The following is a 50,613-nucleotide window of genomic DNA, read 5'->3' on the forward strand; positions in this document are numbered from 1 at the left end:
AACACCATCGTGATCAAGCCCAGCGAGGAAACCCCGATCAACTGCTTCGAGTTCGCCCGCCTGGTGGCCGAAACCGATTTGCCTGCCGGGGTGTTCAACGTGGTCAGCGGCACCGGCGCCGGCGTGGGGCATGCCCTCACCAGCCATCCCGGCGTCGACCTGATCAGCTTCACCGGCAGCGTCGCCACCGGCTCGCGGATCATGGCCGCCGCCGCGCCGAACATCACCAAGCTCAACCTGGAACTCGGCGGCAAGGCGCCGGCCATCGTGCTGGCCGATGCCGACCTCGAACTGGCCGTGAAGGCGATCACCGCCTCGCGGGTGATCAACACGGGGCAGGTGTGCAACTGCGCCGAGCGGGTTTACGTCGAGCGCAAGGTGGCCGACCAGTTCATCGACAAGCTGGCCAGCGCTATGGCCGCCACCAAGTACGGCGACCCGTCCACCGACGCCGACCTGGACATGGGCCCGCTGGTCAACCAGATCGGCCTCGACAAGGTCGCGCAGATGGTCAAGACCGCCAGCAGCCAGGGCGCGCAGATCGTCACCGGTGGCGCCGTGGCCGATTTGGGCAAGGGCTTCCACTACCAACCGACGGTGCTGGCGGGCTGCAAGTCCGACATGGAGATCATGCGCAAGGAAATCTTCGGCCCGGTGTTGCCGGTGCAGATCATCGATGACCTGGATGAAGCCATCGCCTTGTCCAACGACTGCGAATACGGCCTGACGTCATCGATCTACACCCGCAGCCTCGGCGCGGCGATGAAGGCCTGCGCCGAGATCGACTTCGGCGAGACCTACATCAACCGCGAGAACTTCGAGGCCATGCAGGGCTTCCATGCCGGCGTGCGCAAATCCGGCATCGGCGGCGCGGACGGCAAGCACGGCCTCTACGAGTTCACCCACACCCACGTCGTCTACATCCAGAACTGACGAAGGACGGTTCCTCCTCGCATTGCCAGCCCTCTCTCCCTCGGGGGAGAGGGCCGGGGAGAGGGTGAATACCTACATCTGACTAACTTCCTCAGCCCAGCGCATTCGGCGGCACGATGCCGTGCTTCTTCATCTTGCGGTAAAGCGTCGAGCGGGAGATGCCGAACTGATCGGACGCCGCCGTGACGTTCCACTTGTGCTGGCGCAGCGCGTCCAGCAGCGCCTGGCCTTCGACATCGCCGATGCGTGCCTGGAGGCTGCCCCCGGCGACACCTTCGGGCGTCTGCAACAGAGGCAACGTCCGCGTCGCGCGCGTCAGCTCCGCCGGCAGGCAGTCCATGCCGATACAGCCGTTTTCCGCCAGCGCCACGGCGTAGCGCAGGGTGTTGAGCAACTGACGGATGTTCCCCGGCCACGGGCACGCCAGCAGCGCCTCCAGCGCCTGGGGTTGCAGGTAGGCGCCTTGCTGCTCCGCCCCCAGCAGCGTGCGGATCAGCCAGGCCTTGTCGCTGCGTTCACGCAGGGCCGGCAGGTGGACCACGGCGGCACCGAGTCGGTAGTAGAGGTCTTCGCGGAAGCTCTTGGTCTGGATCATCGCCTGCAGGTCCTGGTGTGTCGCGGAGATCACCTGGACGTCCAGCGGTACCGGCTCCTCGGCGCCGAGGGCGAAGATTTCCCGCTCGGCCAGCACCCGCAACAGGCGCGTCTGCAGGTGCGCCGGCATGTCGCCGATCTCGTCGAGAAAGAGGGTGCCGCCGTTGGCCAGCTCCAGCTTGCCCTTCATGCCCTTGCGGTTGGCGCCGGTGAAGCTGCCACTGCGGTAGCCGAACAGTTCGCTCTCGATCAGGGTTTCCGGAATCGCCGCGCAATTGAGCGCGACGAATGGCCCGCGCGCGCGCCGGCTGGCGGCGTGGATGGCGCGGGCGAAGGCTTCCTTGCCGGTGCCGGTTTCGCCCTCCAGAAGAATCGGCAACCCCTTGTCCAGCAGCTTGCGCAGGCGCTGCACGCTGGCCTGCAGACCGGCGTCGCGACCGCTGAGCTGCTCGAGATCGGGCGAGGCGGGCTTCGAGCGGTTCGGCTCGCCGTTCGGTGCGACGTAGGAACCGGCCGGGCGCGTAGCCGCGGGTGCGCCGGCCGGGATGCGCAGCGCGACTTCGATCAGCGCTTCCTCGTCGAGGGTACGCAGCATCAGGCTGCGCGCGCCGCCCTTGCTGAGGTCGAGCAACTCGTCGACCCGTAGCGGCAGCAGGCTGTCGATGGCCCGGCCGATCAACTGGCGGCCCTTCTGGTGGGCAACGAAGGCGGCATGGTTGGCGCCGACGACGTTGCCGCCTTCGTCCAGCGCCAGCAGTTGCTCGCTGGCCAGGTCGCTGATCTCGTCGCGCGGTTTCAGCGCGAGGGTCAGACAGTCGCGATAGCTGTGGCGGAAGTAGGCGTTCTCGATCATCCGCGCATACATGACCACCAGTTGCAGGGTCAGGTGCTGGGCTTCCTTGGGGCCGTCCATGTCCAGGCAGGAGGCATTCAGGCAGCCCTTGAGTTTGCCCAGCGGGTCGAAGATCGGCGAGACCGAGCAACTCATCCGCGCGTTGGCCGCCAGGAAGTGTTCCTCGCGGTGGATGGTCAGCGCGTGCTGCGACACCAGCGAGGTGCCGATGCCATTGGTGCCGACCACCGATTCGTCCCAACGCGCGCCGATGATCAGCCCGGACTGGGTGTAGGGATCGCGTTGCGCAGGCAGGCGCGAATCCAGGGTGATGCCGTTCTCGTCACTGAGCAGCACGGCGAAGCCGGCCTGGGCGACGCGTTTGGACAGGCCGGTGACGCCTTGCCCGGCGATCGCCAGGTATTCCTGGTTGAGCTCCTGGTGGCGACGGATCTCGGCGGCGGTGAGGATGACCTTCTCGTTGCGCCCCCGCGGGTTGAGGCCGTGCTGAACGATGCTGCGGTGCCAGGATTGGGCGATCACGCCCTCCGGACGTACCGAGCGCTCGGCGAAATGATCGAGGATGAAACGGTTCAGGTCCTGACTGCCCGGATGGGCCAACGGCGAAGGGTTCATGGCGACTCCAACTGCTGGCGCTCGGTCCACGCATCGGCGGACGAGCTGTCCTGTTCTTGTTGTTGCGACACAAGGTGCCCGGTACTTCCTCAGCCTAACTCTACAGGCAGCCCTCGACCATTCCGCCTGCCCATTGGTCGGGTTCCCCCGCCAACCGCGCCTTCCAGGGTGCGACACCTGTCGCACGCCTGCACCACTGCACGCCATCGCCTCATTGGGAACGGGGTGCGGCAATCAGGCCGTTTTGTTGCCTGACATCAGTGTCGGTGGACATCGGCGGGAGTAGCTTCGGTGCGGCATACAAACACAGTCCTGCGAAAAGCGCAGGAGGAGCACCCTGATGAGCAGCACGTTCTTCATCCCCGCGGTAAACATGATGGGCAGTGGCAGTCTCGAAGAGGCCATGCTGGCCATCCGCAACTTCGGATTCCGTCACGCTCTTATCGTCACCGATGCAGGTCTCGCCAAGGCCGGCGTGGCCGACAAGGTCGCCGCGCTGTTGTCGGCGCAGGACATCCAATCCAGCCTGTTCGATGGCGCGCAGCCCAACCCCACCGTCGGCAACGTCGAGAAGGGCCTGGCCCTGCTGCAGCAGAAAGGCTGTGACTTCGTCATCTCCCTCGGTGGCGGCTCGCCCCACGACTGCGCCAAGGGCATCGCCCTGTGCGCCAGCAACGGCGGCAAGATCGCCGACTACGAGGGCGTCGATCAGTCGGCGAAGCCGCAGCTGCCGCTGGTTGCGATCAACACCACCGCCGGCACCGCCAGCGAGATGACCCGTTTCTGCATCATCACCGACGAAAGCCGCCACGTGAAAATGGCCATCGTCGACCGCAACGTGACCCCGATCCTCTCGGTCAACGACCCGTCGCTGATGGTCGGCATGCCGGCCGGGCTGACCGCCGCCACCGGCATGGACGCCCTGACCCATGCGGTCGAGGCCTACGTTTCCATCGCCGCGACGCCGATCACCGATGCCTGTGCCCTGAAAGCGGTGACGCTGATCTCGCAGAACCTGCGCCAGGCGGTGAACGACGGCAAGAACATGGAGGCGCGCGAGGCGATGGCCTACGCACAATTCCTCGCCGGCATGGCGTTCAATAACGCCTCGCTGGGCTACGTGCACGCCATGGCGCACCAGCTCGGCGGTTTCTACGACCTGCCGCACGGCGTGTGCAACGCGGTGTTGCTGCCGCACGTGGAAAGCTTCAACGCCGCCGTCTGTCCGCAGCGTCTGGCCGATGTGGCGCAGGCCATGGGCGTCGACGTGCAGGGTCTGGACGCCGAGGCCGGCGCCGCGGCCTGCATCGCGGCGATTCGCGCGCTGTCGGCGGACGTCAACATCCCCGCCGGCCTGATCGCCCTCGGTGCCAAGGCCGAGGACATCCCGGTCCTCGCCGCCAATGCGCTGAAGGATGCCTGCGGTCTGACCAACCCGCGTCCGGCCAGCCAGGAGCAGATCGAGGCGATCTTCCACGCCGCGCTGTAAGCCTGTCGCACGACCAAAACGCGGCCCAGGCCGCGTTTTTTTTGCATGCGATTCCCTGCAGAGTCCCGTCGTCGAACAGCTGTCGCAGCTCTGCGGCAGTTGTTACCGGCGGGCACTACCGAAGCAGGGCGCTGTCTGCTTCCAAAGTACCATTTCGCTTTTTGCGAAATGGCGCGAACGTGGGGTACCGGAGTTTTTCCGGCCCATAAATCCAAGAGAGGAAACGCCATGTGGACTAAGCCCGAGTACACCGACCTGCGCATTGGCTTCGAAGTGACCATGTACTTCGCCAACCGCTGATCCGTTCCGCCCCGGCCCTGCCGGGGCTTCCTGCCAGGGCTCCCCATGCATATCCAGATTCTCGGTTCCGCGGCGGGCGGTGGCTTTCCGCAGTGGAACTGCAATTGCCGCAACTGCCGCGGCTTGCGCGAAGGCACCCTGAACGCCCGCGCCCGCACCCAGTCCTCCATCGCCCTGTCCGACAACGGCGTCGACTGGATCCTGTGCAATGCATCCCCCGACATCCGTGCCCAACTCGAAGCCTTTCCCGTGCTGCAGCCGGCGCGCAAGTCGCGTGACACGGCGATCGGCGCGATCATCCTGCTGGACAGCCAGATCGACCACACCACCGGGCTGCTCAGCCTGCGTGAAGGCTGCCCGCATGAAGTCTGGTGCACGGAGATGGTCCACCAGGACCTGACCACCGGCTTTCCGCTGTTCAACATGCTCGAACACTGGAACGGCGGCCTGCGCTGGAACCCCATCGGTCTGGAAGGCAGCTTCGTCATTCCGGTGTGCCCCGGCCTGCGTTTCACCCCGATTCCCCTGCGCAGCGCGGCGCCGCCGTATTCGCCGCATCGCCACGACCCGCACCCGGGCGACAACCTCGGCCTGCTGGTGGAGGACCTGAACGGCGGCGGTACGCTGTTCTATGCGCCAGGGCTTGGCCAGGTCAGCGACGCGTTGCGCCAGACCATGGCCCGCGCCGACTGTTTGCTGGTGGACGGCACGCTGTGGCGCGATGACGAGATGCGCGTCTGCGAGGTCGGCGACAAGCTCGGCAGCGAGATGGGCCATCTGCCGCAGAGCGGGGCGGGCGGCATGCTCGAACTGCTCGACGGACTGGCCGCGCCGCGCAAGGTGCTCATTCACATCAACAACACCAATCCGATCCTCGACGAGGACTCCGCCGAGCGCGCGCAACTGGCTGCCCACGGCGTGGAAGTCGCGTTCGACGGAATGAGCATCACCCTGTAGGTGCGCGCCGCGCGCCGTCGTATGAACAGTGCCGCCAACGCTGCGCCCGCGCAGCCCGGGAGAGCGGCGTCGCCACGGAGTGCTTCGATGTCCATGACTGCCATGACCCCCGCCGAATTCGAGCAGGCGCTGCGCGCCAAGGGCGCCTACTACCACATTCATCATCCCTACCATCGGGCGATGTACGAGGGGCGTTCCAGCCGCGAGCAGATCCAGGGTTGGGTCGCCAACCGCTTCTACTACCAGGTGAACATTCCGCTCAAGGACGCCGCGATCATGGCCAACTGCCCGGATCGCGACACCCGTCGCGAATGGGTGCAGCGCATCCTCGATCACGATGGCGCGCCCGGCGAGGAGGGCGGCATCGAAGCCTGGCTGCGCCTTGGCGAAGCGGTGGGGCTGGATCGCGAGCAGATTCTCTCGCAGGAGCTGGTACTGCCGGGCGTGCGCTTCGCGGTGGATGCCTACGTCAACTTCGCCCGCCGCGCGAACTGGCAGGAAGCGGCGAGCAGTTCGCTGACCGAGCTGTTCGCGCCGCAGATCCACCAGTCGCGGCTGGACAGCTGGCCGCAGCACTACCCGTGGATCGACCCCGCCGGTTACGACTACTTCCGCAATCGTCTGAGCCAGGCGCGGCGCGACGTCGAGCACGGTCTGCGGATCACCCTGGCGCACTACACCACGGCCGAGTCGCAACAACGCATGCTGGATATCCTCCAGTTCAAGCTGGACATCCTCTGGAGCATGCTCGACGCCATGAGCATGGCCTATGAGCTGGAGCGCCCGCCGTACCATACGGTCACCGGCGAGCGGGTCTGGCACAAGGGGATCGCGCTATGAGGCGTCGAACCGTAGGGTGCGCCATGCGCACCAGCCTCCCCGTCGGTATATCTCGTGGTGCGCACGGCGCACCCTACGGGTTGTGCTCATGACCTCCCTCGCGCGAGTACCGGCGCTGCGCCGCGGCTATCGCTTCCAGTTCGAGCCGGCGCAGGACGCCCACGTGCTGCTCTATCCGGAGGGGATGATCAAGCTCAACGGCAGCGCCGCGGAAATCCTCAAACAGGTGGATGGCCAGCGCGACACTGCCGCCATCGTCGCCGCGCTGAGCGCGCAGTTCCCCGATGCGCCTGACCTGGCGCCGGATGTTCTCGAATTCCTGGATATCGCCCATGCAAAGCACTGGATCGAGTTTCGCTAAGCCGGGCCACACGCCCGGGCCGCCGCTCTGGTTGCTGGCCGAGCTGACCTACCGTTGTCCGTTGCAGTGTCCGTACTGCTCCAACCCGCTGGACTTCGCCCAGCAGAGCGCCGAGCTGAGCACGGCGGAGTGGATCGAGGTGTTTCGCCAGGCGCGCGAGCTGGGTGCGGCGCAACTGGGCTTTTCCGGCGGCGAACCGCTGGTGCGCCAGGACCTTGCCGAGCTGATCAAGGCGGCGCGCGACCTGGGCTACTACACCAACCTGATCACCTCCGGCATCGGCCTGACCGAAAAACGCATCGCCAGCTTCAGCGAGGCGGGGCTGGACCATATCCAGATCAGCTTCCAGGCCGCCGACGAAGAGGTGAACAATCTGCTCGCAGGCTCGAGGAAGGCGTTCGCCCACAAGCTGGAAATGGCCCGCGCGGTGAAGGCCCACGGCTATCCGATGGTGCTGAACTTCGTCACCCACCGGCACAACATCGACCGCATCGAGCGGATCATCGAGCTGTGCATCGAGCTGGAAGCGGACTTCGTCGAACTCGCCACCTGCCAGTTCTACGGCTGGGCCGAGCTCAACCGCGCAGGGCTCTTGCCGACCCGCGAGCAGCTGCAGCGCGCCGAGCGCATCACCCACCAGTGGCGCGACAAGCTCGAAGCGCAGAACCACCCGTGCAAGCTGATCTTCGTCACCCCGGACTATTACGAGGAGCGCCCCAAGGCCTGCATGAACGGTTGGGGCAACCTGTTCCTCGACATCACCCCGGACGGCACCGCGCTGCCGTGCCACAGCGCGCGGCAACTGCCGGTGCAGTTTCCCAACGTGCGCGAGCACAGCCTGGCGCACATCTGGCACGACTCGTTCGGCTTCAACCGCTTTCGTGGCGATGACTGGATGCGCGAGCCGTGCCGCTCCTGCGACGAGAAGGGCAAGGATTTCGGCGGCTGTCGCTGCCAGGCGTTCATGCTCACCGGTGACGCGGCCAACGCCGACCCGGTGTGCAGCAAGTCCGCACAGCATGGCCTGATCCTCGACGCGCGCCGCGAGGCCGAAGAAGCCGCGCTCGGCATGGACCAGCTGCAATTTCGCAACGAGCGCGCCTCACGCCTCATCGCCAAGGCCTGACGGTCGCTTGCCCGTGTCCCGCGTGAGCACCGCCCACAGCTACGGATTCTGGCCCAGCCGCTGGAGCGCCGGGAACGCCGCCGCGGCCAGCCGCGATTTTGCCGAACTGCGCGCCGGACATGGTGGCGTGCTGTGGATCGAGTTCGACCCCTCGGATGCGCGCAGCACCCTGTGGTTTCACCGCGCCGGCGAGCGCCGTTGCCTGTCGCCGGCCGGCGTTTCGCTGCGCAGCCGGGTTTATGAATACGGTGGCGGCGCGTTCTGCGTGACCCGCGACGGCGTCGCCTTCGTCGGCGAGGCGGATCAGCAGGTCTATCGGCAGGCCCTGGACGGCGATCCCCAGGCGCTCACCGACTGCGCCGCGCGCCGCTATGGCGATCTGCAGCACGATGCGTTCGGCGATGCGATATTCGCCGTCGAGGAAGAGCACGGCGATGCGGGCGTGCGGCACCGGATCGTCTCCCTGTCGTTGCGCGATGGTGCCCGCGAGGTCGTCATCGAAGGGGCGGATTTCTACGCCGCGCCCACGCTTCGCGCCGATGGCTGTCGGCTCGCCTGGATCGAATGGAACCGCCCGGAGCAACCCTGGACCGCCACCCGGCTGTGCGTCGCCGAGCGCGACGCGGACGGGCGCTGGGGCAGCCCGCGCTGTCTGGCCGGTGCGGAGGGTGGCACATCGCTGCAGCAGCCGCGCTTCGCCCAGGAGGGTCGCCTGCATTGCCTGAGCGATGTCGGCGGCTGGTGGCAGCCGTGGGTGGAGCAGGGTGGCCAGTGGCAACGGCTGGACGACAGGGCGATCGCACAGTCGGACCATGCCGCCGCACCCTGGCAATTGGGCGCCTGTAGCTACCTGCCACTGGCGAGCGGCCTGCTGCTGAGTCGTTTCGAGGACGGTTTCGGCGTGCTGGCCGAGGCCACGTCCGCCGGCGAACGACGTCTCGCCGAGGCATTCAGCCGCTTCCGCCAGGTCGCCGCGGATGACCGGCATTTCTATGCGATTGCCGCCTCGGCCGAGTGCAGCAGCGCGATCCTCGCCATCGAGCGGACCAGCGGCGCGGTCAGTGTGCTCGCCGGCGGCGACGTCGCGCTGGGCGAGGGCGACCTGTCGCGTCCCGAGGCGCTGCGTTTCGCCAGCGGCGATGGCGAGGCGCACGCGTTCTTCTATCCGCCGCGCAACGCCGACTGCCGCGCCATCGACGACGAAAAGCCACCGCTGGTGGTGTTCCTCCATGGCGGCCCGACGTCGGCGTGCTACCCGGTGTTCGATCCGCGCATCCAGTTTTGGACCCAGCGTGGTTTCGCCGTCACCGATCTCAACTACCGCGGCAGCAGCGGCTTCGGCCGCGACTATCGCAACAGCCTGAGGACGCAGTGGGGCAGCAGCGACGTGCAGGACGCCTGCAGCCTGCTGCAGCATCTGGCGCAGCGTGGCCTCGTCGACGCGCGCCGTGCCTTCATTCGCGGCGGCAGCGCGGGCGGCTACACGGCGCTCTGCGCGCTGGCGTTCGCCGATGTCTTCCGCGGCGGCGCCAGCCTCTATGGCGTCAGCGATCCGCTGGCGCTGGGCCGGGTGACACACAAGTTCGAGGCCGACTATCTGGACTGGCTGATCGGCGATCCGCAGCGCGATGCCGAGCGTTATGCGGCGCGTACGCCGTTGCTGCACGCGCAGCGGATCAGCGCACCGGTGATCTTCTTCCAGGGTGGACGCGATGCAGTGGTGCTGCCCGCGCAGACCGAGGCGATGGTCGAGGCGTTGCGACGCAACGGCATTGCCGTCGAGTACCACCTGTATCCCGACGAGCGTCACGGCTTTCGCCAGGCCGCGCACCTGGCCGAGGTGCTGGAGTGCGAGTGGCGCTTCTACCAGGCGCTGCTCTGATGGGCGCCGTTTGTCCTTGGTGAACGCGGGCATCACCGATATGCTCAGCGCCATCTTTTTCCAGTGCCGCCTTCCGATGCCCACACTGAAACGTCTGCTTCCCCTGGCCCTGCTCGTGCTGCTGTCCGCCTGCTCGAGCGAGCCGGTTCTTTCGCCGATCACCTCGCGTCTTCCCGAGCGGGTCGAGCTGAGCGATGTGCCGTTCTTCCCGCAGAACGCCTTCCAGAGCGCTCCGGCGGCGATGGCCAGCATGCTCCTGCAGCGCGGCGTGAACACCGACCCCGGCCTGCTCAAGGACCGCGTCTACATCGTCGGTCGCGACGACATGCGGCCGGCGCTGGTCGCCACCGCCGAGGCCCACGACATGCTGGTCTATCCGTTGCAGCCGACGATGGACGCGCTGCTCGGCGAGGTGGCGGCGGGCAACCCGGTTCTGGTGCTGCAGAACATCGGCATGGACATGTGGCCGGAATGGCATTACGCGGTGGTGGTCGGCTACGACCTGCACAAGCAGACGCTGACGCTGCGCTCCGGCGGTTCGCGCCGGCTGCAAAGCGACTTCGCGGCGTTCGAGAAGACCTGGAAAAGCAGCGAGCGCTGGGCCGTGCTGACGCTGCCCGCCAGCCTGTTGCCGGCCAGTGCACAGCGCCCTGTCTGGCTCAAGGCCGCGGCAGAGCTGAAGGAGGCCGGCCGTGCCGACGCCGCGCAGCGCGCCTACCGCACGGCGGCCGAACGCTGGCCGACGCAAACGACCGCGCAGTGACGAAAAAACGGGGCTTGCGAGCCCCGTTTTTCATTCGCCTTCAGAGGCCGAAATTGTCGCGCAGCGTGTAATACCAGGCGCCCAGCGCGCTGAACGGCACCTGCAACAGCCGACCGCCGGGGAAGGGGTAGTGCGGCAGCCCGGCGAAGGCATCGAAGCGTTCGGCCTGGCCGCGCAGCGCTTCGGCCAGGACCTTGCCGGCCAGGTGCGTGTAGGTCACGCCATGCCCGCTGCAGCCCTGGGAGTAGTAGATGTTGTCGCCCAACCGGCCGACCTGTGGCAGGCGCGAGAGGGTGAGCAGGAAGTTACCGGTCCAGGCGAAGTCGATCTTCACGTCTTTGAGCTGCGGGAAGGTCTTGAGCATCTTCGGCCGGATGATCGCCTCGATGTTCGCCGGGTCGCGGGCGCCGTAGACCACGCCACCGCCGTAGATCAGCCGACGATCGCCGGAGAGGCGGTAGTAGTCCAGCAGGTAATTGCAGTCCTCCACGCAGTAATCCTGGAGCAGCAGCGAGCGCGCCAGGTCCTCGGACAGCGGCTCGGTGGTGATCACCTGGGTCCCGCAGGGCATCGACTTCGCTGCCAGCTCCGGGATCAGGTTGCCCAGGTAGGCGTTGCCGGCGACCACGACGAACTTCGCCCGTACACGACCCCGAGGCGTGTGCACGACCGGATTGGCGCCGCGCTCGATGCGTGTGGCGGGTGATTGCTCGTGGATAGTGCCGCCAAGGGATTCCACCGCCGCGGCTTCGCCAAGCGCGAGGTTCAACGGGTGGATATGCCCGCCGCTCATGTCCAGCAAGCCGCCGAGGTAGTTGTCGCTGGCCACCACGTCGCGCATGCCCTGACGGTCGAGCAGTTTCAGTTGGCTATGGCCATATCGCTCCCAGAGCGCCTTTTGCGACTCCAGATGACCCATCTGCTTGGCGCTCAGCGCGGCGAAGACGCCGCCGTCCTTGAGGTCGCAGGCGATGCCGTAGGTGGCGATCCGCTCCCTGATGATGCGCCCGCCCTCGAATGCCATCTCGCCGAGCAGCCGCGCCTGCTGTGCGGGCAGCGTGCGCTCGATGACGTCGATGTCGCGGCTGTAGCTGTTGACGATCTGCCCGCCGTTGCGCCCGGACGCGCCGAAGCCCACTTTCGCCGCTTCCAGTACGGTCACGCGGAAACCGTTCTCCAGGAGGAACAGGGCTGTCGACAGGCCGGTATAGCCGGCGCCGATGACGCACACGTCGGTTTGCACCTCGCCGTCCAGCGCCGGGCGCGGCGGCACCGGGTTGGCGGAGGCGGCGTAATAGGACTGCGGGTAGGCTGTGTGCGACATATTGGAGTCTCTGTTCTTTATTTTTTACGGATGCGGCGATGCTAACCGAGAAGCTCACTCCGCCGCCAGCGCTGTTCATTCCTTGGCCAGATTTTAAAAAACACGTTTTTTCAGCACGTTAGCGAAAAAATAGTTGACACCCCGGCGCCGCTCCGTAAAATGCGCGGCCAATGCAGGCACATAGCTCAGTTGGTTAGAGCACCACCTTGACATGGTGGGGGTCGTTGGTTCGAATCCAATTGTGCCTACCAAACAGAACCCGTACTGCACGGGGCTTAGAAGGCGATCCGAAAGGATCGCCTTTTTTGTTTTGGGCAATCATTGGGAATAGATTGGGAAAACGCACCACCCGATCTACAGCTTTAACCCCGCCTGAACCCTCGTGAAATGGGCCTCCTGCTTCACGTGCCCTCCCTGGTAATAAGCGGTCATTTCCCCGTCAGCGTGACCCATCAGCGCCTGCACATACTCCAGCGGATACCCCTGCTGTTCGTAGAGCCAGGCACCGAGCGCGCGGAGTTCATGCACGGTCGGTCGCGCTCGTGGGTCCTCGATTTGGTCGTAGGCATGAGCCGCGTCGCGGGCTTTCCGAAACTCGTTCGTCAGGTAGTTTTCGGTAATTGCTGACCAATGCTGCTTCGCGTCGATCTGCTCGCGGCGGCGCGCCATAGGCCGGTAGCGGAGTAGGGTGGGGCCGGCGATCGGGTCCGCCAAACATTCCTGGACTACAGCGCGCAGGTCAGGACCCATTTCAATTTCAAGGTGGATAGGATTCTCGTAGCCGGAGGTTTTCCCAGGGCTGACTCTGATGATGCCTTCCGCCATATCGACAGCGGTCCGCTGCCACGTCACCAAGTCCTCGCGCCGCTGCAGGCTGAGCAGGGCCAGGCGGATCGCGCGCCGCAGCCAGTCCGGTGTTGTGTCCGCGGAGAGCATCTTCTGCACGCCCTCCAGGGTGTGGCGCTGGCGTTTCTTCTCGGCCTCCTTCTTCTTCAGCGTCATATCGGCGACGTTGCGCTCGGCCAACCCCTTGGCGACGGCGAAATCCCAGACCTGGATCAGCAACCCGCGGTGCTTGGTGTAGGCGTTGTTCGTGAACTGGTCGAGGTAGTCTGCCATGGCGAGCACGTCGATCTGCCCGACCAATTTCCCGCTGAAGTCGGCGCGGTAGCGCTCCAGCTTGATGCGCACCTCTTTCGCCGTCGACTCCGCGAGCCCGCGAGAGGGCAGCCACTCCAGCTCGAAGCGCTGGAGGAGGCGCTTTACGGTGGGCGCCTCTTCTCCGGTGATCAGCGCTAGCAGTGCACCGTCGTCGGCCATGAGCGGCGCCAGCTTCGCGTTGGCCGCTCTGGCGAGTTTGATTGCCTCGGCCAATGGCTTATTGACGCTGGTCTTCTTGCCGGTGATGGGGTTGCGGTACTGCCAGTAGCGCCCGTTGGGGTACAGGTTGGGCGGGAGATCGCGATTTTTTGCATTGCGGCGGCGCGGCGGCATGTCAATGCTCCAGCATTCGGGCCAGAAGCGGATCGCTGCTGCCCAGCAGGGCGGCCTGCAAATCCACGAAGTACACGCCGCCTCGGATTTCCCCTTCCAACTCACCTTCCTCGATCCACTTCTTCAACTGCTGCAGACTCGGTTTTCCGCCGGCGTACCGAAGTTTGCGGTACTCGCTGGCCTCCATAAGGCGAGGCAGTTGCACCGTCATCTGTGAAATGACCCTGGCCATGCTCATTCTCCTTTGCGCGCCTGCCTTCCGGCGCTGGCGATGAACTCGGTGATTTCGGCGCCCAGCTTCTGGCCGCCGATGCTGGCGTGCACGCTGACGTAGCGATTCGCGCGTTTGAGCAGGGCGAGGGCGGCCGGCAGCGGGTCGGGCGGGTCGAGGTCGAGCCACTCGACCACCTCGAACTCATCCGGCTTCAGGCCGAGGCGCTGGCCGTCTGGGAGAACTGCAGCGACCGCACCGTGGCGGTTGGTCCAGACCGGGATCAGCGCCTCTGCCGGCGCTTCGGGGATCGGTTTGCCTTGGTCTAGATAGGCCAGACCGATCCCCGGCATCGGGTCCGGGGTTACGTGGCGGAGCATGCGCACGGTCTTCGGCACGCGGCGGCCGAAGGGGTAGTTGGCGCTCTGCTGGTGCAGGGCCGGGCAGTCGATGATGTCGTCGCTCATCAGTCGTTCTCCAGCAGTTTCTGGGCGTGCTCGACCAGGCGTTTGCCGTTCGGCAGCAGCATGTGGGGCATGAAGACTTCCTCGAGCGTCATGAGCTGGCACTCGACCATGGTGACCTGGGCCTTCACCCAGTCGCGGAGCACCGAGCACACAGCGATCTGCGCGATCTCCATCGCTCGCTCGCGATACTCCGCCTGGGTGGAGCGCATGCGGGAAGTGTGCGGGTGCTCGCGCAGCCAAGTGGTGGCGTAGCCGCCCCAGTTCGCCGGCACCTGCACCGTTCGGCCGTGCCATTCGAATTGAAGCAGCGTCACCTGCTCGGCGCGCTTCTGCATGATCCCGTAGTTGTCGCAGCCGAAGCGGGCGAGGATCTTCTGGATTTCGGCGAAGGCCTTGTCGCCCGACGTGGCGTTTTCGTAGGGGAGGCTCATCGCGCACCGTCCTTGCCGCGCCTCGCGCGCTCGCAGTCTGCCGCCAGGCGCAGCAGGTTTCGCGTTGTTGGTCGAAAGGTCCCTGTATCCGGGCAGCCTTCATACTCATGGCCTTCCGGGTATGATTTGAATGGGCCATGCCAGTACCAGTTCATACGCCAATCAGCCCAGACGGTGTACGCGTCCATGCCTTCGCCCCAGTAGTCGGTGCCTCCACCAACGCTGCGAATCTGGCTTACCCTGGTGCGTTGCTTCCAGGCCAGTTCGCTGACCACCTTGTCTACCCAAGAGCGAGGGAACTGCGACGGCGCGATTTGAGTAAGCCGGTTGCTCAGCTTCTTTTCTATTCGGGCCTTCACGGCTTCACTTCCTGCTGGGTGATGGAGAGGGCTGCGCGGTCCAGACGTTCGATCTCGGCGAGGATCAGGGCGCCTGAAATCACCAGCTCGCGCCGCCGGTCGCCGGTCTTGGTCTGCCAACCTGCGGGGACGATAGCCTGGCCGAGGGTGAGGCCATAGCCGGTGCTGGTAGCGTCCCATTCCCTCGCCGCAGGGGGCATGGCGTAGAAGCTTGCGAAAGCCGCGATCTCATCGCAGACATGCTCATCGTCATGCTCGGGTGTCCAAAGCTCGAAGGCGATCTGCCGCTGGCGCTCGGCCAGGACGTCACGCGCAGCGTCGGTCTGCTGCTCGGCAGGCGAGGCGTTGAGGCGGGCTACTTCGTCGCGCACCTTGTTCACCGCACGCCCCGCTTGGAGCGCATATTTCACCGGCGGAAGGTCGTTGATGTTCTCGACCGCATCACAGAGCTCAGTTGCGAGCCGCTGCAGATCAGGCATCACGACCCGCGCAGTGGCTGGCGGATGCCCTTCAAGCGCTCGCAGAACAGCGCTCGCTTCGAGATGCCAGGCCGAGTGCTCCTCGGCGAATGCTGGGTCGATCATGGTCTCGGAAGGGATCAGGCGCCATGCGCGGCGGATCAGTTCGAGCAAATCGGTGGTGTTCTCCATGGCTATGGCGTCTCCTTCTGGCAGGTGACGGACAGGTCGTCCGGGTAGGTGATGAGGCCGGTGGCGCCCTGGTCGGCGTAGTTGGCGATCTGGATGAGTTGGCGGGCGAGGGCGCGGAGGTCTTTCGGGTAGAGCTCGGCGCGGTTGCCGGGCATGCCGGCGAGGACGATCAGCCGGCGGCCGATGACGTCCTCGCAGTGGCTGGCGATCAGGCGGTGGGGCTCGGGCATGGCGTGGGCTCCGGCGGGTTGCAGCGGAAGCACGGGCATTCGCTGGCGGGTTTGCGGTGGGTGCGGCAGAAGGTGCGGGCGGTTATCGCTTTCTCCAGGCGAAGGGAACGGGCGCTGGCGGCAGCCAGAGGTGGCGCATGTTGGCGACGTTCACCACGTCGCGATCTGCCGGGTAAACCTCCAGGGCATCCCGGTCACCGCGGCCGCATTCGCGCTTGCACTGCATGAGTTCGTCCCAGGTGATCTGGTCGACCCAGCTGTCGCCGTTATGGCTGGTGCGGCACACGCTGAGGCGCTGCACGCCCTCTGCCTCGTCGAAGACCTGCACGAGGTAGTGGCGGCTGCGCCACACCTCGATCAGGCCTGGCTGGTTGTGTGCTGGCCAGGCCGCGCGCGGCACCTGCGCGAGGTAACGAGGTTGCGACTCGTTGGAGCGATGCAGTGCCCGGCGTTCGTTGCGGGAGAGGCTCATGGTGTCACCGGTTTGAAGTTGATGGCCCAGACCCAGGGATTCGCTGCCCATAGCCCGTTCCCGGTGGTGGATTCGATGAGGCTGGCGAAGCTCAGGCGCGGATCCGCGGCGTGGTGGTGGCGGCCGTCCTCGACGTGGAATCCGCCGGCGGCGAAAGGCTGCACACCTTCAGCCAGGGCCTGTTCGGTGCTGATGTCCTGGAGGCGTTCGACGGTGATCGCAGTGATCTCCAGTTCGATACGCACAGCCCACGCCGGTAGGAAGCGGCCGATCTTCAACCGCCAGCCCCATTGATTGCCGGTGTCGGGCGAGACGATGCGGGTCTGCGGTTTGTCGGGGTGGTCGGCGGCGTAGATCACCGGTGCTTCACGCATCGGGACGTAGTGCCACTTTGGCCGGCCCGTAGGCGTGAGGCCGTTGGGCTGGCGCTCGCACCACATCCAGGCGGCTTCCTTCACGCGCAGGTGGTCGCCGGGTTCGCCGTATGGGCAACGAGTAGCGAGGCTGTGGCCCGCGACCGGCGTGATGCTGGCGATCCGGTCGGACCAGCCGGCACCTGCCCATTCCCAGAAGTTGCCGTTCCGAACGGGCTGGGGCTTCATCGCCCGCCGCGTCACAGTCTTCCGGCCTTCGCGAATCGCCCGCACCATCGAGCCGCTGAACAGAATCGGACATTCCTTCATGCCTGCTTCCTCGGCTGCTCGGTTGCCCATGCTTCGTATTGGTGGACCAGCTTGTTGATCGCGCTGTTTGGTAGATCGGCGAAGGCTTGTTGCTCCCGGATGAGATGCGGCGGGCCGAGCAGGGCTTGGAGGATGGTGCGCAGCGTCTCGGCATCCACTGCGATGGTGCCGGCCGCCGCTGGCGCTGCTGGTGCTGGAATCTCCGCTGTGGTCAGCACGCGCATGCCCAAGCGGTGGGCCAGTTGCAGCTCGACCATCGCGCCGTTGGAGTCCGCCCAGCCGCGGAGCAGCACCAGGGCATCGCAGGTCATCAGTGCGGCGATGTCGGTGCGCATGCACTCGGACCAGGTGGCGTCCGGCGGGTTGAGCGACGCGGGGTTCACCACCTCGTAGCCCATCGCCTCAAGGCGCGCAGCCTCGGCGTAGAACGCGGGGAAGTTGAGGTCTGGCAGGCCGGTCATCGGGCCGCTCACGTAGATGCGCTTGAGGGTTGGGGCATGCATAGCGACTCCTTGCCGCCTGGCAGATGGCGGTGATCGGTAAGGGAAAGATGGGATACTCCGCGGGCGCCGCTCGCCCGGCTGCGCATCGGGCAAGGATGGCAGCCGGGTGGGGCGGCCTATTCGCACGTGCCTTCCCGCCCAGCGGGTGGTGCCGTGCGGCGTGGGCGGCTGAGCCCGCCAGTCGATTGCGTGACAGCCAGTCACGTCCGTTTTTCTTCATGGAGCGAAGAATGAAGGTCATCCAGCCCAGCGAAATCGCGAGCGTGGACTTCACCCAGGTGTGCCAAGTGGTCGTTGCACCCGCCGGCGAAAGGGAACTTGGCGTTCACATCTGGGGCGAGCCGCCGGCCGACCCAAACGACCCCTGCCGCCTCATCATCGAAACCCGCCAACTGCTCACCCTCTCGGTGCTCGATGAGATCGCCGAGGGGTTGCAGGCGGCTGGGTTGGCGATTCAGGTGCCGCTTGCGTGAGCCGAATAGCACGGCTTATTCGGCTCACGCCGGGCCAGGCGTTCTGATCCACCAGGACTGGGCGTAGGCGGCGCCGTCGACCAGCTCGATGCCGGTGATGGTGGCGCCGTTGCTGGCCATGCCGTGGATCACGGCGTCGTAGAGCCTGGGCAGCTGGTCCAGATCGTGGTGCTGATTTTGCAGGTAGGCGACGGTGGAGGCGCGGCCAAGCGGCGTTTCGCGCTCCTGCATCATGTGCACGTCACCGCGTACCGGCTGGGCGTTGCGCAGGTCTCGCGGCTCGCGCGGCTTACCCCGGACGCGCATCGGGACGATGTCGAAATACATGGCGGCGAATACTGGTTGGATATCCAGCATTCTGCGGGGTGCAGGCGGTGGCGTCGATGGGGTTTCGTCGGCAGAACGGCACATTTCGAGAACGGAGGACCGTCGGTCACATCGCCCGGAATTACGGCCCTTTGATGTCATTCAAGGTCGCCAGACTATAGCCGAGGCGTGTCATGCCCATCTTGGAAACGACCATGAAAACATCAACTGCACTGGAGAGATTGGAGGCTGGAGAAGTAGATGTCCGGCTATTCGACGAATTCTACCTGGAAGGCAACACCGTACCTGGCGCCCATTACGGCTCAAGGGAGTGCATCTGGCGGCCCCATGTCCTTGGACGATATCTCGAGGAGGCCGTGGCGGCTCCCATCGAGGCGCAAATTCTCCGGATCAATATCGGGAACCCCTACGACCCGTACAGGCGAAAGCGCGCCGAGATGGCTCTGAAAAAGAACCTTGGCGACGATCTCAAGCAAGGCGTGCTGTGGCCCAACAAGTCGTCCTGACCGAAGTACTCGGATGGGCAACAAGCCGTTGCCTATCCCTCCTCAAGCCGCCAGCGCCTCCCGCTCCTCCTTCCACGGATCATTCGCCCTTGCGATCGCCGCCATCGGCGGCGGGCTGACGCTATTGCCGCACATGAACACTTGCTCCGACTTCGTAAAGCGCCGACCGTCGTGCCCGTGGGTGATGATGTAGTTCGGCGGGAAGCCCTGGGCGGCATACAGCTCGTGGGGCTGGAGCATGCGCAAGTGGATGTCGACGATCACGTAGGGGTTCCCGCCGATCCATACGGTCACCAGGGCCAGGCGGTCCTTGGTGGTCAACGTCGACACGGTCTCGTCCATGCCGATCACGCCTTCTCCTTTCCCGAAGTACTTCATAAGGAACGCCGCGCAGCGCAGCGCGCCTTCCTCGGCCTCTGGCGATAGGTGCAGTTCGACCAGCGCGGACTTTCCGCCACCGCCAGCGGTGATGGTCGGCGCCGGTTCTTCCAGGCCCTGGCCGATGCTCGCGCCGAACTGGCGAATGGTGGCGCCGAGCGGGCTGCATAGAGCATCCTCTGCGATGAGTCGATAGGGAGGTATTGCATGGACGGGCAGCTGTGGAATGACATCATTTCGACGTCATTGGGCGGTGCGGCGGGTGGTGCTGTTGCGGGGCTCGTGCTCTACGGCGTTCAGTGCGCGCACGTTGCGCTCCGCGATCGCCGAGATTCAAAAAGAATCTACAAGTGGATGCTTTTGCAGCGAGGTCCAGAGCATAAGTGGAGCTATCGAAGCACCAGGACGATTGCCAGCTACACAAATCTCACGGAGGACCGGGTGCGCTACCTATGCAGCCATCATCCGAGGATCACTCTTTCAACAGGAAGGGAGGAGGACATGTGGTCACTTGAGGAGCAGCTTGTACGTATGCTTGAGAGTGATCCCAACTGAGCGCTGCGTCAGGCGCTTCAGTGCAGCTAAAGCCGCCAACTAGTTTGGAGGTTGCTGAAGCGTGGCGTTGAGAGAAAGCAATCACGCCCCAATGGGCTTGGCCGACTGGGATCCGTGAGCTTTCCAGCCAACCTTCTGAACCCCTGTTTTTCGATTCATCAATGGATTCCCCAAAGCGTCAGTCATCGGCACGCGACACTTAATGTGCATGTCCCTGCATTGCAGGGTACGACGCGCTACTGCGATGAAATCTTGAGCAAATTGGGGGGCGTCGAACATAGGGCTGAGCTGCTTGGTCTTGGTGCCTGCCATGGTCTCATCAGCACGTCGTTCGCAGAGGGCCAGCCACTCAGTCATAGGGATAGCCACCTCGCCGCCGGGCGTCTGGCGTGTTGCTTTGACTCGTTTGCGGGCGTCCGCTACGGCCTGTTCACGGGTCATTCCAAATACGGCAAATGTGCTCATGAGTATCTCCTAGGCGGATGCCTTGATGAACTGCCGCGCGCCACCGGGGCCATACATAGACGAGTAGGCCAAGAGGTGACGGCGATGAGTTATGAGCGGATTGAGGATTGCGACCAGGCGCGCTACCACGCGCAGCTGGCGGAGCAACTGGGGATCACCCTCGAGGAGCTCGAGGAATGGATGATCGATGAGGAGGAGCTGCTGGACGATGCCGGGCACATCACCGGGCACGCTGTGCACTTCATGAAGTCGATCCCGCTGGACCTGCGCGCGCGGGTGCGCGGCATGGCGGGCGAGTACACCGCGCACACCGGCGTGGTGCCGCTGGACGAGGTGTGATGCAAGGGCGAAAAAAAGGAGGCCCGTGGGCCTCCTTTTCAGTCTCGTTCCCTGAGCGCTGTTTTGCTTATCTCGCCGTTTGGGGGTAGCGAGTAATGCACGCTTTAGGTCGCTGAGCTCGAACACCCGGGCGTGCTGCCCGGTCTGCTCACCCTCTCGCCTTGGAGCAACGCCGCCTTGGCGTGGCCGCTTCCTGCTTTGGGCTTAGCTCATCGGCCAACCCTGGCCGAACTGCGACTGCGTCCCGCCTCATCGTGATGCGGGACGTTGATAGGGCACCCCAGCGCCGGCATGGTTCCAGATCGCCATCACGAAATGTGAACGGGTTCACATGACCTGCTAGTGCTGGGCCTGACCGGTCAACACCTATAAAGGGCAGCGTGACAGGTTGCCGTGACAACTACGGCAGGCGGATGAGCTCGGCGAACACCGCGGGCGCTTGGTGGGCGGGGCGGTGGGCGCCGTCCGGGTGATGGCCTTCAGTCGTCGATGCCGTAGGAGAAGTCGTCCGGCTCGCAGTCGACCAGGAGCACGGCGTTGCCGAAGTACAGCGCGGCGAGCATGCGCTCCCAGTTGCTGCGCACGCTCATCTTGAGATCGATCTTCTTGTCATCGAGGCAGGCGGAATAGACGTTCCCGATGCGCGTCGCAGACTCCCACTGGTTGGCGCCAGGGCGCTCCTCACCGGTCAGGCGTACGGAGATGCGATGCTTGAGGCTGTAGTCGTTGCGCCGATCGCGGTTGTAGCCACTCGCGCGGTAGGAGGATTCCGGCTCCGGATCGAAGAAGATCGTCAGGAACGTGGAACCGTAACGCGTGTCTTCCTCGAAACGAATTTCAGGACGTTCCCAGCCCTCCTTGAGGGCTTCCTCTTTGTTCGCATCGACGAAGGCCTCGAGCAGCGCCTTCAGCGACACTTCGCCTGTGATCAGGCCTTCTCCGGTGAGCACCTCGCTGATCGCCTGGTCCGCGCTTTTGAGTATCAGCGACTGAATTGCAGCCTCTTCCCAGCGCTCGCGAAGCGCCGCAGCGACGATTGCGTTGTAGCGGGTCAGCTCGAACATATCGCTGACGTTGGCCGGAAGCGCGCTCTTGACGGCGTCCTTGATGGCCTTGCTGAAGTCGCCATAGGAGCGGAAGGTGTCGTCGACGACATCCTTGAACATCTTTTCGATGCCGGCGTCGATCAGTTCGCGCGGGCGGTCGCTGGCGGCGTAGGCAGAAACGCGCTCGCACAGGAGCGCCTCCAGGGTTTGCTGGGTCATGGGTCGATCCTTGATGGTTAGGTGTGACAGGTTGCCGTGACAGCTACGGCAGGCGGACGAGCTCGGCGAACACCGCGGGTGCCTGGTGGGCGAGGCGATGGGCGCCGTGGATGAGGCGCTGGAGCATGTCCTGCGGCTCTTCGATGTGGGCGGTGGCCATGATCTCGATGAGCATGGCATCGGTGCGTTTGAACAGGTCGATCTGCAGGCGGCGGGAGAGCAGGCGGGCGAGGCGTTCCTCTTCCGTCTGCCGGTCGCGCTCGCGCTTCTCGGCCTGGCGCTGCGCGGGAGTCTTGGCGGTCATACGCGGCCCCGCCCGTCGTCGCGCAGCTCGATCAGGTACTTCGCGGCGATCTGCTCTATCTGCAGGGTGTTGACCTTGATGCCGCGGGCCTTGAGCTTGAGGCGGACGTCGCTGCTGGTGCGGCGCATTGGACCGTGCTTGGTCTCGACCACGGCCACCTCGCGGATCTGCTCGGCCAAGACCTGCTGCAACAGTTCGTGCTGGCGCCGAATCTTGCGCTGGCGGGTGATGCTGCTGTTCCAGCTGGTGGGCGGCGGCGGGGTGGCGGCCTGGAACCCGTCCAGCCGTTGCACCTGCCCGCCGTTGCGTTCGAAGTCCGTCACCTGGGCGGCCAGCTGCTGGCGCGCCTGCTCACGACTCGCGAGGGTGTTGATGCGGTCGTAGATGGGTTCGTCGTGGGCCAGCATGTCAGGCCACCGCCGCCGGCGTGCTGGCGGCTTTCTCGAAGCGTTCGCGGCGGGCCTTGGCTTCTTCGTAGGTCTTCGCCCAGCCGATCACGCGGCCGGACTGAACCAAGTGCCAGTAGCCATTGCGGGGATTGGGGCCGAGCACGTGCGTGCAAGCACTGCGAATCTGGATCGGTGCCATGGTGGTTGCCTCGGTGGGTTGATCTGCATGCGGCTGCGCTCTGCGCGCACGGCGACGTGCCCGATGGGGGCCGGGGAGAGCGCATGCGGATGGGGATCAGGGGATGGGGCGGTGCCCTGCTGGTGCAGGGCTGCGGGCTACTCGGTGCCGGAGAGCCACTCCGGTCCGGTGGCTTCCGCGAGCCACTGGCGCAGCGTGCCAAGCGGCACGCCGTCGTCGTCCTGCCAAGGTTTATCCAGCAGTTCGCCAGTCACCTCTTCGCACTCGTCGTCGAGGTCTTCAACGTCGCACTCCAGCATGTCGGCGTGCTTCTGAAGCGCCTCTTCGGGTGTGCTGGCGGCGTAGTAGTCGTGCTCACCGACGATGTAGCAATGCAGCAGTTTCTGGACGGGCTCGCCGTCGAGCGTCAGTTGTTCTTCCACAATGACATCCCTCCATTACGGTGTATGGGTAGGCCTTTTTCTGCCATGCCCAGGGCCGGATGCGTATGGCTCGCTGATTCCCAAACCGGGCGCCAACCGGACCGCCGCGCATAGGTGAAACACCCGAGCGTGCGCGGACGTGGATGTCCGCTCGGGTGAGTCGCTCGACACAAGCCGCCTTATGTCCGAGCACGCGCTATCGCATGAGCTAGTTCATGGGGGTGATCTCCAGTTGGGCGCGGCGTTGGAGGGGTGGCGGCCGCTCGCCGAGGTCGTGCCCGGGGTCTGGCACCGCGCCCGGTCGCGTTATTCGCAGGTCCCTGTCAAGGGGCCGCCGGCCAGCTCGGCGGGGTGATGCTGGGGAGCATCGGAAAAAGAGCGGTATCCCCAACTCATGGGCCGCGCGCACCGGGAATTGCGCTTGATGCGGCTGGGGCAGTCATTTTTTCCATCCCGCGCTCTTTCCGATACGCCCCATGGGGTTTCTCGGGCTGCTCTTTCGTCTCCCAGCGCAGCTACTGGGGTAGCGAGGCCGCCGCCCTTCAGCGGTCGCCTCAGACTTCCGATTTACTCGAACACACGGGCGCTTTGAGCCGGGCGGTGAGCCGCCTGCTCTGCGGTTGATGTTGGCCGCGCTAACCCGTGTGCATGCCGAACCGGCACGGGGGAGGGAGGTGTTACAGCGGCTCGGCCGGCTCCGGCTGCGAGCGGCCTTTGACCATGTCGTCGCGGGCGATGGCGACGTCCTTCGGCGCGTCGATGCCGATGCGCACCTGGCCGCCCTTGATGCCCATGACGGTGATGGTGATGTCGTCGCCGATGAGGATGGTTTCGCCTACTCGGCGGGTGAGGATGAGCATTGTCCTTCTCCTTGGTCGATTGCCCGGGCGGGTGCCCGTTGAGATGTTTTCAGCGATGGCGCCGGCGGGCCTTGATCCACAGCACGGCGCCGTTCAGCAGGCCGGACAGCACGCCTGCGAGGTAGTTGCCGAGATGTACATAGGGTTATCCGATAGCGGGTACTATCTGCCGTCAGTTGAAAGGAGCATCAAATGGATTTGCACATAGGGATTACCGAAGCAATCACGCTTGTTCTTTCGTTGATCGTTGCGGTATTCGAGCTCGCAAAGGCCACGGATGAACAAAGGCTGCGGGTAAAGAGTTGGGCCTCGCGAGGCCTTCGCTACTCAATGCACGCCTTCTCGGTCCTGATGCCGATCTACCAGCTTGTCAGCTTCACCATCCAGGATGGCCCAGCGAGTCGCCATGAAATCGCGCTGCTTGTGATGTACATGGTCACCTTCTCCGCGGTACTCGCGACTTACATCGCCGGCGCATATGCAAGGACGATAGTGGATAAGCAGTTGGGGCAGAGGCATCACATGGAAGAGCAGGCTCATCGGCCCCACACAACCGAGCCGCCGCGGTGATGTTGAATGCCGTATACCGGCGCCCCGCTGTTGCCACGGTGCATCTGAGCTGTTGAGCTATTCCTCATCCGGCTCCGGTTCGGCGCCGGTCACCTGATAGGCGAACGCGGTCCAGCGATTTCGGTCTTCCGGTGACATGCTGTTCCAGTTGCCAGCCTCGTTGCGCGCGGTAGCAGCACCACCAAGAAAGGTGAGTTCGCCGCAGTTGCTGCCGATGTCTTCGTCCGCGTACTGGACATGGATTGGGGTATCAGGGAACCGCTGGGATAGCTTCAGCAGGATGGGTTCCGGGAAACTCCAGGCCGTTTCGAACTCAGCAGTGCCAGCTTCCAAGTCATGCTTCGGTCGGCACGCGTTCCACTTCGTGCCCCAGACATCGCGGGCGAAGTCCATCGTGTGGAAGTACCCGGTGATCCTCTTGTTTCGCAGCATCTGGACGAACTGCTCGAAGCTTTCATCGCTCATCTGCACGGCATTGACCCGTGAGCGGCCGTGCCGCTGCAGGTCTGCCAGCAGGGGGTGATCACTAACCGGAACGGCGCAGACAAGCTCCGCCGCCGTTTCCGCATCTCCATACACACCATTCCAAGTGAAGGTCCCTGGATAGGGCGCGATCTGCTGGAAGTCCACCTGGCACTCCTCATTCAGCAGTGCCTGAATCACCTCGGTGGTGGCGTTGATCTTCGTTGTGACCCAGTTCGGCATGGCGGTTACTCGATTCGTTGGTTGGCATCCCAATGCGCCCTGTTGCCAAGGCGCATCAGTGATGCGGTGGTGGTGCTCATTGCCGCCCGGTGGGCGGGGCGTAGTGCGTGCCGGGTCGTTCGCGCGGTTCGGGCGTTTCGCCCTCGATCCGCCGTCCAGGGTTGTCCTGTCGTGGGCAGGCGTTCGGGCCTGTCGGATCGCCGGTCGCCGGTAGAGGCACTACGGTCTGTTGGTGTTTCCCCTGGATTCCTTTCGCCCGCCAGGAGATCGCTCGGGCTGCCTCGCCGCGTGTGCGGCTAGCTGTTCATGGCGCTGGTTTTTAAAGAGCGGTGGCTGCTTTCGCTGCCCGCCGGGTGTGGCCGGCGATGGGTTTAATTTAGAAAACTAAACCGAAGGAGTCAACAATAAATTTAGATATCTAAACGTCACGAGTACGGCTTGCCCTTCCGTCCCATTGGAAATACTGTATGCACATACAGCGAAAGGAGAGGCGCGTGACCAAGCAGAAGAAGCAAGCGGAGAAGAATGGCAGCGGGATTTCGGGTGTGGAACGCCTGGCGCTGCGGGTGTCGGCGATGATCAACGCGCCAAAGGCGCAGGCCGATCGCCAGGTGACCATTTACCGGCTGGACACGGACCCGGACGACGCTTGGGAGGAGGTGCTGGAGCTGCTGCGGGAAGAGGAGGGGATCGAGATGTGGATCAACGATGAAGGGGACGTGAAGCTACGCTGGGCGCTCCCGAGCGAAGGTGATCACCGGGTGGAGGAGGTGGGGGAGATGGAGGTGGTTTGGGATAAGGTGCCGTTCTGAGCAGCGATTCGTCTCGTACTGAAGCGCGATCGAGAGGTTAAGAGCTAAACTCCATGGGTGCCTAGGCGGGTTGATCTATGAAAGAGTTGGAAATAAAGCGAGTTCTAGTTCAGGAATTGTTAAGAGAGAGTAGCGTCGAGGTGTTAGCGTCCGAATTTCTTTTCGACTTCGGAAGGTGTCGTGCTGACTTGATTTGTGTAAAAGAAGGTGAGCTGTATGGTTATGAGATCAAGTCAGCCTTCGACAAAACAGCAAGGCTGGAAAATCAATTGGACTCCTATTTCCAGTTGTTTGACTACGTAACCGTCGTGTGCGATTACAAGCACTTCCAGGATGTCAAAAAAACAGCATCCCATCGAACTGGTATCTTTTTTTGTGGAGAGGATGGAATCATCAAGCGAAGGTCACCTAAAAAAGTTTTAAAGCAGAATGCGCTTGTGATATTGGATGCGATGCCGTCCGATTATCTTCGGCGCCATTTCTCAGTCAGTGCTAAGTCGAAATTCGATCTATGTGAGCAAATTAAACGCCAATTTTGCAAGCAAGACATTAAGGTAGGTTTCGTTAAATACCTAGCGGAAAGAATGGGGCCCCAAACACGCCTTCTCAGAAGTGAAGTGGGCAGGGTTGTCACATTAGACGATTTTTTTTCACTGGGCCTTTCATCCGCACAAATCGCTCAGGAAGCGTAAAGTCTAACTCGGCTGGTCATATACCTGTTTGCGCGAACTGATATCCAAAATGAAGGGCTTATACCCGAAGGATTGCCGTTGGCGGCTGCTGTAATCTCTTCGTCGCCCCAAGTCCCTAATGATTGATAGTTAAAGTTTCGAAGGACTTCAGTTGCACATTTTATATAGCCGCCCTTATCGCGTCTGAAGCGGTGGTAATAAAAGTCATTATTAGTGCAAAAGTCAATTCGAGGCACAAATGTGCCTGCTCTCATCTCCGTTTGTTGAGCATTTATTGAAGCGTAATCACCAAGTTTCACGAAAGGGAATAGCTGGTGAAGTTGCTGGTTTAGGGTGTGCTCAAGAATTTCGAATCTGCCACTTTCGTCACCACCCTCAGAGGACACAATGGCTGGGAAAGAGCCCGAGGCGCAGACCAACTGCTGCATCCAGGTAGAAGCATTGCGGAGTCGACAGATAGATTGAATGGATTCGGCAAACAATGTGTTAACTCCAGCTAGGCTGCCTTCTGACTTAAATTTCTTGCGGATGCAGCCGGAATCGAGCAGAACATGTAGGCGAGCCTGCCCTAGATATGGAGTAATTGCGTTGAATACTTCTTCATACTCGGCGTCTTCTAATCCTGGAGGGATGCGAATGGCTAAGTTTGGATAAACTCGACTCGCCAGGCGAACAAGCGCACCTGTCTCCCTCAGATTCTCGTCGAGCTCAAAGTCGACGTGTATCGCTGGAATTATCCGCAGATCACTATGCGCTGCTAGGAAGATTCTCCAGCATTCATACCCGTTATCCGGTGTGAGCATGCTTTCAGTCTGACTATTGACCTGCTTAGGGTCTGTAGTAACGTCAAGAATGAATGGGCGATTCTGTTGAATTTCGCGGATTTGGCTTAGGCGTTTCGCTATGTCCCCGATGGAGTCTGATTTGGTGATTCTCGACTTGGTGAGTTCATATATCGGAAGGATCTGACTGAAGCTTAGGTCGTCCAAATTACCTATGGCTCGCAGTTCCGCGTCCTTTGTCTTCAAGATAGGGTAATAGCAGATTTTGCTAAAGTCCATGTCCCTTCATTCCTAATGTTTTAGCTCTCACGCGAACGGCGAGCGTTGATACTCTAAAATGCTGCGATAAAGCTTCGATATTCCCGCCAAATATCGACACAAAATGACGGAAATCAGATTCTGGCATAAGAAGCTCGCCTGCAAATCTATTAGCTTCAATTTCCATCGAACTTGTTTCTCCATTTCTAAAGAAATTCTGATCGACGAAACTTTTGTGAGTAAATCTATGTCGCGAGTAGTGGGCTAGTTCATGAGCTATGGTAAATCGCTGCCGGTTGGGATGATGTAGGGCATTGACTTTCATGAGCCAGCGAGTAGAACCCTCAATTAATGAAAGCGCCCCTGAAATTTCATCGCTCATAGGTATGCACACGAATTCAATACCGAGCGCAGCAGTTAGGCCATGGACATCCAAGGGATTGGTTTCGATGCCCTGTCTATGCGCAAAATCTCGAAGTTGTTCCACAGATAAGTTGCGATCATCAGGCGTGGACTGCTCTAGATTTTTTATTGAGCCGCCAGGCTTCGATGAGTTTTTTCTAATAAATGCCATAATTGCCTACCCGGAAAGCGTGTCGCTGCTTTCGGAATCGTCTTCCGTGGTGTCTAGAACTGCCACACGAGCCGTAACAAGCTGGAGAATTCTATCGATCCGGTCGATATCAAGACCTTGGGATTCTAACTTGTCCCATACATCCCCGTATGTGGCATTAATTTTGCTTATCTCTTTCTTTGCTTTTCGCTGAACTAGCTTCGCAAAGTCTCCACTATTCGTGTAATCATCAAACCTTGCTGCGGTCTCTCGGGTGGCTTCGGCTTTCGACGAGGCCCGAATAATGAAAAACGCCACTCCTAAGATTGCAGCATTAAGGCCTACCAAAATGCTCATAATGGTTTGGTAGAACGATACTTGCATGGACCACAGTGCGTCGACTGTTATTAATGTCTTTTCTCGTAGCATTCGCTGTGCGACCAGTTGTTCATATTGGCCGAACTCAGCGAATGGCTCGGTTGCTACATATTTAGTATGACTTATCAAAATTTCGGTTATCGGGGTGAAAAGAAGTATGGCCAACACAATAATGAGGCTAATGAAAGTGCAAAAAACCGTTGCTAGTAGAAACCTAGTAAGTAATGGTCCCGCACTGGCGTCTGATTGTTCTTTACTCATGGATGCTGCCGTCACTGACACTAGAGTTTGTGGCCATTCCAAACTAGCAAGACCTTGGCATGCACCATGACCTCATCCGCCTTCACTATGCGGTCCTTGTGCTTCGAATTGTCCGAGATCAGTTCGTAATGGTCGGCGTCTGCCCTTTGCAGGCGCTTGATGTAGAGCATCCCGTCCCAGGTGATGACGTAGATGCCGTCGCCCACGAACTCGGTGATGCCGCGGTCGACGATCACCGGGTCCTTGTCCTGGATGGTCGGCGCCATCGATTGGCCCCAGCCCGATATCACCGACAGGTTGGCCGGCGAGGTGTAGTCCAGGCCCAGCCGCTCGAGTTGCGGGGCGGTCACGATCACGTTGCGGACGAATTCGGTGTATTCGGCCGGTAACTGCCCAGCGCCCATGGCGGCGCGCACGTCGTACTGCGGGATGAGGATGTCGCCCTCGGCCACCCTTACGTTGCGGGTGAAGCCGCCGGTCACGACGTTGCTGCGAGCTGGCGACTCGTCGGGCGAGTCGATCGCCTCGATTATTCGACCCATCTTCTCATCGCTCAGCGATCTCCCGCTTCGCGCGAGCATTTCCCGCACTGCGTCAGCGGCTGATCGGGAAGTTCCTTCTCCGTACGCCGATTGCGCCTCGTGCACCAGATTTTCCTCAAATCCTGTTGGACCCTTACCAGTGGCAAGCCAAGCAGCATTGCAGCTCAGCGCTGCAGCGAGAGCGAGCAGGCGCTTCCCGCTGGCTTCATTGGTCCCGTTCGTCCAGTGCGTCACCGCCGACTTGGAGACAGGGATCTTATCCGCAAGGTCTTTAGGCCCCATTCCGAGGGCCTGCATGCGGCTTTTGAGTCGATGAGAGAAATCCATGTTTAGAAGACTAAACCTCTCCTGGTTTAGATGCCTTGCCTTGCGTGGTTTACTTTTCTAAACTCCGCAGATATCAATGGAGACCAGCAATGACCTATGACCAGGCGATTGCCCATTTCAAAACCGGCAGAGCTATTGCGGACGCCCTTGGCGTGAGCCCTGGGCGCGTATCGCAGTGCAAAACGGCTGGCGGTTTCTCTTTCCAGCAGCAGTGCGTTTTGGAGAAAGCCTCCGAAGGTCAGCTGCTGGCCAATCAAGCAGATGTCCCGGCGCAAACCGCCTGATCACTACCCACGAATTCCAGCGTACGAGGTGCGCCGCCCCATGAATACGTCCAGTCCACGACATAACGCCGAGAGCCGCGACCAAGTGCTGGTGGCGCACGCCGCCGAGATGATCGCGCGCACGAGTTTGAGCCAGGACCACTTCGCCCATGCGCTGAACCGCGAGCTGTACCGGCTGGTGCCGGTGCGCGCGGCGGAGAAGGGCGTGCCCGACCTGCTGGCGCTGGAAAAGACCGGCGACGGCGCGGCCTACCTGACCAAGGCCGGCGCCTGGCTGAAGAAGGTGCAGCGCTGGCTTGGCGGCGACGTGGAGCTGCCGGCCTGGGTGGAGGAGGCGTGGGTGCAGGCGTTGGACGCCGAGTACCGCGAGCGCTGCCTGAACGAGCTGGCGGCGCGGCACGGGCTGATCGGCGCGCGCGCGGCCGGCACTGAAGGGTGCGCGGTGACGGCGTTCGGCCAGCTGGTGGTTCGCCTGGGCGAGGTGGTGGAGCACGCCGGCGCGGTGCTGGCGGACGGGAAGATCGATGCGAGCGACCTGCCGCTGCTGCCGAACGCGATCGCCGCACTGCTGGCGGTGGAGAGCCGTGCGCACGAGATGCGCCGGCGGATGGAGAACGAGCTGGCCGCGCACCGCGGGGTGAGCCCCCTGCACGTGGTGAGCTGAATTGCAGGCACAAAAAAGCCGGGTGGCAGCCCGGCTTCTTCAACAACGCAACACATCATTCACTGGAGCGATTATGAGCCAAGTGACCAAGAGCGACAACCCGCTGACGATGTCGAGCCGGGAGATTGCGACGCTGACCGGTAAGCGGCACTCCCACGTCAAACGCGACATCGAGGTGATGCTAAAAGACCTCGAAGTAGATGCATCCAAATTTGGGCACATCTACTCGGACAGCCGGAATAGGCCGCAGACTGAGTACCGGCTGGACCGCGACCACACGGATTGCCTTCTGACCGGCTACAGCGCGCCGTTGCGGATGAAGGTGATCCGACGCTGGCGCGAGCTGGAGGACGCTGCAAAACAACACGCCGTGACAGGTGGCCGTGACGCGGCATGGTCGGAGCAGCGGCGCATCGGCAAGGCGATGTTCAAGAGCCTGCACGACTACATCGGCACCCTGGACGGCAGCGAGAACCAACGCCGCCGGGCGCACGAGAACGCCACCAACCGCATCTACCGCGCGCTCACCGGCGGGGTGGCGGGTACGGCCAAGGCCCTGCGCAAGCTCTATGGCATGGAGAGCGGCACGCCGCGCGACCGCATGAGCCACCACGCGCTGGCGCAGATCAGCCTGGCGGAGCGGCGCATCTGGGAGGAATGCCAGCGCCGCGGCCTGGAGACGGTGCCGCAGTTCAACGAGGTGGTGGATGGCATCTGCGAGCGGTTGGTGGTCGGCATGGGCCACCTGTTGCTCGAGGACCGCCCTGCCGACGTGCTGGAGCGCCTGCCGGTGCCGGCGCAGCTGGTGCGGCGCACGGTGGTGACTGAGGAGTACTCGGCCAGGGGGCTGCTGTGAAGCGCCCAGCATTCCAGTTCTACCCGGCCGACTGGCGCAACAACGCGAAGCTGCGGCGCTGCAGTTGGGGCGCGCGGGGCGTGTGGATCGAGCTGATGGGGCTGATGCACGACAGCGACCACTACGGCGTGCTGCGCTGGTCCCTCAAGGAGATTGCCCAGGCCCTGGGCGCGCCGATCTCGCTGGTGCGCGAGCTGGTGGATAAGGGCGTGCTGTACGGGGCTGAGGCTGGCCAGTGCGAGCCGATGATCTACACGCCGGTGAGCGGCCGGAAGCAGGGCGAGCCGGTGGAGCTGATCGCCGCCCAGGCCGGCCCGATCTGGTACTCGCCGCGAATGGTGCGTGACGAGTATGTGCGCACCAAGCGGGGGGAGAATTCGCGCTTTGGTGCGAGCAATGGTGATGACCCCAACCCTTCACCCAAGGGGGGCTTTGGTGCGAGCAAGGGTGTAGCACCCAAGGCAGCACCCACCCCGCACGAAAGTGACGGCTCTACATCTTCCTCTTCTTCTTCATCTTCACCTTCGGTAGCTAACGCTACCTCCGGTGAGGACCGGCGACGGCGGTTCGAGATGCACGCGGACTGGGAGCCGGACGAGGTGAACCTGCGCTTTCCGCTGCGCACCGCCGGGCTGGCGCTGGAGGCGATCACGCCGGCGCTGGTTGGCGAGTTCACCGGCTACTGGCTCACCCAACCTCACGAATTCACCCACGCCGACTGGTGCCGCCGCCTGGTGCAGCACGCCGTGCGCAACCGGGCCACGCTGGCCGCTGGAGCAACCCATGACTCGACCGCAACCCGTGGCGGCGCTGCTGGCCGCGGCATCACCCTCGCCGAAAACCTCACCGACACCAGCTGGGCCGATGGGATCGACGTTCTGTGACAGCGCCGAGCTGGCGGCGCGGGTGAACCTGGTGTTCGCAACGCTGCAGACCGACACCGGCATGGCGGCGACCTTCCGGTTCGAGTTCCCCGCCGGTGACCCGGCGAAGCTGCGCGCGGCCAAGGCGAGCTGGATGCGCATGGGATTGGCCAAGGTGCCGAAGCCGTTGTTCGACTTGGCGCTGATGCGCCTCGGCGCCGAGCACCAGGTGGGGCGGGCCAGCAAGAGCCTGCCCAGCTATGGGGACTTCCTGGCGCTCTGCCGGCCCCGGCCCGAGGCCGTGGGGCTGCCGACGATGGACGCGGCCTACCGCGAGGCCGTGAGCCACGCGATGAACGCCCGGCACCGCTGGAGCCACCCGGCCGTGAAGATCGCCGCGATCGCTACCGGCGCGCACGACCTGCGCACCGCCGATGGCTACCGCACCGCCGCGCTGCGCAAGGCCTTCGAGGCGCACTACGAGCAACTGGTGCTGCAGGTGGCCTGCGGCGAGGAACTCACCCCACCACGCCTGGCCCTGGCGCACGACGGCAGCAAACCGGCCGCCCAGGTGCACGAAGAACACGCCGAGCAGGAAATTCGCGCGCGGTTGGAGCGGGAGGGGCTGGCAGGCACCGGGCAGGGCGCCCGGGAGCAGCTGCTGAAGCGGATGGGACTGAATCGACAAGGAGCCAACCATGGCTGAACAAGAACGCGTGATCTGCATCTACCACGGCGGCTGCGCTGATGGTTTCGGCGCCGCCTATGCGGTGTGGCGCGCGCTGGGGCGCGACGTGGAGTTTCACCCGGCCAAGTACGGTTCGGCGCCGCCGGATGTCGCCGGCGCGGTGGTGCTGGTGGTGGACTTTTCCTACCCGCTGGAAACGTTGCAGGCGATGGCGGACGTTGCCGAGCAAGTGCTGGTGATCGATCACCACAAGACGGCGGCCGAGGCGCTGGCGGCGCTGCCGGAGGCGCCGATGGGCTATCACGCATGGCGCCAGAGAGAGCTGCGGCTTTCGGCCATGTTCGACATGCGGCGCAGCGGAGCGGGCCTGACGTGGGATTTCCTGAACCCTGGCTGGGGTCGCCCGGCACTGGTCGATTACATAGAGGACCGCGACCTGTGGCGCTTCTCCCTGGGCTTCACCCGCGAGGTGATGGCTGGCCTGTTCAGCTACCCGCAGGAGTTCGAGGTGTGGGAGCGCTTCATGGAGGGCGGCGTGGAGCAGCTGCTGAAGGATGGCGAGGCGATCGAGCGCAAGCAGCGCCAGGACGTTGCGGCGGTGATCCGCTCCTCGCAGCGCCGGATGATGATCGGCGACTACGACGTGCCGGTGGTCAACGCGCCGTACACCATGGCCAGCGACGTGGGCCACGTGCTGCTCGAAGGCGAACCCTTCTCGGCGACCTACTACGACGCGGCGGAGGAGCGCGTGTTCAGCTTGCGCAGCAGCGACAACGGCGTGGACGTCGGCGCCATCGCCGAGCAGTACGGCGGTGGCGGGCACCGCAACGCCTCGGGCTTCCGCGTGCCACACGGGCATGCGCTGGCGGGTGGGGTGAGCCATGGGTGACTCGCGCCAATCCAACGCCGCCGCGTTCGCGTCGCTGGCGCTCTCTGTCCTGGCATCTGTTGCCATCGTAGTTCACCTGATCGGCGTGCTCGGCAGCGATGACACTGTGGGGACCTTCTACAACGAAACCATCGACGCAACCTGCGTAGTCGTCACGTCTGCTGGGCAGAAGACGATGTCCTGCTTGCCAGGGGATCGCCGCCATGAGTGAGCATCGCTTCGCCCCGGGCGATGTGGCTCTCACCCTCGTCGAGGGTGTCGACTGGCCGGCCATGTCCGAGGTCGTCCTCTACCACTTCATTCCAAAGGGGGATCGGTGCAGGGACAGCACCGGATACGAATTCACGGCCGACTCCGATCTCTGGATCGTTCGGCGTGAAGGCGACCCCATCGGTGACAGGTTTTCGCCCCACCATCTCATGCCCCTGCGAGGCGACGGCTACGTTCCGCTGACCAAGGCCAACGAGGTGCCGGCATGAGCAAGCCATCGGCCCTGCGGACGACCGGCCAGGTGCTGACCTGGTGGGTCGAGCGCCTCGAACTCAACCGGTCCGTCTCTGCCAGCTACCGCCGCACGATGCGCAGCCTGATCCGTCGCCACGTGATTCCCGCATTGGGCGCGCTCGCGGTGAAGAAGCTGAACCGCGCCGTGATCGATGACCGCCTGGTGTGGCCGATGCAGCAGACGCACTCGCCGCACACGGTGCATAAGGCCGTGCAGGGCTTGCAGCAGGCGCTGGCGCTCGCCGAGCGGCAGGGGCGCATCGCCGAGAACCCGCTGGCGGCGGTGAACTGGCGGGACTTCTGGACCGGGCAGCTTCCGCCGCGCGCCGCCGGGCTGCTGCCGGTGGACGTGCCGGCTCTGGTGCCAGCGCTGTGCAAGGCGTTCGACGATGACGCGGTGGGCGGCCTGCTGGCGCTGATGATGCTGGCCCATGGCACGCGGATATCCGAAACCGCTATGGCGCGCTGGCAGCACATCAGCCTGGCGGAGCGGGTGTGGATCATCCCGGCCGAGAACACCAAGACCGGTGTCGAGTTGACGGTGCCGCTGACGGCCCAGGTGTGCGCGCTGCTCGATCGCTACCGCCAGCGGCAGCACGCGGCGCGCCGGGGCAGCCCGTGGGTGTTCGCTCTGCAGGGTGGCGAGGCGCCCTCGAAAGAGCAGTCGAGCGCGATGATCCGTGCCATCAGCCACCGGCAATGGCGCAGCCACGATCTGCGCAAGCTGGCGCGCACGGTGTGGGCGGAGATCGGCATCGACTACCTGGTGGGCGAGCTGCTGCTGAATCACTCGATGGGCAAGCTGGCCGGAACCTACATCAAGACGACCGTGATCGACCTCCGCCGCGAGGCGCTCGAGCGTTGGCACATGTGGCTGGATGAGCGCGGATTCACCGAAGCGCACGGCCTGAAAACACCCGAAACCACATCTTCCACGAATGACGTGGCGGCCTAGTGCTGCGCGGCTTTCGGCGATAAATCCCATTTCCAATAGAGGTAGATGGAAAACATGGAAAACGAGCAGAAGCCAGGCGAAAAGACGGATGCCTACGCCGCCCTGATCCGTGCTGCCAGCCTTGCAGAGATCGGTGTGTTCGAGCCGGATTCGGGCATCCAGATCGGCGGGCGCCCAATGGAGCGCGAGGGCTGGGGAAAGGCGAGCTTCGTGGGGGTGAAAGCGCATCTGTTCAGGCCCATTTCGAGTGACCGGATCGGCGCCCAGGGCAGGGAGCGGCAATGGGTCTCGCTGTGCGGCGTGCCCGCGGTTTCGACCAGCCGCTGGCCGATGTTCGAGGCCGGCTCCTGGAAACGCTGCAAGGTGTGCGAATCGAAGGTGCGCCGGCGGCCTCGGGCAGGAGCCATCCATGGGTGAGGCGTTGCTGAAGAAGTGGAAGCGGACATCCGCGCCGCGCCGCACCCCCTCGGTCGACTACGAGGGGATGGAGCAGGCGGCGCTGTTCCGCTGGATGCAGGTGCGCCACCCACTGGCGTGGAAGCTGGCGTACCACCCGGCGAACGGCGGCCACCGGGTGAAGGCCGTCGCCGCGAAATTGAAGGCCCAGGGTGTGAAAGCCGGGGTGAGCGACATCTGCCTGCCGATGGCGCGCGGCGGATGGTTCGGGCTGTACATCGAGTTCAAGGCGACGCCGCCCCACGACGCTGCAGTGTCGCCCTCGCAGACTGCGTTCCTCATGGCCGTGGAGCAGCAGGGGTACATGGCACTCGTATGCCGCGGCATGGACGAGGCGATGCAGGTGATCGATGGCTACATGGCGCATTCGCCCACGCGGGCGGTGAAGGGGTGAAGCGGCGCCACGGGCCAGACACCCGCTTGCCGCAGCGACCGTTGAAGGAGTGCGAGGCGTGCCAGGGCAACGGGTGGATCCGGGGAGTGTTCCACGACATGGAGTGCGCCAGCTGCGACGGTGGCGGGCTGGTGGACCGGGCGTCAGGCGAACGGATCGATCCGAAGGAACTGGTCGTGCTGCTGCGCCTGCGGCTCAATCGGGCGATGCAGATCGTCCGGCTGTACGAACAAACCCAGCCGGCCGGGCCAGCGGCGGACTACGGCGGCAGGGAGAACAAGCATCACCGCGGCGGCGGGAACTGGACGGGCGATTGAGGGGAGAAGGGCATGGTTTACAGAGACACACTGAGCGCGCTGGTTCGCTGCCTGGCGGCCGACGCGATCGACAGCACGGCGAAGCAGGCTTGGCAGAAGCTGTATTCGGCGGGTTACCAGGTGGAACCGTCCGGCATGGGGTTGCCAGCCGAAGTGATGAGGGACATCGACTGCTGGCTGCACGCGCGGTTGCACAGCCAGCTCCGCCCGCTGCACTGGAATGTGCTGGTGGCGAAGTACTCGACGCACAAGGGGCGGAAGGTGCAGGCGATCGCAGCGGCGATCCCGTTCGTGCCGTCCCCGGCTGGCCGGCTGTTCGTGCAGTACGCCGTCACCACCTGGGCGATCCCGAAGCTGAAGGGCGTCGAGGGCAAGCGCTCGACGGACATGCTGGTGTTGCCGGACAGCTACTACGACATGAACCGCTGGGAGGGCGAGGGCCGGCCGGAGCAGACGCGCAACCGGTGGCGCCGTGACATTCGTAACTGGCTGGAGGGGCAGGTGACCGAGGCGGTGAACCATGCGCACGAGGTGATGGCCGCCGAGGGGTTGCTGATCGACCACGCCGCCGCTTGACTCCAGTGCGCGACTGAGCGAAATTAATCCCATCCTGTCGATTCTGCGCGTGGTTAGGACGCAGACGACACCAGAGCCCGGCCATTGAGCCGGGCTTTTTTGTTTCAGGCCGCTGGTTCTACGCTCAGCACCAGGCGCTTGCCGAGCTTGGCCAAAGCATCTTCAAGGGCGTCCATCTTCGAGCTGTGCAGAAAGTCGACCAGGCGATCCACCTGGGGTGGCGATACGGCCAGCAGCCGACGCAGATCTGCCTTGCGCATACCCTGCGCCATCATCTCGTTCCATAGCGCGATCTTCGCCACGGTCACCGCTGGAAGGTGGATTACGTGTTCGCCAGCTTCTGGTGGTGACGCTACCGGGATGGCGCGGCGCTGGTCGACGTAGATCGACAGCGTCGTCTCTATGGCATCCAGCGCTTCTGAAAGCGCATGCGCTTCGTCATCGCCATAGGAGTTCAGCTCCGGAAGGTCACGGCAGAACACTGCCAGCCCTGGCGCGCTGTCGTCCTTCTCGAACCGGATTGCATAGTCGTACATGGTCACTCCATAGGGTGATCGCACAGTGCTGACGTGGTGAAGGGGCTCCTTAGAGCCCCAGTTGCTTGATGATCGCCTTGCGGGTCGGTTCGGGCATTTCCTTCGATCCGTGGTCCGCGAAGACCGTCTGCTTGCCCTTGTAGTAGACCTTGAAGTGGCTGGTTCCCTTGCCGGCTTCGAAGGTCACCCCTTGGGCCTTCAACCATCGTCTGAACTCGCTGTGCTTCATCACCTCATCTCTGTTGTTGGGATGGCTTCAATATACAACAAATTTGTTGTAAAGCAACACATATGTTGCATAAAGCAACGCTCGGTGGCACCCGTCTTATCGGGCGCGTGCTGGTCGATTTTCATCTCTGGAGCTGATGTATGGACCCCAATGACCTGGGCAGCGGAAACCCGGTTGGGTGGTTCACCGCCGGGGGAATTGGCCTAGCTTGGGCAATGACCTGGCTGCGGAAGCTTGTCTCGGGAACGAATGCTTCGGTAGCCAATGACCGCGCCGAGAAGGACATGCTCGACCGCCTGACCGGCGAGAACGACAAGCTGCGTGGGTTGCTGGAGACGGTAACCAGGGAGCGCAACGACATGTACAAAACCATCGGTGAGCTTACGGGCACGATGAGGGCGATGAAGTCGCAGCTGGATCTGCAGGAGGGCCACATCACGGAACTCACAAAAGAAGTCGCCCAGCTGCGGCAGGCGATGCAGAGGAGCGGCAATGAACGGCGAAACAGTGGTGAAGCGAGCGAAACACTGGTGGCGCCGCGCTGAACTGTGGCTGATCGCCGGGCTGTTGGTGTTGTCCGGCATGACCATCGGCTATCAGATCGCGATGTACAACGCGCACCAGATGATGATCATCGAGTTGACGAGCATCCGTGCGGCTTACGACCACGCGATGGGGCGCAAGGACGAGCGACTGGAGAGCCTGGTGGAGACCACCAGCGAGGCCGCCAAGACCGCGGCCTCGGCTGCGGAAACGGCCAGCCAGGCCGCCAACAAAGCTGCGGATGTGGTTGCTCAGCCACCAACTCAGAGCACGCCCTGATGCCCGTCCGCCCCCTCAAGCCGTGCCCTTGGCCAAGCTGCCAGACTCTCGTGCGCGGCCATGGCTACTGCGCCCGACACCAGCCTCTGGCCGATGCCAAGCAACAAGCCCGTCGCCAACAGGTGCACCAGGCGTACAACGAACAACGCGACGAGTCCGATTCCTTCTACAAGACCGAGCGGTGGAAACGCCTGAGCATTCGCTTTCGGAAACTGCACCCATTGTGCTGTGAATGCGAGCGAGAAGGCCGGGTGACGCCGAGCAAAATGGTAGACCACATCCAACCCCGCAAGACGCACCCTGAGATCTCCCTGGAGTGGTCGAACCTGCGCGCACTGTGCTGGCCGTGCCACAACCGGATCGGCCTACGGGTGGGCCTGCAGGGGCGCCAGGGCAGGGGGTAGGGCGGGTCGAAACCTTGGAGCCTCCTCGTCCCGAACGACGGGGGGAGCCGGATTTTCACACCCGCGAAAAATGAAATTCAGGAGTCGCGCCGATGCCGGGGGTCAAGGGGCGATCGGGGCGCCGCCCCAAGCCCACCTCTCAGAAGGCGCTCGCTGGCAATCCTGGCAAGCGCGCACTGAATAAAGCGGAGCCGCAGTTCAGCGAGATCACCCAGGTTGATCCGCCTGAGTGGATGCAGCCGCTGGCCATCCAGATGTGGGAGATGGTGCTCCCCGAATTGCTCGCGCAGAAGATCGTCTGCATCACCGACCTGCACAACGTCGAGGCCTTCTGCACCGCCTACGCCAACTGGCGCGCCGCCCAGGCGATGGTGGTGGAGCACGGTCCGGTTGTGCAGTCCGCGATGGGCAGCCCGATGAAGAATCCGGCGCTCACCGCCGCGAAAGAAGCCATGGCGCAGATGGTCACCTTCGGCGCGATGCTCGGCCTCGACCCTTCGAGCCGGACCCGCCTCACCGGCGGCAAGAAATCCAAAGCCAACAACCCGTTCCTCGACCTGCTGACCTGACCACATGGCCGCGAAGTACCCCAACGTCGAAGCGGCGATGCGTTGGGGCAAGCGCGTGGTTGCCGGCAAGGTGCCGTGCTGTCGTTATGTGCAACTGGCGGTGCAGCGGCACTTCTGCGACCTGGCTGTCAGCCGATCCGCCAAGTTCCGATACCGCTTCGACGCGGCGAAGGCCGAGAAGAAGCTCCGCCTGATCCAAATGATGCCGCACACCAAGGGCGAGTGGGCCTTCAAGCGGCAGCTGGTCACCCTCGAGCCCTGGCAGCTCTTCGGGCTGGCCTGCACGTTCGGCTGGGTCCGCAAGAAGACCGGCTTTCGCCGCTTCCGTGAGAGCTACTGGGAAGTACCTCGCAAGAACGGCAAGAGCGTCATCGCCGCGGGCGTCGGCATCAGCATGTTCACCGCGGACGACGAGTTCGGTGCCGAGGTTTACGCCGGCGCCACGACCGAGAAGCAGGCCTGGGAGGTGTTCCGCCCCGCACGCCTGATGGTCTCCCGCTCGCCGATGTTGATCGAGGCGGCCGGCATCGAGGTCAACGCCTCCAACATGAACCGCCCGCTGGATGCCAGCCGCTTCGAGCCGCTGATTGGCAACCCGGGCGACGGCGCATCGCCAAGCTGCGCGATCGTCGACGAATACCACGAGCACGACAGCTCGGCGCTGTACGAAACCATGCTCACTGGCATGGGCGCCCGCCGGCAGCCGCTGATGTTCATCATCACCACCGCCGGCGCCAACATCGAAGGCCCGTGCTACGACAAGCGCCGCCAGGTCGTGGAGATGCTCGAGGGCACCGTGCCGGACGACGAGCTTTTCGGCTGGATCTGGACCATCGACGAGGGCGACGACTGGACCGACCCGAAGGTCATGGCCAAGGCGAACCCGAACTTCGGCGTGTCGGTGTTCCAGGAGTACCTCGCCAGCCAGCAGCAGCGCGCCATCCGCTCGGCGCGCTTCACCAACACGTTCAAGACGAAGCATCTGAACGTCTGGGTGTCGGCGAAGACCGGCTTCTTCAACATGGAGTCCTGGCGCGAATGCGAGGACACCAGCCTCACCCTGGAACAGTTCGAGGGCCAGGAGTGCATCCTCGGCTTCGACCTGGCGCGCAAGCTGGACATGAACAGCATGGCCCGCCTGTTCTGGCGAGTGATCGACGAGAAGATCCACTACTACTGCGTCTCGCCGAGGTTCTGGGTGCCAGAGGACCAGGTGCGCTCCAGCGACAACCAGCGCATGGCCGAACGCTTCCAGGCCTGGGTAAACACCGGCGACCTGATCGAAACGCCCGGCGCCGAGGTGGACTACCGCGAGATCCTCGCCGAAGCCTGCGAGGCGGCCCGCGCCAGCCCGGTCAGGGAAAGCCCCATTGACCCGCACGGCGCCACCGGCCTGCAGCACGAGCTGGAGGACGAAGGCCTGACGCCGGTCGTCATCACCCAGAACTACACCAACATGAGCAGCCCGATGAAGGAGCTGGAAGCGGCGATCGCCAGCGGCCGGTTCCACCACGACGGCAACATCATCATGAGCTGGTGCATCGGCAACGTGATCGGCAAGAACCTGCCTGGCAACGACGACGTGGTCAGGCCGATCAAGCAGGGCAACGACAACAAGATCGATGGCGCCGTCGCGCTGATCATGGCGGTGGGCCGGGCTATGGCTGCCGTTACCGACTCACATGCCGCCGGCGAGAAATCCTTCATGGCAGCAATCCGGGACCCTCTCTTCGCATGAACGTCGCAACCGTCATCTACATCCTGACCGGGATGCTGGGCTTCGGCCTGCTCGTGGGCGGGGTTCTTGTGTTGTTCGGCGCGGGCTGGGCACTGCTGGGCGGTGCCGCGTCGTGCTTCTGCGTCGCAGGCTTCGTGCGCAAGGGACTGACCGGTGAGTAAATCCCTGATCCACGTGCTGAACCGCGCCGCCACCGCGCCGCGCGCGTCCCTGGCGGACTGGATCGGTAAACCCATCCGCCTCACGGATGGCGGCTTCTGGTCACAGTTCATGGGCGGTGTATCCGCCAGCGGCAAGACGGTCACGGTGAACAACGCCATGCGGCTAACCGCCGTTTGGTCGTGCGTGCGGATCATCTCCGAAACCATCGCCACGCTGCCATTGGGGCTCTACCGCCGGCTTGATGATGGCGGCAGGGAAGCGGCGAGCGATCACGACCTTCACTGGATTCTGCGCAGCAGCCCGAACAGCCGGATGACGTCCGTGCAGTTCTGGGAGGCCGTTGTCGCCTCCATGCTGCTGAAGGGGAATGCCTACGTCGAGATTCACCGCTCCGGCGCCCGGGTCGTTGCGCTCGACTTCCTCATGCCGGGCCGGGTGGACGTGGATGCCGACAGCGCCGGCAACCTCGAGTACTGGTACACCCCACGAAAAGGCGCTCGTCGCCAGATCGCCCGAGAGAACATGCTGCACATCCCGGCGTTCTCGCTGGATGGCCAGATCGGCCTCTCGCCGATCTCCTATGGCGCCGACGTGTTCGGCTCCGCGATGTCGGCAGAGGACGTGGCCGGTTCGACCTTCAAGAACGGCCTGCACCAAACCGTAGCTTTCGAGGTCAATCGCACCCTCAAGCCCGAGCAGCGCGACGAGTTCCGCGACTACGTCCGGCGCATCTCGGGTGCGATGAACGCCGGCTTGTCGCCGGTGCTGGAGGAGGGCGTCACTGCCAAGACCATCGGCATCAACCCGATCGACGCCCAGCTCCTCGAGTCCCGCCAGTACAGCGCTGAGGACATCTGCCGGTTCTTCCTGATCGACCCGACCATCATCGGCTACGCCGACAAGGCCTCGAACTGGGGTACCGGGCTCGAGCAGAAGATGCTGCGCTTCCTCACCTTCACCCTGCGCACCTACATGCGCCGGATAGAGGAGGCCATCAGCAAGCACCTGCTCACGCCTGCCGAGCGCCGCTCGCTATATCCCGAGTTCGCCATCGAGGGCCTGCTGCGCGCTGATAGTGAAGCGCGCGCCGAGTTCTACTCGAAGATGACCCAGAACGGCATCTACACCCGCGACGACTGCCGGATGCGAGAAAACCTCCCGCGCAAGGGCGGCAACGCCGATGTGCTCACCGTGCAAAGCAACCTCACCCCGCTCGATGCCCTCGGGCAGGGCGGCGACGGCCAGGCCGTGCGCGCCGCCCTGCAGAATTGGCTGACCGACCCAGCGCCCTCCAAGGAGTAACCATGTTCCCCAAACTCAAAGCTGGCAGCTTCCGTTGCGAGCTCAGCCCCCGTGCGCTCGAACGCTGGAACCCGGCCATCCAGGCGGCGGTGGAAACCACCTCCAACACCATCACCATCTACGGCGTGATCGGCCAGGACTGGTACGGCGAGGGTGTGACGGTCAACCGCATCGACGCCGCGCTGCGCACCATCGGCGACAAGGAAGTCACCGTCTACGTCAACTCGCCCGGCGGCGACATGTTCGAGGGCCTCGCCATCTACAGCCGCCTGCGCGAGCACAGCCAGAAAGTCACCACCAAGGTCCTCGGTCTCGCCGCCAGTGCCGCTTCCGTCATCGCCATGGCTGGCGCCGAGCGGCAGATCGCCTCCACCGGCTTCCTGATGATCCACAACTGCTGGACCCGGCTCGACGGCAACCGGCACGGCCTTCGCGCCACCGCAGACGACCTGGAAGAGTTCGACGCCGCCATGGCCGATCTCTACGGAGAAGTCAGCGGCCAGCCGGCAGCGGACATGGGCGAGCTGATGGACGACGAAACGTTCATCCGCGGCAAGCGCGCCATGGAGTTGGGCCTCGCCACGTCGCTGCTCTCCGCCGACGAGCTCACCGAACGCGAGACGGACGAAAGCCGCCAGACCAGCGCGCTCAAGGCCATGGACATCGCCCTGGCCAAGGCCGGTATGAGCCGCGCCGAGCGCCGCGATCTCTTCGCCACTTTCAAGTCCAGCACGCCGCGCGCTGCTGGCGGGGCCATGCATGACGCTGGTCCGACCGATACGCCGCGCGCTGTCGAGCTCTCGCTGGAACCGCTCCCGAAACTTCAATTCCCCTTCTGAGGAACACACCATGAAATTCCGTCTCTCCCCGACGTTCATGATGACGGTGCTCGCCGTCATCGCGCTGGTGCCGCTTGTCATGGGCATCTCCAAAGAGTCCTTGGTCGCCGCTGCGCTGCTGGCGTTTGGCTCCGCCTTCCTGGTGCAACCGGGCACTGCCCGCTATACCGGTATGCGCAGCCAGCTCGGCAAAGTCGGCGAAGCCGACATCGAACAGCAGTACACCGAAGTGAAGGCCAACCTGAAGGAAATTGGCGATCAGCTGAGGGTGCATGCCGAACAGGCCGCCAAGGACGTCGCGCGCCACAAGGAAATGAGCCAGGAAGCGCGCGCCAAGGTCGACGAGCTGCTGCTGAAGCAAGGCGAACTCCAGGCGCGCATGCAGGAAGCCGAGCAGAAGCTGGTCAGCGCCGGAACGCGCGACCAGGACGAGCGCCAGGAGTCGGCAGGTGCACTGGTTGCTGCAAAGCTCAAGGAAGAGGGCGTGGGCAGTGGTTTCCGCGGCTCGCGTCGTGTTGAGGTGCCGCGCGCTGCGATTACCTCCGTGACTGGCTCTGGCGGTGACCTGGTACCGGCCGACCGCCGCCCCGGTGTGCTCGCCATTCCGGAGCGCCGCCTCACCATTCGCGACCTGGTGGCGCCGGGCACCACCGGCAGCAACTCCATTGAGTACGTCCGCGAGTCGGGCTTCACCAACAACGCCGCGATCGTCGCCGAAGGCGCGCAGAAGCCTTACAGCGACCTGACCTTCGAACTGGAAACCGCGAACGTCCGCACCATCGCGCACCTGTTCAAGGGCAGCCGCCAGATCCTCGACGATGCCGCCGCGCTGCAGAGCTTCATCGATGCGCGTGCTCGCTACGGGCTGCTGCTTGCCGAGGAAGCGCAGATGCTCTACGGCAACGGCACCGGCAACAACATCGCCGGTATCGTTCCGCAGGCCCAGGAATACGCCGCGCCTGCCGGCGTGACCGTGACCGCCGAGCAGCGCATCGACCGCATCCGCCTGGCACTGCTGCAGGCGACCCTGGCCGAGTTCCCATCCACCGGCATCGTGCTGCACCCGATCGACTGGGCGCTGATCGAACTGCTCAAGGATGGCGAGAACCGCTACCTGATCGGTCGCCCACAGGAAGGCACCTCGCCGCGCCTCTGGAACCTACCGGTGGTCGAGACCCAGGCCATGGTCCAGAACGACTTCCTCGTCGGGGCATTCAGCCTGGCGGCGCAGATCTTCGACCGCATGGGCATCGAGGTACTCGTATCCACGGAGAACGCCGACGACTTCGAGAAGAACATGGTGACCATCCGCGCTGAAGAGCGCCTGGCCTTCGCCGTGTACCGTCCCGAAGCCTTCGTCACCGGCCCGCTCACCGGCGCTTAAGCCAACCACGACCCGGCCGCTCCGGCGGCCGGGCCAGGAGGAACCACCATGGCACGCACCACTACCCCGGCGGCTGCCGCTGCAGCCACCGCACCGTCGGCCGCCGCACCTGCCGACAGCGCCGAGCAAAAGACCAAACCGGCGGAGAAGGACACCACTGTCACCATCTACCCGCTGCGCACCTACCAGGACGGCGGCGAAATCCGTCGCAAGGGCGGTGCCGGCTATGCCGTTACCAAGGCCCAGGCCCAGCAACTGGTCGCCCGGGGACTCGCCAGTGAAACCGCGCCCAAGGCGAAGGAGTGACCATGCGTCTCACCGCCATCAAGCCGCTCTACCACGAAGGCAAGCTGGTCCAGCCTGGCGTCGGGTTCGACACCACCGAGGACGACGCCGAGCGCCGCGTGAAAGCCGGCGAAGCCAAGGCCGTGAAAGAAAAGGCCGCCGCCAAGCCGAAAGCTGAAACCAAGTGATCCACACCCAGGACCGACCCCATGCCGTTGCCGACCGTAGATGACCTCAAGCGCCACCTGCGGATTCGGCATGGCATGGAGGACGCAGACCTGCAGATGAAACTGAGCGCTGCTGTAGACCAGGCGGCACAGTACCTGAACCGTGATATCCCTTGGCTGGCTCCTGTGCAGCCCGAGGATGGCGAGCCTCATTACGCTGAGGTTCCGTTCAGCGTCCATGCCGCAATATTGATCCTGGCCGCTGAGCTCTACGCAAACCGGGAGCGCTCCGTGACCGGGACGATCTACACCCCGATTCCAACCGCAATGAACCTGCTAACCCCCTTCCGCGTCGGGCTGGGGGTTTGAATGCGTTCCGGCAACCTGAACACCCCGGCGCACATCCTCGAGTTGGATGCCGACCTCAATGCCATCACTCTCGACTGGGTGTGGTGCGGCATCCAGACCAAAGAGTCTGGTGATTTCGCGTACCCAAGCGGCCTGCGCAATCCGGCGAAGGTGACCATCCGTGCGTGGTACGACGAGCGCCTGAAGCAGGGGCGCTACCTCTGCGCCGATCAGCGCCTGTTCCACATTGACAGCACCCGCGACTTCTCAGGCAACCGCGCCGAATTGGCGATAACCGCCACCGAATTCATCGGCCAGCCGGCGCTATACCTGCCGGCTGGCCGCCCGCAAAAGTGCTGCCGCGTGTTCATCAACCACGACGCGCAGCATCGCGACGACATGGGCCAGGCCACCGGCTACCGGACCAAGGTCGAGGCGCTGCTGATCGAGACCGGCCGCGTCCAGGTGGACGACCGCCTGCAGCTCAACGGTGTCGACTACCTGGTGATCGACTACGCCGACGACAGCGACGACGGCATCGTCCGGGCGATGTGGCTGGAGCGGATCTGATGCGGCTCTCCGTCAAGCTGCTGGGAGAGCAACAGGCCCGGGCACGCCTTGCGGTGGTGGGTCGGAAGGTCGAGCCGGTGATCCGCGGAACGCTCAACACCACCGCCACGCAGGCGCGCGCCCAGGTGTACGTGCGCCCGCTGTTGGGCGCGTTCCCGAAGCGGCAGTTCCTCAACCAGAAGCTGCGCATCAAGCGGGCCAACCGAAACCGCATGGAGGCCCGGATTATCCCATCGTCGTCCGGCGTTGCAGTCACCCAGTACCGCAGCTGGTCTTTCGAAGTGATCAACGCCACCCGTGCGCGGATCTTCGTCGTCGGCCCCCACGGCAAGAAGGTCGCCGCCGGCTTCGTGAACCCCTCCAGCCCTGGGCGCATGCCACTGGCTACCCGCAGCGAGCGGGCGCGGAACATCACCAGCCGCTCGAAGAACCCGCAGCTCAAGAGCTACCGCTATGCCCTCGAACTGCAAGAGGCAATGGGCCCGTCCATCGCCTACTGGTTCAAGCGGCTGACGGACAGCAAGGCGATCCGCTGGACCAACATCTTCATGCGCCAGGAATTCGAACGGCGCATCCGTCGCGAAATCGCCAAATACAGCTGAGGTAACCACGATGGATATCAACGTGCTTCAGGTAGAAGTCGCGCGGCTTGACCTGCGTGCCGGCGACACCCTGGCCGTGATGCTGAAGAGCCCGATTCGCTTGGACGCCCGCGAGCACCTGGCCGACCTGCTGAGGCAAGCCCGCCCGGAATGGGATGAACAGGGCATCAAGGTGATGGTCTTCGACTCCGGGATTGAACTCCGGGTTATCAAGCCGGGCGATCAGGAACAGTCCGCATGAGCCGAGCTACCCAGGTCACCGCCACCCTGTGCGAGCGGCTGGCCGAAATCAGCCGCGGCAACGGCTACCTCACCGACCTCCAGCGCGTGTACGACCCGTTCGAGCGGGTGCCGGACAAAGCGCCGCTGCCTTACGCGCTCGTTCGCTACCCGCTCGACACCCGCACCAGTAATGCCAGCTACCAGGCGACCCGCGTGCGCACCTTCGAGATCGAGTGCGTGTTCGGCAAGGGCGCGGAGCCGGGCGCGCTGGATGACCTGCACGTCGACCTGCTGCGCTGCCTCGGCTTCGGCCAGGACCAGCCGGAGCGCGTCTTTCCCGGCCTGATCGAAGACCAGGACGAAGCGGAATTCGTACCCGCCAGCGAAGGCAAGAACACCCACAGCCTGATCCTCACCATCGGCGTCACCTACGTCGAAACCTACAACTGAACGGCCGCCGGCCAGGAGAACCAAGATGCTCTACACCCAACTGTTCCGCGGCCCGACCAAGGTGGCACCGTACCCGTCCTACGTGTTCGAGGAGCTGTTCAAGCTGCAGAACGTGCAGGCCGAGCCGGAGACGGCCGAGATCACCATTCCGGACCCGAGCCGCATCGGCCTGCCGGAGCTGGACGGCGTTACCTCCGTCACCGCCATCAACGTCACCGGCGAGGCGGTCAACCTGTCGCCGGCGGCCATGGCCGTGCTGATGTACGGCTCGACCGAAAAAGTGCCCAGCGGCACGGTGGACGGGGAAACCCAGGAAGCCTACGTGGACCGCACCATCCGCCTGGCCAACATCCCGCTGGTGGTCTCGGCGGTTAAGAGCGCAGACGGCACCACCACCTACACCCGCGGCGTCGACTACGTCGTCACTGCTGGCGGCATCCGCATCCAGAAGGGAGGCGCGCTGGCCGGCGCCATCAACGCGAGTGCAGCGCCTTCCGATGGCGGCCTCAAGCGGCTGCCCATCGACATCGACTACACCTACCCGACGGTGGATGTGGTCAAGCTCTTCACCCAGAGCCGCCGGTTCTACCGCCTCATGTTCGAGCAGGTGAACGAGGGCGGCGATGGCGAGAAGCGCCGCGTCACCTGCTTCTACGCGCGCATCAGCCTCAACGGCGCGCTCCCGCTCAACCAGGCCGGCGAGTTCGGCACCGTTCCCGTTACCCTGCGCCTGCTGTCTGACCCGGATATCACCGATACCGGTGAGGCAGCGATCTGGACGATGGAAGTCGAGGACAAGGACGCGGCGTAACCTCGCGCCCCGGTGGGTGTCGGGAAAGATGGCGTAATGCTACATTCCTGACATAACCCATGGAGGGACGATCGTGATCCGCTACGTTCTAATAGGAGCTAGCTTGCTCCTCGCTTGCCAAGCCAACGCGGCGACCGTGTTCAAATGCGTTGATGCAAAGGGGAAGGCGTACTTCACCCAGCAGAACTGCCCAGACAATCACGCGCTGGCAGACGTCGTCAGCCCCCGTAGCCAAGAGCCAAGCGGTAGCAGCGCTCCGACGCGCATGGCAGCGCCAGTGCGGCAGTATCAGCCTCAGAGCGCTGAGCGCCAGTACCTCAGCCCACAGCGTCAGAAAGCCGGGGCAAAGGTGACCGTCGTTGGAGGTTCGGTGGATTTGCCTCCGTGCCAGACGGGCCTATCCGATCGTGATCTTCGCACCGCCAAGGTCCGCGGTCAGATTGTGTCAGGCATGTCTCGTGATGATGTCGAGAGCATGTATGGGGCAGTGAACAAGGACACCCCTCCACGTGGAGCTGGGGCGAGCACCTACTGGCGGGACAAGTACGTTCAGCAGACGTCCGTAGCCTACGACCGGAACGGCTGTGTTCGTGGGACGTATCAGTCGGGGTTCAAGCCGTGAAGTGCCCTCAATGCGGCTACGAGCCGACCCTCGCTGAGATACAGAAAAGCCCTGATAGCTGCGTCGAGTGCGGGGTCGTCTACGCCCAGTACGAGCAGAACAAAAGCCTTCACCAGTCTGCAGCGCTGATTACAACGGCGGCGCCCGTGGCTGGAGCAGTCAAAGACGTGCTCAGGGAGTTTCCCGGTGCACAGCCGGTGGTCGTCGTCGATTTCCGCATGGGCTTCGGGTCGATGGTCAACTTCATGGTCAAGTGGGCGCTTGCATCGATACCAGCACTGATCATTCTGCTGGTACTGGGTTGGGGGCTGCTTTCCATCCTTTCGCTGTTCGGCGGCCCACCCTTGAGGCCGCCACGGCTTTGAACAACTAAACCCGCTCCGGCGGGTTTTTTTATGCTTGGAGAAACCATGAGCGAATTGAACATCCTCTTTCCGGAGGCGGAAGAGGTTCGGGTGAATGGCCGTCTGGTGCTGATCAACCCCGTGCAACTGCGCCACTTCGAACTGTTCGGCAAGGTGGCCGGCGAGCTGATGCAAGTCGTCTCCGCGGGCTCGATCGAGCAGGTGCATGCCTATGCCCAGCGCAACAGCAGGCCGCTGCGCCAGGTCCTTGTGGCGACCACCAGCCTCTGGCGCTGGCGGGTAATGCATCTGCCTGCTCCGGTGGCCATCCAATTGATGCTGCAGGTAATCCGGGCGAACGCCGGTTTTTTCGTCCAAGCCCAGGTGGCAGCGGCAACAGCGCTGGATGGGCTGCAATCGCCGTCCGCCTGACGCGTTGTGGCTTCTCCTGGGCCGAGATCCAAGGCTTCACCCTCGCGCAGATCGAGGCATTCCTCGAGGCGCTGGAGGACGAGCGAAACATCGATAGGCGACTCAGCTTGATCATCGCCCGCGCGGCTCAGGCCAAGCCCGAACACTTCCGCAAACTGCTCCGGGAACTCAGCTGATGGCAGGCAAGGTCACCACCCAGCTCGTCATTGACGGGAAGAACACCAGCCAGAAGGCCTTCACCGAGGTCAACCGAGACCTCGGCCTGCTGAACAAGACGCTGGCGTCGACCGGAAAGGCGATCGCCGGCTACCTGTCATTCAACGCGCTCACCAGCTCGATCAAGGCTGTGGCGAACACGGCCGACCAGTTCCAACTTATGAACGCCCGGCTGCGTCTCGCTACCGGCTCGCAGCAAGAGTTCAACACCGCG

The 50,613-nt window shown here is 63.7% G+C and carries 77 protein-coding genes, 1 tRNA gene and 1 pseudogene (1 of these 79 only partly in view); 51 read left to right on the plus strand and 28 right to left on the minus strand.

Annotation, left to right across the window (positions count from 1 at the left end; translation table 11 throughout):
• On the plus strand, positions 1–933 hold a 933-nt coding region (locus B3E91_RS13930), incomplete at its 5' end, for an aldehyde dehydrogenase family protein (RefSeq protein ID WP_287029972.1).
• 91 nt (positions 934–1,024) lie between these two features.
• Here the strand turns inward: B3E91_RS13930 and B3E91_RS13935 are convergent.
• A complete protein-coding gene (locus B3E91_RS13935) occupies positions 1,025–2,995 on the minus strand; it encodes a sigma-54-dependent Fis family transcriptional regulator (protein ID WP_287029973.1) in 1,971 nt (656 codons plus the stop codon).
• 340 nt (positions 2,996–3,335) lie between these two features.
• On the opposite strand from B3E91_RS13935, the gene yiaY reads away from it, so the two are divergent.
• The 8 genes from yiaY (at position 3,336) to B3E91_RS13975 (ending at position 10,713) form a co-directional block, all read left to right on the plus strand.
• A complete protein-coding gene (yiaY, locus tag B3E91_RS13940) occupies positions 3,336–4,484 on the plus strand; it encodes an L-threonine dehydrogenase (protein WP_273234483.1) in 1,149 nt (382 codons plus the stop codon).
• A 228-nt stretch (positions 4,485–4,712) separates the two neighbouring features.
• A complete protein-coding gene (gene pqqA, locus B3E91_RS13945; protein ID WP_003291121.1) occupies positions 4,713–4,784 on the plus strand; it encodes a pyrroloquinoline quinone precursor peptide PqqA in 72 nt (23 codons plus the stop codon).
• A gap of 45 nt (positions 4,785–4,829) precedes the next feature.
• The gene (pqqB, locus tag B3E91_RS13950) at positions 4,830–5,741 is read left to right on the plus strand and encodes a pyrroloquinoline quinone biosynthesis protein PqqB (RefSeq protein WP_287029974.1); all 912 of its coding nucleotides are present in this window, start codon (positions 4,830–4,832) and stop codon (positions 5,739–5,741) included.
• Positions 5,742–5,828: 87 nt separating this feature from the next.
• Positions 5,829–6,581 (plus strand): pyrroloquinoline-quinone synthase PqqC, encoded by a 753-nt coding sequence (gene pqqC, locus B3E91_RS13955; RefSeq protein WP_273234480.1) that lies wholly within the window; start codon positions 5,829–5,831, stop codon positions 6,579–6,581.
• A gap of 82 nt (positions 6,582–6,663) precedes the next feature.
• Positions 6,664–6,942, plus strand: coding sequence for a pyrroloquinoline quinone biosynthesis peptide chaperone PqqD (gene pqqD / locus B3E91_RS13960; protein ID WP_090231220.1), 279 nt, complete (start codon positions 6,664–6,666; stop codon positions 6,940–6,942).
• Complete coding sequence (gene pqqE / locus B3E91_RS13965; RefSeq protein WP_287029976.1) at positions 6,914–8,068, plus strand: pyrroloquinoline quinone biosynthesis protein PqqE; 1,155 nt, start codon at positions 6,914–6,916, stop codon at positions 8,066–8,068. The genes pqqD and pqqE overlap by 29 nt, the downstream gene beginning before the upstream one ends.
• Before the next feature lie 22 nt (positions 8,069–8,090).
• A complete protein-coding gene (locus B3E91_RS13970; RefSeq protein ID WP_287029977.1) occupies positions 8,091–9,950 on the plus strand; it encodes an alpha/beta hydrolase family protein in 1,860 nt (619 codons plus the stop codon).
• A gap of 76 nt (positions 9,951–10,026) precedes the next feature.
• Positions 10,027–10,713: a PA2778 family cysteine peptidase gene (locus B3E91_RS13975; RefSeq protein WP_287029978.1), complete on the plus strand. Its 687-nt coding sequence runs from the start codon at positions 10,027–10,029 to the stop codon at positions 10,711–10,713.
• Between the two features lie 40 nt (positions 10,714–10,753).
• On the opposite strand, the gene B3E91_RS13980 is transcribed toward B3E91_RS13975, so the two are convergent.
• Positions 10,754–12,037, minus strand: coding sequence for an NAD(P)/FAD-dependent oxidoreductase (locus tag B3E91_RS13980; protein WP_287029979.1), 1,284 nt, complete (start codon positions 12,035–12,037; stop codon positions 10,754–10,756).
• A 174-nt stretch (positions 12,038–12,211) separates the two neighbouring features.
• On the opposite strand from B3E91_RS13980, the gene B3E91_RS13985 reads away from it, so the two are divergent.
• Positions 12,212–12,288: transfer RNA gene (locus B3E91_RS13985), tRNA-Val, on the plus strand.
• A 103-nt stretch (positions 12,289–12,391) separates the two neighbouring features.
• Here the strand turns inward: B3E91_RS13985 and B3E91_RS13990 are convergent.
• The 10 genes from B3E91_RS13990 to B3E91_RS14035 all read right to left on the minus strand — a co-directional run bounded on the left by B3E91_RS13990 (position 12,392) and on the right by B3E91_RS14035 (position 17,537).
• Entirely contained in the window at positions 12,392–13,531 is a 1,140-nt protein-coding gene (locus B3E91_RS13990; RefSeq protein ID WP_287029980.1) for a tyrosine-type recombinase/integrase, read from the minus strand.
• Between the two features lies 1 nt (position 13,532).
• Positions 13,533–13,763 (minus strand): hypothetical protein, encoded by a 231-nt coding sequence (locus B3E91_RS13995; protein WP_090231214.1) that lies wholly within the window; start codon positions 13,761–13,763, stop codon positions 13,533–13,535.
• Positions 13,764–13,765: 2 nt separating this feature from the next.
• Positions 13,766–14,209, minus strand: coding sequence for a hypothetical protein (locus B3E91_RS14000; protein ID WP_287029983.1), 444 nt, complete (start codon positions 14,207–14,209; stop codon positions 13,766–13,768).
• Positions 14,209–14,640 (minus strand): hypothetical protein, encoded by a 432-nt coding sequence (locus tag B3E91_RS14005; protein WP_287029984.1) that lies wholly within the window; start codon positions 14,638–14,640, stop codon positions 14,209–14,211. The genes B3E91_RS14000 and B3E91_RS14005 overlap by 1 nt, the downstream gene beginning before the upstream one ends.
• A complete protein-coding gene (locus B3E91_RS14010) occupies positions 14,637–14,999 on the minus strand; it encodes a hypothetical protein (RefSeq protein WP_287029986.1) in 363 nt (120 codons plus the stop codon). The genes B3E91_RS14005 and B3E91_RS14010 overlap by 4 nt, the downstream gene beginning before the upstream one ends.
• Complete coding sequence (locus tag B3E91_RS14015) at positions 14,996–15,649, minus strand: hypothetical protein (protein WP_287029988.1); 654 nt, start codon at positions 15,647–15,649, stop codon at positions 14,996–14,998. The genes B3E91_RS14010 and B3E91_RS14015 overlap by 4 nt, the downstream gene beginning before the upstream one ends.
• Positions 15,650–15,651: 2 nt before the next feature.
• Positions 15,652–15,879, minus strand: coding sequence for a hypothetical protein (locus B3E91_RS14020; RefSeq protein ID WP_287029990.1), 228 nt, complete (start codon positions 15,877–15,879; stop codon positions 15,652–15,654).
• An 82-nt stretch (positions 15,880–15,961) separates the two neighbouring features.
• The gene (locus B3E91_RS14025; protein ID WP_287029992.1) at positions 15,962–16,402 is read right to left on the minus strand and encodes a DUF7694 domain-containing protein; all 441 of its coding nucleotides are present in this window, start codon (positions 16,400–16,402) and stop codon (positions 15,962–15,964) included.
• Positions 16,348–17,034, minus strand: coding sequence for a hypothetical protein (locus B3E91_RS14030; protein WP_287029994.1), 687 nt, complete (start codon positions 17,032–17,034; stop codon positions 16,348–16,350). The genes B3E91_RS14025 and B3E91_RS14030 overlap by 55 nt, the downstream gene beginning before the upstream one ends.
• Complete coding sequence (locus B3E91_RS14035; RefSeq protein ID WP_287029995.1) at positions 17,031–17,537, minus strand: DUF4406 domain-containing protein; 507 nt, start codon at positions 17,535–17,537, stop codon at positions 17,031–17,033. Before B3E91_RS14035 ends, B3E91_RS14030 begins: the two co-directional genes overlap by 4 nt.
• A gap of 230 nt (positions 17,538–17,767) precedes the next feature.
• On the opposite strand from B3E91_RS14035, the gene B3E91_RS14040 reads away from it, so the two are divergent.
• Positions 17,768–18,010 (plus strand): hypothetical protein, encoded by a 243-nt coding sequence (locus tag B3E91_RS14040; RefSeq protein ID WP_287029996.1) that lies wholly within the window; start codon positions 17,768–17,770, stop codon positions 18,008–18,010.
• 24 nt (positions 18,011–18,034) lie between these two features.
• On the opposite strand, the gene B3E91_RS14045 is transcribed toward B3E91_RS14040, so the two are convergent.
• Positions 18,035–18,367 carry a hypothetical protein gene (locus B3E91_RS14045; RefSeq protein WP_287029997.1) on the minus strand — a complete coding sequence of 111 codons (333 nt, stop codon included), beginning with the start codon at positions 18,365–18,367 and terminating at the stop codon, positions 18,035–18,037.
• Positions 18,368–18,531: 164 nt separating this feature from the next.
• On the opposite strand from B3E91_RS14045, the gene B3E91_RS14050 reads away from it, so the two are divergent.
• Positions 18,532–18,843, plus strand: a complete 312-nt coding sequence (locus B3E91_RS14050; RefSeq protein ID WP_287029998.1) for a hypothetical protein — start codon at positions 18,532–18,534, stop codon at positions 18,841–18,843.
• Between the two features lie 42 nt (positions 18,844–18,885).
• Here B3E91_RS14050 and B3E91_RS14055 read toward each other — a convergent pair.
• A pseudogene (locus B3E91_RS14055) lies at positions 18,886–19,365 on the minus strand (DNA cytosine methyltransferase); the annotation flags it as partial.
• 63 nt (positions 19,366–19,428) lie between these two features.
• Between B3E91_RS14055 and B3E91_RS14060 the strand changes: the two are divergent.
• Complete coding sequence (locus B3E91_RS14060) at positions 19,429–19,776, plus strand: hypothetical protein (RefSeq protein WP_287029999.1); 348 nt, start codon at positions 19,429–19,431, stop codon at positions 19,774–19,776.
• An 81-nt stretch (positions 19,777–19,857) separates the two neighbouring features.
• Here B3E91_RS14060 and B3E91_RS14065 read toward each other — a convergent pair whose 3' ends face one another.
• Positions 19,858–20,241: a hypothetical protein gene (locus tag B3E91_RS14065; RefSeq protein WP_287030000.1), complete on the minus strand. Its 384-nt coding sequence runs from the start codon at positions 20,239–20,241 to the stop codon at positions 19,858–19,860.
• An 84-nt stretch (positions 20,242–20,325) separates the two neighbouring features.
• Here B3E91_RS14065 and B3E91_RS14070 point away from each other — a divergent pair, with 84 nt between their 5' ends.
• On the plus strand, positions 20,326–20,580 hold the full coding sequence (locus tag B3E91_RS14070; protein WP_287030001.1) for a hypothetical protein: 255 nt from the start codon (positions 20,326–20,328) through the stop codon (positions 20,578–20,580).
• A 479-nt stretch (positions 20,581–21,059) separates the two neighbouring features.
• On the opposite strand, the gene B3E91_RS14075 is transcribed toward B3E91_RS14070, so the two are convergent.
• The 6 genes from B3E91_RS14075 to csrA all read right to left on the minus strand — a co-directional run bounded on the left by B3E91_RS14075 (position 21,060) and on the right by csrA (position 24,019).
• Positions 21,060–21,845: a hypothetical protein gene (locus B3E91_RS14075; RefSeq protein ID WP_287030002.1), complete on the minus strand. Its 786-nt coding sequence runs from the start codon at positions 21,843–21,845 to the stop codon at positions 21,060–21,062.
• 43 nt (positions 21,846–21,888) lie between these two features.
• On the minus strand, positions 21,889–22,149 hold the full coding sequence (locus tag B3E91_RS14080; protein WP_287030003.1) for a hypothetical protein: 261 nt from the start codon (positions 22,147–22,149) through the stop codon (positions 21,889–21,891).
• Positions 22,146–22,556 carry a hypothetical protein gene (locus B3E91_RS14085; protein WP_287030005.1) on the minus strand — a complete coding sequence of 137 codons (411 nt, stop codon included), beginning with the start codon at positions 22,554–22,556 and terminating at the stop codon, positions 22,146–22,148. Before B3E91_RS14085 ends, B3E91_RS14080 begins: the two co-directional genes overlap by 4 nt.
• A gap of 1 nt (position 22,557) precedes the next feature.
• Positions 22,558–22,737 (minus strand): hypothetical protein, encoded by a 180-nt coding sequence (locus tag B3E91_RS14090; protein WP_287030007.1) that lies wholly within the window; start codon positions 22,735–22,737, stop codon positions 22,558–22,560.
• Between the two features lie 137 nt (positions 22,738–22,874).
• Positions 22,875–23,159, minus strand: a complete 285-nt coding sequence (locus B3E91_RS14095) for a hypothetical protein (RefSeq protein ID WP_287030009.1) — start codon at positions 23,157–23,159, stop codon at positions 22,875–22,877.
• A 677-nt stretch (positions 23,160–23,836) separates the two neighbouring features.
• Complete coding sequence (gene csrA / locus B3E91_RS14100) at positions 23,837–24,019, minus strand: carbon storage regulator CsrA (protein WP_287030011.1); 183 nt, start codon at positions 24,017–24,019, stop codon at positions 23,837–23,839.
• A 192-nt stretch (positions 24,020–24,211) separates the two neighbouring features.
• Here csrA and B3E91_RS14105 point away from each other — a divergent pair, with 192 nt between their 5' ends.
• The gene (locus B3E91_RS14105) at positions 24,212–24,589 is read left to right on the plus strand and encodes a hypothetical protein (RefSeq protein ID WP_287030013.1); all 378 of its coding nucleotides are present in this window, start codon (positions 24,212–24,214) and stop codon (positions 24,587–24,589) included.
• A gap of 57 nt (positions 24,590–24,646) precedes the next feature.
• On the opposite strand, the gene B3E91_RS14110 is transcribed toward B3E91_RS14105, so the two are convergent.
• Positions 24,647–25,294, minus strand: coding sequence for a hypothetical protein (locus tag B3E91_RS14110; RefSeq protein WP_287030014.1), 648 nt, complete (start codon positions 25,292–25,294; stop codon positions 24,647–24,649).
• 494 nt (positions 25,295–25,788) lie between these two features.
• On the opposite strand from B3E91_RS14110, the gene B3E91_RS14115 reads away from it, so the two are divergent.
• Positions 25,789–26,106, plus strand: a complete 318-nt coding sequence (locus tag B3E91_RS14115) for a DUF1654 domain-containing protein (protein WP_287030015.1) — start codon at positions 25,789–25,791, stop codon at positions 26,104–26,106.
• Between the two features lie 77 nt (positions 26,107–26,183).
• A complete protein-coding gene (locus tag B3E91_RS14120) occupies positions 26,184–26,798 on the plus strand; it encodes a sce7726 family protein (protein ID WP_287030016.1) in 615 nt (204 codons plus the stop codon).
• Here B3E91_RS14120 and B3E91_RS14125 read toward each other — a convergent pair.
• The 4 genes from B3E91_RS14125 to B3E91_RS14140 are packed head-to-tail and all read right to left on the minus strand — an operon-like array spanning position 26,786 to position 29,899.
• Entirely contained in the window at positions 26,786–27,859 is a 1,074-nt protein-coding gene (locus B3E91_RS14125) for a beta family protein (RefSeq protein WP_287030017.1), read from the minus strand. The two genes, B3E91_RS14120 and B3E91_RS14125, sit on opposite strands and share 13 nt — an antisense overlap.
• Positions 27,849–28,412, minus strand: a complete 564-nt coding sequence (locus B3E91_RS14130; protein ID WP_287030018.1) for an ImmA/IrrE family metallo-endopeptidase — start codon at positions 28,410–28,412, stop codon at positions 27,849–27,851. The genes B3E91_RS14125 and B3E91_RS14130 overlap by 11 nt, the downstream gene beginning before the upstream one ends.
• Positions 28,413–28,418: 6 nt before the next feature.
• The gene (locus tag B3E91_RS14135; protein WP_287030019.1) at positions 28,419–29,030 is read right to left on the minus strand and encodes a hypothetical protein; all 612 of its coding nucleotides are present in this window, start codon (positions 29,028–29,030) and stop codon (positions 28,419–28,421) included.
• A 20-nt stretch (positions 29,031–29,050) separates the two neighbouring features.
• Positions 29,051–29,899 (minus strand): S24 family peptidase, encoded by an 849-nt coding sequence (locus B3E91_RS14140; RefSeq protein WP_287030020.1) that lies wholly within the window; start codon positions 29,897–29,899, stop codon positions 29,051–29,053.
• An 89-nt stretch (positions 29,900–29,988) separates the two neighbouring features.
• Here B3E91_RS14140 and B3E91_RS14145 point away from each other — a divergent pair, with 89 nt between their 5' ends.
• The 13 genes from B3E91_RS14145 to B3E91_RS14205 all read left to right on the plus strand — a co-directional run bounded on the left by B3E91_RS14145 (position 29,989) and on the right by B3E91_RS14205 (position 37,345).
• Positions 29,989–30,183 carry a hypothetical protein gene (locus tag B3E91_RS14145; protein WP_287030021.1) on the plus strand — a complete coding sequence of 65 codons (195 nt, stop codon included), beginning with the start codon at positions 29,989–29,991 and terminating at the stop codon, positions 30,181–30,183.
• A gap of 40 nt (positions 30,184–30,223) precedes the next feature.
• A complete protein-coding gene (locus tag B3E91_RS14150; RefSeq protein ID WP_287030022.1) occupies positions 30,224–30,847 on the plus strand; it encodes a hypothetical protein in 624 nt (207 codons plus the stop codon).
• 73 nt (positions 30,848–30,920) lie between these two features.
• A complete protein-coding gene (locus tag B3E91_RS14155) occupies positions 30,921–31,703 on the plus strand; it encodes a Rha family transcriptional regulator (RefSeq protein WP_287030023.1) in 783 nt (260 codons plus the stop codon).
• Complete coding sequence (locus tag B3E91_RS14160) at positions 31,700–32,587, plus strand: DnaT-like ssDNA-binding domain-containing protein (protein WP_287030024.1); 888 nt, start codon at positions 31,700–31,702, stop codon at positions 32,585–32,587. Before B3E91_RS14155 ends, B3E91_RS14160 begins: the two co-directional genes overlap by 4 nt.
• Complete coding sequence (locus B3E91_RS14165; protein WP_287030025.1) at positions 32,568–33,272, plus strand: replication protein P; 705 nt, start codon at positions 32,568–32,570, stop codon at positions 33,270–33,272. Before B3E91_RS14160 ends, B3E91_RS14165 begins: the two co-directional genes overlap by 20 nt.
• On the plus strand, positions 33,265–34,143 hold the full coding sequence (locus B3E91_RS14170) for a DHHA1 domain-containing protein (RefSeq protein ID WP_287030026.1): 879 nt from the start codon (positions 33,265–33,267) through the stop codon (positions 34,141–34,143). The genes B3E91_RS14165 and B3E91_RS14170 overlap by 8 nt, the downstream gene beginning before the upstream one ends.
• On the plus strand, positions 34,136–34,354 hold the full coding sequence (locus B3E91_RS14175; protein WP_287030027.1) for a hypothetical protein: 219 nt from the start codon (positions 34,136–34,138) through the stop codon (positions 34,352–34,354). The genes B3E91_RS14170 and B3E91_RS14175 overlap by 8 nt, the downstream gene beginning before the upstream one ends.
• Positions 34,347–34,622, plus strand: a complete 276-nt coding sequence (locus B3E91_RS14180; RefSeq protein WP_287030028.1) for a hypothetical protein — start codon at positions 34,347–34,349, stop codon at positions 34,620–34,622. Before B3E91_RS14175 ends, B3E91_RS14180 begins: the two co-directional genes overlap by 8 nt.
• Entirely contained in the window at positions 34,619–35,602 is a 984-nt protein-coding gene (locus B3E91_RS14185; protein ID WP_287030030.1) for a tyrosine-type recombinase/integrase, read from the plus strand. Before B3E91_RS14180 ends, B3E91_RS14185 begins: the two co-directional genes overlap by 4 nt.
• A gap of 45 nt (positions 35,603–35,647) precedes the next feature.
• Positions 35,648–36,019, plus strand: a complete 372-nt coding sequence (locus tag B3E91_RS14190) for a hypothetical protein (RefSeq protein WP_287030031.1) — start codon at positions 35,648–35,650, stop codon at positions 36,017–36,019.
• Positions 36,012–36,452: a VRR-NUC domain-containing protein gene (locus tag B3E91_RS14195; protein WP_287030032.1), complete on the plus strand. Its 441-nt coding sequence runs from the start codon at positions 36,012–36,014 to the stop codon at positions 36,450–36,452. The genes B3E91_RS14190 and B3E91_RS14195 overlap by 8 nt, the downstream gene beginning before the upstream one ends.
• 86 nt (positions 36,453–36,538) lie before the next feature.
• Positions 36,539–36,769 carry a hypothetical protein gene (locus B3E91_RS14200; RefSeq protein ID WP_287030033.1) on the plus strand — a complete coding sequence of 77 codons (231 nt, stop codon included), beginning with the start codon at positions 36,539–36,541 and terminating at the stop codon, positions 36,767–36,769.
• A 12-nt stretch (positions 36,770–36,781) separates the two neighbouring features.
• Positions 36,782–37,345, plus strand: coding sequence for a hypothetical protein (locus B3E91_RS14205; protein ID WP_287030034.1), 564 nt, complete (start codon positions 36,782–36,784; stop codon positions 37,343–37,345).
• A 104-nt stretch (positions 37,346–37,449) separates the two neighbouring features.
• Here B3E91_RS14205 and B3E91_RS14210 read toward each other — a convergent pair whose 3' ends face one another.
• Together B3E91_RS14210 and B3E91_RS14215 are read right to left on the minus strand one after the other, a co-directional pair.
• Positions 37,450–37,881 (minus strand): type II toxin-antitoxin system HicB family antitoxin, encoded by a 432-nt coding sequence (locus B3E91_RS14210; protein WP_287030035.1) that lies wholly within the window; start codon positions 37,879–37,881, stop codon positions 37,450–37,452.
• A gap of 49 nt (positions 37,882–37,930) precedes the next feature.
• On the minus strand, positions 37,931–38,110 hold the full coding sequence (locus B3E91_RS14215) for a type II toxin-antitoxin system HicA family toxin (RefSeq protein ID WP_287030036.1): 180 nt from the start codon (positions 38,108–38,110) through the stop codon (positions 37,931–37,933).
• Between the two features lie 140 nt (positions 38,111–38,250).
• Between B3E91_RS14215 and B3E91_RS14220 the strand changes: the two genes are divergently transcribed.
• From B3E91_RS14220 to B3E91_RS14310, 21 genes are all read left to right on the plus strand, one after another.
• The gene (locus B3E91_RS14220; protein ID WP_287030037.1) at positions 38,251–38,655 is read left to right on the plus strand and encodes a hypothetical protein; all 405 of its coding nucleotides are present in this window, start codon (positions 38,251–38,253) and stop codon (positions 38,653–38,655) included.
• Positions 38,603–38,932, plus strand: coding sequence for a hypothetical protein (locus B3E91_RS14225; RefSeq protein WP_287030038.1), 330 nt, complete (start codon positions 38,603–38,605; stop codon positions 38,930–38,932). The genes B3E91_RS14220 and B3E91_RS14225 overlap by 53 nt, the downstream gene beginning before the upstream one ends.
• Positions 38,932–39,336 (plus strand): HNH endonuclease, encoded by a 405-nt coding sequence (locus B3E91_RS22305; protein WP_414708262.1) that lies wholly within the window; start codon positions 38,932–38,934, stop codon positions 39,334–39,336. Before B3E91_RS14225 ends, B3E91_RS22305 begins: the two co-directional genes overlap by 1 nt.
• A 92-nt stretch (positions 39,337–39,428) precedes the next feature.
• Positions 39,429–39,905 (plus strand): phage terminase small subunit P27 family, encoded by a 477-nt coding sequence (locus B3E91_RS14230; protein ID WP_287030039.1) that lies wholly within the window; start codon positions 39,429–39,431, stop codon positions 39,903–39,905.
• A 4-nt stretch (positions 39,906–39,909) separates the two neighbouring features.
• A complete protein-coding gene (locus B3E91_RS14235) occupies positions 39,910–41,643 on the plus strand; it encodes a terminase large subunit (protein WP_287030040.1) in 1,734 nt (577 codons plus the stop codon).
• A complete protein-coding gene (locus B3E91_RS14240; RefSeq protein WP_287030041.1) occupies positions 41,640–41,804 on the plus strand; it encodes a hypothetical protein in 165 nt (54 codons plus the stop codon). Before B3E91_RS14235 ends, B3E91_RS14240 begins: the two co-directional genes overlap by 4 nt.
• Complete coding sequence (locus B3E91_RS14245; RefSeq protein ID WP_287030042.1) at positions 41,797–43,107, plus strand: phage portal protein; 1,311 nt, start codon at positions 41,797–41,799, stop codon at positions 43,105–43,107. The genes B3E91_RS14240 and B3E91_RS14245 overlap by 8 nt, the downstream gene beginning before the upstream one ends.
• Before the next feature lie 2 nt (positions 43,108–43,109).
• Entirely contained in the window at positions 43,110–43,946 is an 837-nt protein-coding gene (locus tag B3E91_RS14250; RefSeq protein WP_287030043.1) for a head maturation protease, ClpP-related, read from the plus strand.
• A gap of 172 nt (positions 43,947–44,118) precedes the next feature.
• On the plus strand, positions 44,119–45,330 hold the full coding sequence (locus B3E91_RS14255; RefSeq protein WP_287030090.1) for a phage major capsid protein: 1,212 nt from the start codon (positions 44,119–44,121) through the stop codon (positions 45,328–45,330).
• Positions 45,331–45,378: 48 nt separating this feature from the next.
• Positions 45,379–45,636, plus strand: coding sequence for a hypothetical protein (locus B3E91_RS14260; protein WP_287030044.1), 258 nt, complete (start codon positions 45,379–45,381; stop codon positions 45,634–45,636).
• A gap of 2 nt (positions 45,637–45,638) precedes the next feature.
• Positions 45,639–45,803, plus strand: a complete 165-nt coding sequence (locus tag B3E91_RS14265) for a hypothetical protein (RefSeq protein WP_287030045.1) — start codon at positions 45,639–45,641, stop codon at positions 45,801–45,803.
• Between the two features lie 21 nt (positions 45,804–45,824).
• Entirely contained in the window at positions 45,825–46,151 is a 327-nt protein-coding gene (locus tag B3E91_RS14270) for a head-tail connector protein (protein ID WP_287030046.1), read from the plus strand.
• Entirely contained in the window at positions 46,152–46,700 is a 549-nt protein-coding gene (locus B3E91_RS14275; protein ID WP_287030047.1) for a hypothetical protein, read from the plus strand. It begins immediately after the preceding gene.
• Positions 46,700–47,302 carry a hypothetical protein gene (locus B3E91_RS14280; RefSeq protein ID WP_287030048.1) on the plus strand — a complete coding sequence of 201 codons (603 nt, stop codon included), beginning with the start codon at positions 46,700–46,702 and terminating at the stop codon, positions 47,300–47,302. Before B3E91_RS14275 ends, B3E91_RS14280 begins: the two co-directional genes overlap by 1 nt.
• 10 nt (positions 47,303–47,312) lie before the next feature.
• Positions 47,313–47,543, plus strand: a complete 231-nt coding sequence (locus B3E91_RS14285; RefSeq protein WP_287030049.1) for a hypothetical protein — start codon at positions 47,313–47,315, stop codon at positions 47,541–47,543.
• Positions 47,540–47,974, plus strand: coding sequence for a hypothetical protein (locus B3E91_RS14290; RefSeq protein ID WP_287030050.1), 435 nt, complete (start codon positions 47,540–47,542; stop codon positions 47,972–47,974). The genes B3E91_RS14285 and B3E91_RS14290 overlap by 4 nt, the downstream gene beginning before the upstream one ends.
• A gap of 25 nt (positions 47,975–47,999) precedes the next feature.
• Positions 48,000–48,785, plus strand: coding sequence for a hypothetical protein (locus tag B3E91_RS14295; protein WP_287030051.1), 786 nt, complete (start codon positions 48,000–48,002; stop codon positions 48,783–48,785).
• A gap of 73 nt (positions 48,786–48,858) precedes the next feature.
• Positions 48,859–49,407 (plus strand): DUF4124 domain-containing protein, encoded by a 549-nt coding sequence (locus B3E91_RS22310; protein WP_414708263.1) that lies wholly within the window; start codon positions 48,859–48,861, stop codon positions 49,405–49,407.
• A complete protein-coding gene (locus B3E91_RS14300; protein WP_287030053.1) occupies positions 49,404–49,772 on the plus strand; it encodes a hypothetical protein in 369 nt (122 codons plus the stop codon). Before B3E91_RS22310 ends, B3E91_RS14300 begins: the two co-directional genes overlap by 4 nt.
• A gap of 45 nt (positions 49,773–49,817) precedes the next feature.
• Positions 49,818–50,183 (plus strand): hypothetical protein, encoded by a 366-nt coding sequence (locus B3E91_RS14305; protein WP_287030055.1) that lies wholly within the window; start codon positions 49,818–49,820, stop codon positions 50,181–50,183.
• 175 nt (positions 50,184–50,358) lie between these two features.
• Positions 50,359–50,613, plus strand: the 5' end (the start) of a protein-coding gene (locus B3E91_RS14310) for a tape measure protein (protein ID WP_287030056.1). It continues 1,887 nt past the right edge of the window; the window shows 255 of its 2,142 coding nt (coding positions 1–255); it begins with the start codon at positions 50,359–50,361; its stop codon lies off the right edge, out of view.

Source organism: Pseudomonas sp. UBA6310, from assembly GCF_002438225.1.
Classification (GTDB): Bacteria; Pseudomonadota; Gammaproteobacteria; order Pseudomonadales; family Pseudomonadaceae; genus Pseudomonas_O; species Pseudomonas_O kuykendallii.

Excerpts from the sequence above, each read along its gene's own strand:
- B3E91_RS13935 (WP_287029973.1), bottom strand. The coding sequence starts at position 2,995 with ATGAACCCTTCGCCGTTGGCCCATCCGGGCAGTCAGGACCTGAACCGT.
- yiaY (WP_273234483.1), top strand. The coding sequence starts at position 3,336 with ATGAGCAGCACGTTCTTCATCCCCGCGGTAAACATGATGGGCAGTGGC.
- pqqB (WP_287029974.1), top strand. The coding sequence starts at position 4,830 with ATGCATATCCAGATTCTCGGTTCCGCGGCGGGCGGTGGCTTTCCGCAG.
- pqqC (WP_273234480.1), top strand. The coding sequence starts at position 5,829 with ATGTCCATGACTGCCATGACCCCCGCCGAATTCGAGCAGGCGCTGCGC.
- pqqE (WP_287029976.1), top strand. The coding sequence starts at position 6,914 with ATGCAAAGCACTGGATCGAGTTTCGCTAAGCCGGGCCACACGCCCGGG.
- B3E91_RS13975 (WP_287029978.1), top strand. The coding sequence starts at position 10,027 with ATGCCCACACTGAAACGTCTGCTTCCCCTGGCCCTGCTCGTGCTGCTG.
- B3E91_RS13980 (WP_287029979.1), bottom strand. The coding sequence starts at position 12,037 with ATGTCGCACACAGCCTACCCGCAGTCCTATTACGCCGCCTCCGCCAAC.
- B3E91_RS13990 (WP_287029980.1), bottom strand. The coding sequence starts at position 13,531 with ATGCCGCCGCGCCGCCGCAATGCAAAAAATCGCGATCTCCCGCCCAAC.
- B3E91_RS13995 (WP_090231214.1), bottom strand. The coding sequence starts at position 13,763 with ATGGCCAGGGTCATTTCACAGATGACGGTGCAACTGCCTCGCCTTATG.
- B3E91_RS14000 (WP_287029983.1), bottom strand. The coding sequence starts at position 14,209 with ATGAGCGACGACATCATCGACTGCCCGGCCCTGCACCAGCAGAGCGCC.
- B3E91_RS14005 (WP_287029984.1), bottom strand. The coding sequence starts at position 14,640 with ATGAGCCTCCCCTACGAAAACGCCACGTCGGGCGACAAGGCCTTCGCC.
- B3E91_RS14015 (WP_287029988.1), bottom strand. The coding sequence starts at position 15,649 with ATGGAGAACACCACCGATTTGCTCGAACTGATCCGCCGCGCATGGCGC.
- B3E91_RS14020 (WP_287029990.1), bottom strand. The coding sequence starts at position 15,879 with ATGCCCGAGCCCCACCGCCTGATCGCCAGCCACTGCGAGGACGTCATC.
- B3E91_RS14025 (WP_287029992.1), bottom strand. The coding sequence starts at position 16,402 with ATGGGCAGCGAATCCCTGGGTCTGGGCCATCAACTTCAAACCGGTGAC.
- B3E91_RS14030 (WP_287029994.1), bottom strand. The coding sequence starts at position 17,034 with ATGAAGGAATGTCCGATTCTGTTCAGCGGCTCGATGGTGCGGGCGATT.
- B3E91_RS14035 (WP_287029995.1), bottom strand. The coding sequence starts at position 17,537 with ATGCATGCCCCAACCCTCAAGCGCATCTACGTGAGCGGCCCGATGACC.
- B3E91_RS14040 (WP_287029996.1), top strand. The coding sequence starts at position 17,768 with ATGAAGGTCATCCAGCCCAGCGAAATCGCGAGCGTGGACTTCACCCAG.
- B3E91_RS14045 (WP_287029997.1), bottom strand. The coding sequence starts at position 18,367 with ATGCTGGATATCCAACCAGTATTCGCCGCCATGTATTTCGACATCGTC.
- B3E91_RS14050 (WP_287029998.1), top strand. The coding sequence starts at position 18,532 with ATGAAAACATCAACTGCACTGGAGAGATTGGAGGCTGGAGAAGTAGAT.
- B3E91_RS14060 (WP_287029999.1), top strand. The coding sequence starts at position 19,429 with ATGGACGGGCAGCTGTGGAATGACATCATTTCGACGTCATTGGGCGGT.
- B3E91_RS14065 (WP_287030000.1), bottom strand. The coding sequence starts at position 20,241 with ATGAGCACATTTGCCGTATTTGGAATGACCCGTGAACAGGCCGTAGCG.
- B3E91_RS14070 (WP_287030001.1), top strand. The coding sequence starts at position 20,326 with ATGAGTTATGAGCGGATTGAGGATTGCGACCAGGCGCGCTACCACGCG.
- B3E91_RS14075 (WP_287030002.1), bottom strand. The coding sequence starts at position 21,845 with ATGACCCAGCAAACCCTGGAGGCGCTCCTGTGCGAGCGCGTTTCTGCC.
- B3E91_RS14080 (WP_287030003.1), bottom strand. The coding sequence starts at position 22,149 with ATGACCGCCAAGACTCCCGCGCAGCGCCAGGCCGAGAAGCGCGAGCGC.
- B3E91_RS14085 (WP_287030005.1), bottom strand. The coding sequence starts at position 22,556 with ATGCTGGCCCACGACGAACCCATCTACGACCGCATCAACACCCTCGCG.
- B3E91_RS14090 (WP_287030007.1), bottom strand. The coding sequence starts at position 22,737 with ATGGCACCGATCCAGATTCGCAGTGCTTGCACGCACGTGCTCGGCCCC.
- csrA (WP_287030011.1), bottom strand. The coding sequence starts at position 24,019 with ATGCTCATCCTCACCCGCCGAGTAGGCGAAACCATCCTCATCGGCGAC.
- B3E91_RS14105 (WP_287030013.1), top strand. The coding sequence starts at position 24,212 with ATGGATTTGCACATAGGGATTACCGAAGCAATCACGCTTGTTCTTTCG.
- B3E91_RS14110 (WP_287030014.1), bottom strand. The coding sequence starts at position 25,294 with ATGCCGAACTGGGTCACAACGAAGATCAACGCCACCACCGAGGTGATT.
- B3E91_RS14120 (WP_287030016.1), top strand. The coding sequence starts at position 26,184 with ATGAAAGAGTTGGAAATAAAGCGAGTTCTAGTTCAGGAATTGTTAAGA.
- B3E91_RS14125 (WP_287030017.1), bottom strand. The coding sequence starts at position 27,859 with ATGGACTTTAGCAAAATCTGCTATTACCCTATCTTGAAGACAAAGGAC.
- B3E91_RS14130 (WP_287030018.1), bottom strand. The coding sequence starts at position 28,412 with ATGGCATTTATTAGAAAAAACTCATCGAAGCCTGGCGGCTCAATAAAA.
- B3E91_RS14135 (WP_287030019.1), bottom strand. The coding sequence starts at position 29,030 with ATGAGTAAAGAACAATCAGACGCCAGTGCGGGACCATTACTTACTAGG.
- B3E91_RS14140 (WP_287030020.1), bottom strand. The coding sequence starts at position 29,899 with ATGGATTTCTCTCATCGACTCAAAAGCCGCATGCAGGCCCTCGGAATG.
- B3E91_RS14145 (WP_287030021.1), top strand. The coding sequence starts at position 29,989 with ATGACCTATGACCAGGCGATTGCCCATTTCAAAACCGGCAGAGCTATT.
- B3E91_RS14150 (WP_287030022.1), top strand. The coding sequence starts at position 30,224 with ATGAATACGTCCAGTCCACGACATAACGCCGAGAGCCGCGACCAAGTG.
- B3E91_RS14155 (WP_287030023.1), top strand. The coding sequence starts at position 30,921 with ATGAGCCAAGTGACCAAGAGCGACAACCCGCTGACGATGTCGAGCCGG.
- B3E91_RS14165 (WP_287030025.1), top strand. The coding sequence starts at position 32,568 with ATGGGATCGACGTTCTGTGACAGCGCCGAGCTGGCGGCGCGGGTGAAC.
- B3E91_RS14170 (WP_287030026.1), top strand. The coding sequence starts at position 33,265 with ATGGCTGAACAAGAACGCGTGATCTGCATCTACCACGGCGGCTGCGCT.
- B3E91_RS14175 (WP_287030027.1), top strand. The coding sequence starts at position 34,136 with ATGGGTGACTCGCGCCAATCCAACGCCGCCGCGTTCGCGTCGCTGGCG.
- B3E91_RS14180 (WP_287030028.1), top strand. The coding sequence starts at position 34,347 with ATGAGTGAGCATCGCTTCGCCCCGGGCGATGTGGCTCTCACCCTCGTC.
- B3E91_RS14185 (WP_287030030.1), top strand. The coding sequence starts at position 34,619 with ATGAGCAAGCCATCGGCCCTGCGGACGACCGGCCAGGTGCTGACCTGG.
- B3E91_RS14190 (WP_287030031.1), top strand. The coding sequence starts at position 35,648 with ATGGAAAACATGGAAAACGAGCAGAAGCCAGGCGAAAAGACGGATGCC.
- B3E91_RS14195 (WP_287030032.1), top strand. The coding sequence starts at position 36,012 with ATGGGTGAGGCGTTGCTGAAGAAGTGGAAGCGGACATCCGCGCCGCGC.
- B3E91_RS14205 (WP_287030034.1), top strand. The coding sequence starts at position 36,782 with ATGGTTTACAGAGACACACTGAGCGCGCTGGTTCGCTGCCTGGCGGCC.
- B3E91_RS14210 (WP_287030035.1), bottom strand. The coding sequence starts at position 37,881 with ATGTACGACTATGCAATCCGGTTCGAGAAGGACGACAGCGCGCCAGGG.
- B3E91_RS14215 (WP_287030036.1), bottom strand. The coding sequence starts at position 38,110 with ATGAAGCACAGCGAGTTCAGACGATGGTTGAAGGCCCAAGGGGTGACC.
- B3E91_RS14220 (WP_287030037.1), top strand. The coding sequence starts at position 38,251 with ATGGACCCCAATGACCTGGGCAGCGGAAACCCGGTTGGGTGGTTCACC.
- B3E91_RS14225 (WP_287030038.1), top strand. The coding sequence starts at position 38,603 with ATGAACGGCGAAACAGTGGTGAAGCGAGCGAAACACTGGTGGCGCCGC.
- B3E91_RS22305 (WP_414708262.1), top strand. The coding sequence starts at position 38,932 with ATGCCCGTCCGCCCCCTCAAGCCGTGCCCTTGGCCAAGCTGCCAGACT.
- B3E91_RS14230 (WP_287030039.1), top strand. The coding sequence starts at position 39,429 with ATGCCGGGGGTCAAGGGGCGATCGGGGCGCCGCCCCAAGCCCACCTCT.
- B3E91_RS14235 (WP_287030040.1), top strand. The coding sequence starts at position 39,910 with ATGGCCGCGAAGTACCCCAACGTCGAAGCGGCGATGCGTTGGGGCAAG.
- B3E91_RS14240 (WP_287030041.1), top strand. The coding sequence starts at position 41,640 with ATGAACGTCGCAACCGTCATCTACATCCTGACCGGGATGCTGGGCTTC.
- B3E91_RS14250 (WP_287030043.1), top strand. The coding sequence starts at position 43,110 with ATGTTCCCCAAACTCAAAGCTGGCAGCTTCCGTTGCGAGCTCAGCCCC.
- B3E91_RS14255 (WP_287030090.1), top strand. The coding sequence starts at position 44,119 with ATGCGCAGCCAGCTCGGCAAAGTCGGCGAAGCCGACATCGAACAGCAG.
- B3E91_RS14260 (WP_287030044.1), top strand. The coding sequence starts at position 45,379 with ATGGCACGCACCACTACCCCGGCGGCTGCCGCTGCAGCCACCGCACCG.
- B3E91_RS14265 (WP_287030045.1), top strand. The coding sequence starts at position 45,639 with ATGCGTCTCACCGCCATCAAGCCGCTCTACCACGAAGGCAAGCTGGTC.
- B3E91_RS14270 (WP_287030046.1), top strand. The coding sequence starts at position 45,825 with ATGCCGTTGCCGACCGTAGATGACCTCAAGCGCCACCTGCGGATTCGG.
- B3E91_RS14275 (WP_287030047.1), top strand. The coding sequence starts at position 46,152 with ATGCGTTCCGGCAACCTGAACACCCCGGCGCACATCCTCGAGTTGGAT.
- B3E91_RS14280 (WP_287030048.1), top strand. The coding sequence starts at position 46,700 with ATGCGGCTCTCCGTCAAGCTGCTGGGAGAGCAACAGGCCCGGGCACGC.
- B3E91_RS14285 (WP_287030049.1), top strand. The coding sequence starts at position 47,313 with ATGGATATCAACGTGCTTCAGGTAGAAGTCGCGCGGCTTGACCTGCGT.
- B3E91_RS14290 (WP_287030050.1), top strand. The coding sequence starts at position 47,540 with ATGAGCCGAGCTACCCAGGTCACCGCCACCCTGTGCGAGCGGCTGGCC.
- B3E91_RS14295 (WP_287030051.1), top strand. The coding sequence starts at position 48,000 with ATGCTCTACACCCAACTGTTCCGCGGCCCGACCAAGGTGGCACCGTAC.
- B3E91_RS14305 (WP_287030055.1), top strand. The coding sequence starts at position 49,818 with ATGAGCGAATTGAACATCCTCTTTCCGGAGGCGGAAGAGGTTCGGGTG.